The organism is Pseudocitrobacter vendiensis, assembly GCF_943590815.1.
GTDB classification, from domain to species: Bacteria; Pseudomonadota; Gammaproteobacteria; order Enterobacterales; family Enterobacteriaceae; genus Pseudocitrobacter; species Pseudocitrobacter vendiensis.
This window is the reverse complement of the sequence record NZ_CALSBS010000034.1, coordinates 1-42,218: the sequence shown is the minus strand read 5'-3', so window position 1 is coordinate 42,218 and position 42,218 is coordinate 1. Positions and strand designations below refer to the sequence as shown.

38 protein-coding genes and 1 pseudogene are annotated in these 42,218 nt (G+C 50.1%); 25 read left to right on the top strand and 14 right to left on the bottom strand.

What is annotated here, in order from left to right:
* Both NMC31_RS22960 and NMC31_RS22955 read right to left on the bottom strand, forming a co-directional pair.
* Positions 1-371, bottom strand: a pseudogene (locus NMC31_RS22960) (nitrate/nitrite transporter); the annotation flags it as partial.
* A gap of 307 nt (positions 372-678) precedes the next feature.
* Positions 679-1,491 (bottom strand): IclR family transcriptional regulator domain-containing protein, encoded by an 813-nt coding sequence (locus NMC31_RS22955; RefSeq protein ID WP_436651057.1) that lies wholly within the window; start codon positions 1,489-1,491, stop codon positions 679-681.
* A gap of 240 nt (positions 1,492-1,731) precedes the next feature.
* On the opposite strand from NMC31_RS22955, the gene NMC31_RS22950 reads away from it, so the two are divergent.
* The 7 genes from NMC31_RS22950 to benD all read left to right on the top strand — a co-directional run bounded on the left by NMC31_RS22950 (position 1,732) and on the right by benD (position 7,888).
* Entirely contained in the window at positions 1,732-2,850 is a 1,119-nt protein-coding gene (locus NMC31_RS22950; RefSeq protein WP_253899200.1) for a muconate cycloisomerase family protein, read from the top strand.
* Between the two features lie 8 nt (positions 2,851-2,858).
* Positions 2,859-3,149, top strand: coding sequence for a muconolactone Delta-isomerase (catC, locus tag NMC31_RS22945; RefSeq protein ID WP_015964357.1), 291 nt, complete (start codon positions 2,859-2,861; stop codon positions 3,147-3,149).
* Between the two features lie 72 nt (positions 3,150-3,221).
* Complete coding sequence (gene catA / locus NMC31_RS22940; protein ID WP_253899199.1) at positions 3,222-4,151, top strand: catechol 1,2-dioxygenase; 930 nt, start codon at positions 3,222-3,224, stop codon at positions 4,149-4,151.
* A 61-nt stretch (positions 4,152-4,212) separates the two neighbouring features.
* Positions 4,213-5,607 carry a Rieske 2Fe-2S domain-containing protein gene (locus NMC31_RS22935; RefSeq protein ID WP_253899198.1) on the top strand — a complete coding sequence of 465 codons (1,395 nt, stop codon included), beginning with the start codon at positions 4,213-4,215 and terminating at the stop codon, positions 5,605-5,607.
* On the top strand, positions 5,594-6,079 hold the full coding sequence (gene benB / locus NMC31_RS22930) for a benzoate 1,2-dioxygenase small subunit (RefSeq protein ID WP_149462541.1): 486 nt from the start codon (positions 5,594-5,596) through the stop codon (positions 6,077-6,079). The genes NMC31_RS22935 and benB overlap by 14 nt, the downstream gene beginning before the upstream one ends.
* Before the next feature lie 9 nt (positions 6,080-6,088).
* The gene (benC, locus tag NMC31_RS22925) at positions 6,089-7,105 is read left to right on the top strand and encodes a benzoate 1,2-dioxygenase electron transfer component BenC (protein WP_253899197.1); all 1,017 of its coding nucleotides are present in this window, start codon (positions 6,089-6,091) and stop codon (positions 7,103-7,105) included.
* A gap of 9 nt (positions 7,106-7,114) precedes the next feature.
* Positions 7,115-7,888 carry a benzoate diol dehydrogenase BenD gene (benD, locus tag NMC31_RS22920; RefSeq protein WP_253899196.1) on the top strand — a complete coding sequence of 258 codons (774 nt, stop codon included), beginning with the start codon at positions 7,115-7,117 and terminating at the stop codon, positions 7,886-7,888.
* Here the strand turns inward: benD and yddG are convergent.
* Positions 7,885-8,763: an aromatic amino acid DMT transporter YddG gene (gene yddG / locus NMC31_RS22915; protein ID WP_253899195.1), complete on the bottom strand. Its 879-nt coding sequence runs from the start codon at positions 8,761-8,763 to the stop codon at positions 7,885-7,887. The two genes, benD and yddG, sit on opposite strands and share 4 nt — an antisense overlap.
* A gap of 220 nt (positions 8,764-8,983) precedes the next feature.
* Here yddG and fdnG point away from each other — a divergent pair, with 220 nt between their 5' ends.
* The 3 genes from fdnG to fdnI are packed head-to-tail and all read left to right on the top strand — an operon-like array spanning position 8,984 to position 13,575.
* Positions 8,984-12,031, top strand: a complete 3,048-nt coding sequence (gene fdnG, locus NMC31_RS22910) for a formate dehydrogenase-N subunit alpha (protein WP_253899194.1) — start codon at positions 8,984-8,986, stop codon at positions 12,029-12,031.
* Positions 12,032-12,041: 10 nt separating this feature from the next.
* Entirely contained in the window at positions 12,042-12,929 is an 888-nt protein-coding gene (fdxH, locus tag NMC31_RS22905) for a formate dehydrogenase subunit beta (RefSeq protein ID WP_108474287.1), read from the top strand.
* Positions 12,922-13,575, top strand: a complete 654-nt coding sequence (gene fdnI / locus NMC31_RS22900; protein ID WP_253899193.1) for a formate dehydrogenase-N subunit gamma — start codon at positions 12,922-12,924, stop codon at positions 13,573-13,575. Before fdxH ends, fdnI begins: the two co-directional genes overlap by 8 nt.
* A gap of 54 nt (positions 13,576-13,629) precedes the next feature.
* Here the strand turns inward: fdnI and NMC31_RS22895 are convergent, their stop codons facing one another.
* On the bottom strand, positions 13,630-13,953 hold the full coding sequence (locus NMC31_RS22895) for a CcdB family protein (RefSeq protein WP_253899192.1): 324 nt from the start codon (positions 13,951-13,953) through the stop codon (positions 13,630-13,632).
* Positions 13,953-14,246: a hypothetical protein gene (locus tag NMC31_RS22890; protein WP_253899191.1), complete on the bottom strand. Its 294-nt coding sequence runs from the start codon at positions 14,244-14,246 to the stop codon at positions 13,953-13,955. Before NMC31_RS22890 ends, NMC31_RS22895 begins: the two co-directional genes overlap by 1 nt.
* A gap of 131 nt (positions 14,247-14,377) precedes the next feature.
* Between NMC31_RS22890 and araJ the strand changes: the two genes are divergently transcribed.
* Positions 14,378-15,553: an MFS transporter AraJ gene (gene araJ / locus NMC31_RS22885; RefSeq protein WP_253899190.1), complete on the top strand. Its 1,176-nt coding sequence runs from the start codon at positions 14,378-14,380 to the stop codon at positions 15,551-15,553.
* 14 nt (positions 15,554-15,567) lie between these two features.
* Here the strand turns inward: araJ and adhP are convergent, their stop codons facing one another.
* From adhP to NMC31_RS22870, 3 genes are all read right to left on the bottom strand, one after another.
* Entirely contained in the window at positions 15,568-16,578 is a 1,011-nt protein-coding gene (adhP, locus tag NMC31_RS22880; protein ID WP_149462532.1) for an alcohol dehydrogenase AdhP, read from the bottom strand.
* 213 nt (positions 16,579-16,791) lie between these two features.
* Positions 16,792-18,504: an ABC-F family ATP-binding cassette domain-containing protein gene (locus NMC31_RS22875; protein WP_253899189.1), complete on the bottom strand. Its 1,713-nt coding sequence runs from the start codon at positions 18,502-18,504 to the stop codon at positions 16,792-16,794.
* Positions 18,505-18,892: 388 nt separating this feature from the next.
* On the bottom strand, positions 18,893-20,587 hold the full coding sequence (locus NMC31_RS22870) for an NAD-dependent malic enzyme (protein WP_253899188.1): 1,695 nt from the start codon (positions 20,585-20,587) through the stop codon (positions 18,893-18,895).
* Between the two features lie 213 nt (positions 20,588-20,800).
* Here NMC31_RS22870 and NMC31_RS22865 point away from each other — a divergent pair, with 213 nt between their 5' ends.
* Positions 20,801-21,847, top strand: coding sequence for an NAD(P)-dependent alcohol dehydrogenase (locus NMC31_RS22865; RefSeq protein ID WP_253899187.1), 1,047 nt, complete (start codon positions 20,801-20,803; stop codon positions 21,845-21,847).
* A gap of 47 nt (positions 21,848-21,894) precedes the next feature.
* Positions 21,895-22,326: an OsmC family protein gene (locus NMC31_RS22860; protein WP_149462528.1), complete on the top strand. Its 432-nt coding sequence runs from the start codon at positions 21,895-21,897 to the stop codon at positions 22,324-22,326.
* A 111-nt stretch (positions 22,327-22,437) separates the two neighbouring features.
* Here the strand turns inward: NMC31_RS22860 and NMC31_RS22855 are convergent, their stop codons facing one another.
* Positions 22,438-23,571 (bottom strand): alpha/beta hydrolase, encoded by a 1,134-nt coding sequence (locus NMC31_RS22855; protein WP_253899186.1) that lies wholly within the window; start codon positions 23,569-23,571, stop codon positions 22,438-22,440.
* Between the two features lie 285 nt (positions 23,572-23,856).
* On the opposite strand from NMC31_RS22855, the gene NMC31_RS22850 reads away from it, so the two are divergent.
* A complete protein-coding gene (locus tag NMC31_RS22850; protein ID WP_253899185.1) occupies positions 23,857-24,102 on the top strand; it encodes a DUF2545 family protein in 246 nt (81 codons plus the stop codon).
* 243 nt (positions 24,103-24,345) lie between these two features.
* Entirely contained in the window at positions 24,346-25,725 is a 1,380-nt protein-coding gene (locus tag NMC31_RS22845) for a diguanylate cyclase (RefSeq protein ID WP_253899184.1), read from the top strand.
* Here NMC31_RS22845 and cho read toward each other — a convergent pair whose 3' ends face one another.
* The 5 genes from cho to ycgZ form a co-directional block, all read right to left on the bottom strand.
* Positions 25,726-26,589 carry an excinuclease Cho gene (gene cho, locus NMC31_RS22840; protein WP_253899183.1) on the bottom strand — a complete coding sequence of 288 codons (864 nt, stop codon included), beginning with the start codon at positions 26,587-26,589 and terminating at the stop codon, positions 25,726-25,728. It lies immediately after the preceding gene.
* 94 nt (positions 26,590-26,683) lie between these two features.
* Positions 26,684-27,241, bottom strand: a complete 558-nt coding sequence (locus NMC31_RS22835; protein WP_149462522.1) for a helix-turn-helix domain-containing protein — start codon at positions 27,239-27,241, stop codon at positions 26,684-26,686.
* 53 nt (positions 27,242-27,294) lie between these two features.
* Entirely contained in the window at positions 27,295-27,561 is a 267-nt protein-coding gene (locus NMC31_RS22830) for a biofilm development regulator YmgB/AriR family protein (RefSeq protein WP_253899182.1), read from the bottom strand.
* Positions 27,562-27,609: 48 nt separating this feature from the next.
* Positions 27,610-27,900 (bottom strand): hypothetical protein, encoded by a 291-nt coding sequence (locus NMC31_RS22825; RefSeq protein ID WP_253899181.1) that lies wholly within the window; start codon positions 27,898-27,900, stop codon positions 27,610-27,612.
* Positions 27,901-28,004: 104 nt separating this feature from the next.
* Positions 28,005-28,256 carry a regulatory protein YcgZ gene (gene ycgZ, locus NMC31_RS22820; protein ID WP_149462519.1) on the bottom strand — a complete coding sequence of 84 codons (252 nt, stop codon included), beginning with the start codon at positions 28,254-28,256 and terminating at the stop codon, positions 28,005-28,007.
* A gap of 316 nt (positions 28,257-28,572) precedes the next feature.
* Between ycgZ and NMC31_RS22815 the strand changes: the two genes are divergently transcribed.
* From NMC31_RS22815 to NMC31_RS22770, 10 genes are all read left to right on the top strand, one after another.
* Positions 28,573-29,793 (top strand): diguanylate phosphodiesterase, encoded by a 1,221-nt coding sequence (locus NMC31_RS22815; protein ID WP_253899180.1) that lies wholly within the window; start codon positions 28,573-28,575, stop codon positions 29,791-29,793.
* A gap of 236 nt (positions 29,794-30,029) precedes the next feature.
* Positions 30,030-30,761, top strand: coding sequence for a MerR family transcriptional regulator (locus tag NMC31_RS22810; protein ID WP_108474408.1), 732 nt, complete (start codon positions 30,030-30,032; stop codon positions 30,759-30,761).
* Positions 30,762-31,068: 307 nt separating this feature from the next.
* Positions 31,069-36,489: an ECSE_1600 family autotransporter gene (locus tag NMC31_RS22805; RefSeq protein ID WP_253899179.1), complete on the top strand. Its 5,421-nt coding sequence runs from the start codon at positions 31,069-31,071 to the stop codon at positions 36,487-36,489.
* Positions 36,490-36,690: 201 nt separating this feature from the next.
* Positions 36,691-36,849, top strand: a complete 159-nt coding sequence (locus NMC31_RS22800) for a YqaE/Pmp3 family membrane protein (protein ID WP_149462516.1) — start codon at positions 36,691-36,693, stop codon at positions 36,847-36,849.
* Positions 36,850-37,026: 177 nt separating this feature from the next.
* The gene (gene hipB, locus NMC31_RS22795) at positions 37,027-37,293 is read left to right on the top strand and encodes a type II toxin-antitoxin system antitoxin HipB (protein ID WP_253899178.1); all 267 of its coding nucleotides are present in this window, start codon (positions 37,027-37,029) and stop codon (positions 37,291-37,293) included.
* On the top strand, positions 37,293-38,609 hold the full coding sequence (locus tag NMC31_RS22790) for a type II toxin-antitoxin system HipA family toxin (protein WP_253899177.1): 1,317 nt from the start codon (positions 37,293-37,295) through the stop codon (positions 38,607-38,609). The genes hipB and NMC31_RS22790 overlap by 1 nt, the downstream gene beginning before the upstream one ends.
* Before the next feature lie 452 nt (positions 38,610-39,061).
* The gene (locus NMC31_RS22785) at positions 39,062-39,496 is read left to right on the top strand and encodes a hypothetical protein (RefSeq protein WP_253899176.1); all 435 of its coding nucleotides are present in this window, start codon (positions 39,062-39,064) and stop codon (positions 39,494-39,496) included.
* Between the two features lie 390 nt (positions 39,497-39,886).
* Entirely contained in the window at positions 39,887-40,429 is a 543-nt protein-coding gene (locus NMC31_RS22780; protein WP_253899175.1) for a fimbrial protein, read from the top strand.
* A gap of 63 nt (positions 40,430-40,492) precedes the next feature.
* Positions 40,493-41,194: a fimbrial biogenesis chaperone gene (locus NMC31_RS22775; RefSeq protein ID WP_253899174.1), complete on the top strand. Its 702-nt coding sequence runs from the start codon at positions 40,493-40,495 to the stop codon at positions 41,192-41,194.
* A 9-nt stretch (positions 41,195-41,203) separates the two neighbouring features.
* Positions 41,204-42,218, top strand: a 1,015-nt coding sequence (locus tag NMC31_RS22770; RefSeq protein WP_253899173.1) for a fimbria/pilus outer membrane usher protein, incomplete at its 3' end; no start/stop codon positions are given.

Below are 42,218 nucleotides of genomic sequence, written 5' to 3'. Positions count from 1 at the left end.
GTGTTCTGAATGGCAATACCCAGCCAAACGCAGGGAATAATGAGAATTACCGTGCTTAATACCGTCCAGTAACGCCCACCCAATATAGGCACCATAAAGGAGTAGGGGACGCGTAAAATAGCCCCGGAGAGAGAAGGTAACGCAGTTAATAAAAAGAGCTGATCGGTGGTGAAACTAAAGCCGACTTTATTGAGATTGACCGCAACGGCACTGAAGAGCATCCAGACACAGAAGGCGAGTAATAAACAACTTACTGAAATGACGAGGTTTTTTCGTGCTATTTTATGCCCTTTATTCTCCCAAAACGCCGCATTTTCCGGTTTCCACGTAGTTAAAAGATAATGATTATTTTTCTCATTTTGTTGTGACATATTACCCTCGACGCGCCAGTAATTAATGAAAAACAAGCAATAACGGCGGCTGATTTTCACAAATCAGGGCGCCGTCAAATAATCGGTATTATTGGAGTCTCGAATGAAGGATAGATAAGAAAAGCTCGCCACGAGAAGGACATGGGTATTATCAGGGATAACAATTGTTACTAAATGTAACGATTAAGTTAATGTTTGGTTGTTCATGCGCGGTTTTTTCGGGGGATTCTGGAAACGTCAGGGAAACTAAAGTATTGGGTGGATGCCCTCACTCCGGCCCTCTCCCACAGGGAGAGGGGCGCTCTTCTCACAACTGCAACGACAGCTCCATCGCCGCCCGCCTTAACGGAGCCAGTGCTTTCTCCTTCAACGCCTGGGCACTCATCGTGGACGCGGGCACGCCGACGTTCATCGCCGCGACAATTTGCCCGCTGCGTGAAAGCAGCGGCACAGCCAGCGAGCAAAGCCCCATTTCTATCTGCCGGTCAGCAAGGGCGTAACCCTGAATACGCACTTTGGCAATCTCCGTACGCAGGGACTCTTTATCGCACAGCGTATGCGGCGTGTAGCGAATTAATGTAGCGCGTGACAATGTCACTTCAAGTTGTTCTTCTGGCAGCGCACTCAGCAGCACGCGGCCCATGGAAGTGGCCCAGGCGGGTAAACGACTGCCGCGTCCCAAATCAATGCTTAGCAGGTTATTTACAGCGGTTCGCGCAATGTACAGCACATTATCACCATCAAGCGTCGCGGCTGAGCAGGATTCATTGAGTTGCTGACCGAGCGTGTCGAGAGATTGCTGAGCCGCTTTCGCCAGCGGTGTTCCGGCGAGGTATGCATGACCGACCGCCAGCACGCGGGGTAAAAGCTCGTAGCTGCGGCCATCTGGCGTATGCACCATGCCAAGCGCCGCAAGGGTATACAAACAGCGGCGAACGGCTGCGCGGGAGATCTGGGTTTTCTGACTCAGTTGTGAGATTGTTAATCGCTGACGTTGTGGGGTGAAGGCGCTCAGCACCTCCAGGCCACGGGCCAGAGACAACATAAAGTTGGGGTCCCGCTCAGCCTGCCTGGCCGTAAGGGAGTCATTGATTTCATTGCTCATTTTGACCCGCTCCATTCAGGGGTAACGATGCTCACTGCGTCACTATACCTTGTGGGTGCAACGGCAGGCAGGAATCTCCCTAATATCCCACGAAGATCACATTATTAACTGTCTTATAACAAACGTGTCGATAATCGCACAACATTTCGATTATCGTCGTTGACCACCCCTGTTGTGAAAATCTATTGTCAAAAGCAAGGTTATCGCCACCCTGTGGGGATTAGACCAAAACAATAAGAAGTAAAAGGAAGAGAGATGAGCGCCACAATTGAACATATTGAAAGCTGGCTGGTGGATGTTCCGACTATTCGCCCGCACAAATTATCGATGACCACCATGGGCTGCCAGACGCTGGTGATCATTCGCATTACCCGATCAGACGGCATTACCGGGATAGGTGAAGCGACCACCATTGGTGGGCTGAGCTATGGGGTAGAAAGCCCGGAGGCGATCAAACTCACTATTGATGGCTACCTTGCCCCCTTATTACAGGGGCAGCCAGCGGACAATTTGCAGGCGCTGCTCTATCTCATTGAAAAGAGCGTCAAGGGCAATACCTTTGCCAAATCAGCGATAGAAACCGCGCTGCTGGATGCGCAGGGTAAATCACTGGGCGTGCCGGTGTCGGCGCTGCTGGGCGGCGCATTGCAAACGTCTATTCCGGTGCTGTGGACGCTGGCGAGCGGTGATACGGCAAAAGACATTGCTGAAGGGGAAAACCTGCTGGCTTCACGTCGTCATCAGGCGTTTAAGCTGAAAATCGGGGCGCGTGAGCTGGCGACCGATCTTAAACATACTGCGGCGATTGTTGATGCGCTGGGCGATCGCGCCAGTATTCGCGTTGATGTAAACCAGGCCTGGGATGCAACAACCGGGGCGAAAGGCTGCCGCGAACTGGCGGCGATGGGCGTTGACCTGATTGAGCAGCCGGTTTCGGCGCGCGATAACGCCGCGCTGGTGCGTTTAAGCCAGACCATCGAGACGGCGATTCTGGCCGACGAAGCGGTGTCCACGCATTTCGACGGCTATCAGCTGGCGCAGCAGGGTTTTACCGGGGCTTATGCGCTGAAAATTGCCAAAGCGGGCGGACCGCAAAGCGTCCTTAAGCTGGCGCACGTGGCCCAGGCGGCGGGCATTGGTTTGTATGGCGGAACGATGCTGGAAGGCAGCGTCGGGACGGTGGCCTCGCTGCATGCCTGGTCAACGCTTCCGCTGGCCTGGGGTAGCGAAATGTTTGGCCCACTGCTGCTAAAAGACGACGTCATCAGCGTACCGCTGACCTTTGCCGATGGGCACGTTACGCTGCCGCAGACGCCTGGGTTGGGCATTGAACTGGATGAAGATAAATTGCGTTTTTATACGCGTAAAGGATGAGGTAGAGCATGTTATTTAAAGTTGAAATGACCGTTAATATTCCGCTGGACTTTCCGGTAGAGCAGGCGGATGAAATTAAGAAAAAAGAAAAAGCCTACTCGCAGCAATTACAGCGTGATGGCAAATGGCGACACATCTGGCGCGTAGCCGGTTTATATTCCAACGTCAGTATTTTCGATGTACAGGATGCTGATGAATTGCATCAAATTTTAATGGGTTTACCGCTATATCCATTTATGGATATTCAGGTTGATGCACTGTGTCGTCATCCTTCATCCATTCGCGACGACGATAAATAAAATAATAACCTCATGTCGGGGTAATTCCCCGGCATTCTCTGTACCCTGCAAGCAAAAAAGTGAGATAACAATATGACTAACTCATTCGTACAACCAGACGAAGTACAGGCTTTATTGCGCGAAAGCGCTGGTTTAAATTCCCCTGATGGCGACGAACGTTTTAAAGCGATTACTCATCGATTGCTGGAAAATATTTGCAGTTTAATTGATGACTATAATGTCACCCAGGAAGAGTTCTGGCATGCCATTAATTATCTGCATGAACTGGGCGGTCGTCAGGAAGCGGCATTATTAGCAGCGGGCCTGGGTCTGGAGCATTTCCTCGATTTACGTCAGGATGCCATTGATGCCGCACAGCAACGTGAAACCGGCGGCACGCCACGCACCATTGAAGGCCCGTTGTATGTGGCTAACGCACCGCTGGCGCAGGGGCACGCCCGAATGGACGACGGTAAAGATCCGGGGGAAACTTTGTGGCTGCACGGCGTGGTTACCGACACCAAAGGTCAGCCGGTTGCGAATGCCATTGTTGATATCTGGCACGCCAATACGCTGGGCAACTATTCCTTCTTCGATCAGAGTCAGAGCGAATACAACCTGCGCCGTCGTATTCAAACCGGCGCGGACGGGCGCTACAGCGTGCGTACCATCATGCCTTCAGGCTATGGCTGCCCGCCAGATGGCCCAACCCAAAAATTGCTGGATCTGTTAGGTCGCCACGGCAACCGCCCTGCGCATATTCATTTCTTTGTTTCCGCACCGGGTCATAAACATTTAACCAGCCAGATTAACTTTAACGGTGATGAATATTTGTGGGATGACTTTGCTTTCGCCACGCGCGATGGCTTAATTGCTGACCCGGTTAAAGTTAATGATGAACAGAAAATTCGCGAGCGTGACCTCGAAGGCCCACATACGGAAATTCGCTTTGATTTTACAATCTGCAAAGCGTTATCTGCCGATGAAGAAAGTCGAATTACTCGCTCGCGTGCAAAAGAATAATATTTAACGCTCGCTGTGCACCTGCACTATTTTTATCCTTGCAATTACGGGAGAAACCGTTATGCAAAAAACACTGACATCGCTAAAAAATAAAATCAGCAATGCACTGATTGTCGATCGTGAAAATCATATTTATCGCTGCCATCGGTCTATATTTACCGACCAGGTTTTGTTCGATTTTGAAATGAAACATATTTTTGAAGGTAACTGGGTATTTCTGGCACATGAAAGCCAGATCCCGGAGCCGGGTGATTATTACACTTTAACGCTGGGCCGCCAGCCGGTGATTATTACCCGCGACAAGAAAAATGAGCTGCATGCGATGATCAACAGCTGCGCTCACCGTGGCGCGATGCTGTGCCGCCGTAAAACAGGTAACAAGAGCTCCTTCACCTGTCCGTTCCACGGCTGGACTTTCAGCAATAACGGCAAGCTGCTGAAAGCGAAAGATGAAAGTACCGGTGGTTATCCCGAGACGTTCAAGCACGAAGGCTCGCACGATCTGAAAAAACTGCCGCGTTTTGAGTCGTATCGCGGGTTCCTGTTTGGCAGCCTGAGTGACGATGTACAACCGCTGGCCGATTACCTGGGCGAAACGCTGAAAATAATCGATCTGATTGTTGATCAGGCGCCGGAAGGTCTGGAAGTGCTGAAAGGCTCTTCCAGCTACGTGTACGAAGGTAACTGGAAACTGGGTGCGGAAAACGGTGCCGACGGTTATCACGTGAGCGTCGTGCACTGGAACTATGCCTCTACCATGTCACGCCGAAACTATGAAGCGGAAGGTACGCACGCGGTGGATGCGAACGGCTGGTCGAAAAGCGTGGGCGGCGGTTACGGCTTTGAAAATGGCCATATGCTGCTATGGACGCGGGCGCTTAATCCTGAAGTGCGTCCGGTCTTTGCTCATTACGACCGTTTAAAAGCAGAATTTGGCGATAACCGCGCCGGGCAGATGGTCAACGAAACGCGCAATCTCTGTATTTACCCGAATGTTTATCTGATGGATCAGTTCTCCACGCAGATCCGCGTGATTCGGCCCATTTCTGTTGATAAAACAGAAGTCACTATCTGGTGTTTTGGCCCGAAAGGGGAACCGGATACCGCACGCGCGTTACGCATTCGTCAGTACGAAGATTTCTTTAATGTCAGTGGCATGGGCACGCCGGACGATCTCGAAGAGTTCAGCGCCTGCCAGCGCGGGTATCTGGGGGAAAATCTGGCCTGGAGCGACCTCAGTCGCGGTGCGCTGCACTGGGTTGATGGTCCCGATGAGCATGCCAGCGAGTCCGGTTTTAAACCCATTTTAAGCGGCGTGAAATCGGAAGATGAAGCGCTGTACATCGCCCATCACCATCACTGGCAAACGGTGATGCTGGCCGCGCTGGAGAAAGAACAGCAGCGCTACGATGCGTCTATTACCCAGCGTGTGGAGGTGGCCGATGCTGACGTGTGATCAGGTAAAACAATTTTTGTATCACGAGGCCAGGCTGCTGGACGACCGTCAATGGGATGAGTGGATCGCCTGCTACAGCCCTAAAGTAGTCTACTGGATGCCCGCCTGGGGTGATGATGACAAGCTGACCACCGACCCGCAGCGTGAAATTTCACTGATTTACTATCCAAATCGTGAAGGGCTGGAAGACAGGGTTTACCGCATCAAAACTGAGCGTTCTGGCGCCAGTACGCCGGAGCCGCGCACCACCCATATGATCAGCAATATTGAGATCCTCGGCCAGAGCGATCAGGGCGTAGATGTGCGCTACAACTGGGTAACTTACAGCCACCGCTATCAGCAAACGGATTGTTATTTTGGCACCACTTTCTGCACGCTGGTGGCGGGCGACGGTCAACCACAAATTGTGCGCAAAACCGTACAACTTAATAACGATTACATCCGTCAGGTTATCGATGTTTACCATATTTAAGAGGTGCTTATGAGCTATACCATAGCGCTCAATTTTGAAGACGGCGTCACCCGATTTATTCAATGTAACGCCGGGGAGAAGGTGCTCGACGCCGCGTATCGCCAGAAAGTTAATCTGCCGATGGATTGTTCCGACGGTGTGTGCGGCACCTGTAAGTGTCATTGTCCAAGCGGCAACTACTCACTGGGCGAGGATTATCTGGAAGAGGCGCTGGATGAAGACGAAGCGCAGGCGCGTCAGGTGCTGACCTGTCAGATGATCCCGGACAGCGATTGCGTGCTCGATGTGCCCGTCGCGGCGGCAGCGTGCAAAACAGGGATCTCCTCGTTTAATGCCACGGTGAAACGCGTCACGGCGCTGTCGGATAGCGCCATTGAGCTGGTGGTGGAAACCGACGGAAGCCTCAATTTCCTGCCTGGCCAGTACATCAATATTCAGGTGCCGGGTACACCGCAGGTACGCGCTTATTCCTTTAGCTCATTACCGGGCTGTAACGAAGGCCGTTTTCTGATTCGTAACGTGCCAGGCGGCCTGATGAGCCAGTGGTTAAGCCATAAAGCGGTGGCGGGTGCGCCACTGAGCCTGACCGGGCCGATGGGCAGTTTTTATCTGCGTGACGGCGAACGCCCGCTGCTGATGCTGGCGGGCGGCACCGGGCTGGCGCCGATGCTGGCGATGCTGCATACCCTGGCGCAGCAGCAAAGTGCGCGCGACATTACCTTGCTTTACGGCGTGAATGGCGATGACGACCTGGTGCTGGGCGACTTGCTCGACAGTTTCGCCGCGCAACTGCCGGGCTTTAGCTGGCTGCCGGTGGTGGCTGCCAGCGAAAGTGCCTGCCCGCAAAAAGGCTATGTGACGGAACACTTTACCAGCCAGATGCTCAACGAGGGTGATGTTGATATTTACCTCTGCGGGCCGCCGCCGATGGTGAACGCCGTCACCTCTGCGTTGCAGGCGCTGGGCGTTAACCCGGCTGGATTCTGGTATGAGAAATTTATCGCCAGCCAGAGCGCGGCGGCATAAGGAGCAATCATGCGATTTAGCAATAAAGTGATGGCGATTACCGGTGCGGCGCAGGGTATTGGCCGCCGTACGGCGGAGCTGGCGGCAGAACAGGGCGCGGCGCTGCTGCTTATCGACCGCTCGCAATATGTTCATGAACTGGCGGCGGAATTGTCTGCTGCCGGGCACCACGTGCTGGCGCTGGAAGCGGATCTTGAACAGTGGGAAAGCACGGAACAGGTATTTGCCGCAGGTGTCGCGCACTTTGGCCGGATTGATGCGCTGGTGAACAATGTCGGCGGCACCATCTGGGCACGACCCTTCGCCGAGTATCAACCCGCGCAAATTGAAGCGGAAGTGCGACGCTCGCTTTTCCCGACGCTGTGGGGCTGCCGTGCGGTGCTACCGTATATGCTGGCGCAGGGCAAAGGCAGTATCGTCAATATCTCTTCAGTGGCGACAGGAGGGGTGAATCGCGTGCCGTATTCGGCTGCAAAAGGCGGCGTTAATGCCCTGACGCGCTCCATTGCGATGGAATATAGCGAGGCTGGCATTCGCATTAATGCCGTCGCGCCCGGTGGGACAGAAGCTCCGGCGCGTTTAACGCCGCGCAACACGGAGCAGCCGAGCGAGCAGGAAAAAGCGTGGTATCAACAGGTGGTGGATCAAACGGTGCAAAGTAGTTTACTGCACCGTTACGGCACGCTGGATGAACAATCGCATGCCATTCTGTTCCTCGCCAGTGATGAAGCCAGCTACATCACCGGCGTGGTATTGCCCGTCGCAGGTGGCGACCTCGGTTAACGCCGGGTCGCGTACCAGCAGAGCAGGGAGCCTGCACAAACCATGCAGGCCCCTTGCCAGAATGCCCAGGAAAGCGATTCGCTCAATAACAGTGCCGCCAGCGCAGCGGAAAGCACTGGCGTCAGATACGAAGCCGTCGCCAGCAGGCTGACGTTACCGTGCAGGATCCCGATGTTCCACGCCGCATAGCCAAAGCCCAGCGCGATCGCACACATCCCAAGCTTAATCACTACTGACAGGCTGAAGGCCATTTCTGGCTGGGTGCTGAACAGAAACTTAATCCACAGCGTAACGGCAGTCAGCAGAATAAACAGCGTGATGCCATTTTTGCCTTTAGCATATTTCGCTGTCACCGTGCAGTAAGCCGCCCAGATGAAAGCCCCGGTAAAGGCGAGAATATAGCTTAGCGGGCTGGAAATAATGTTGCTGATAATTTCATCAATATTTAACCCGCGATCGCCACCCAGTACCCAACTGACACCTAACAGTGATAATCCCAGACCGGGAATAATTAATAAGTTACTCTTCTGGCCGTTGAAAATAATGGCGAACAGAATCGTCAGGCTAGGCCATAAATAATTGACCATTCCCACTTCAATGGCCTGCTGGCGCGTACCGGCAAATCCGAGCGACAGCGCCAGACATATTTCATAGCTCACAAACAGCACACAGCCCGCCAGCAGATAACGGCGTGAAAACTGGCGAAGATCGGGGAAACCGACGGTAAACAACAGCAGCAAACCGCTCAGGGTGTAGATCATCGCTGCGCCGCCTACCGGGCCAAGACCTTCGCTGACGCCGCGAATCAGTCCCACCATGGTGCTCCATAACACAATGGCCACCAGGCCAATAAGCGTTGCTTTCATTTTATTCATCACAAATTGATGGCTTACGTTGAGCAAACCTCGTTTATAGCACTTTTTACCTGTCGGCGGAGAATAATTTCCATGGGATGTACTACTAAAGAGTTAACGAAAGTCAATGACCCTGACTATTAAGGGGGCAGATCTATTTGAGTTTGATTTGACGCAAAAAACGCAGGGGTATAGCTGTTAATTTGCCTGCCTACGTTACATTCCAATAACGAGGAAAGCAATGGACGTCAGCCGCAGGAAATTTTTTAAAATCTGCGCGGGCGGTATGGCGGGTACAACGGCAGCGGCGCTGGGCTTTATGCCTAAAATGGCGCTGGCTCAGGCACGTAATTTCAAACTGCTGAAAGCCAAAGAAGTCCGTAATACCTGTACTTACTGCTCTGTGGGTTGTGGGCTATTAATGTATAGCCTGGGCGATGGGGCGAAAAATACCCGCGAAGCGATTTATCATATTGAAGGTGACCCGGATCATCCGGTCAGCCGCGGGGCATTATGCCCGAAAGGGGCGGGCCTGCTGGATTATATCCACAGTGAAAACCGTCTGCGTTACCCGGAATACCGTGCGCCAGGCTCCAACAAATGGCAGCGCATCAGCTGGAACGAAGCGTTTGAACGTATCGCGAAGCTGATGAAAGCGGACCGCGACGCCAACTTTATCGAAAAAAACGATCAAGGCGTCGCCGTAAACCGTTGGCTGTCGACCGGGATGCTCTGCGCATCGGCGGCAAGTAATGAGACCGGTATGCTGACGCAAAAATTTGTGCGTTCTCTTGGCATGCTGGCGGTAGACAACCAGGCGCGCGTCTGACACGGACCAACGGTAGCAAGTCTTGCTCCAACATTTGGTCGCGGTGCGATGACCAATCACTGGGTTGATATCAAAAACGCCAACGTTGTGATGGTGATGGGCGGCAACGCCGCTGAAGCGCATCCGGTGGGTTTCCGCTGGGCGATGGAAGCCAAAAACAATAACGATGCGACGCTTATCGTCGTCGATCCACGCTTTACGCGTACCGCCTCGGTGGCGGATATCTACGCGCCAATTCGTTCCGGTACGGACATTACGTTCCTGTCTGGCGTCCTGCTGTACCTGATCGAAAACAACAAAATTAACGCTGAATACGTTAAAAGCTACACCAACGCCAGCCTGCTGGTGCGTGATGATTTTGGCTTCGAAGACGGCCTGTTCAGCGGCTATGACGAAACGAAGCGCCAGTACGATAAAACGTCCTGGAACTATCAGTTCGATGAAAACGGCTATGCCAAACGCGACGAGACGCTGACGCATCCTCGCTGTGTGTGGAATCTGCTGAAGCATCACGTTTCTCGCTATACCCCGGACGTGGTGGAAAACATCTGCGGTACCCCAAAAGCGGACTTCCTGAAGGTTTGTGAAGTGCTGGCTTCTACCAGTGCGGCTGACCGGACGACCACGTTCCTGTACGCGCTCGGCTGGACGCAGCACACCGTGGGTGCGCAGAACATTCGCACCATGGCGATGATTCAGTTGCTGCTCGGTAATATGGGGATGGCAGGTGGCGGCGTGAACGCCCTGCGCGGTCACTCCAACATTCAGGGCCTGACCGACCTGGGGCTGCTTTCAACCAGCCTGCCGGGGTATCTGACGCTGCCGTCGGACAAACAGACTGACCTGCAAACGTACCTGACGGCCAACACACCGAAAGCCACGCGCGCAGACCAGGTGAACTACTGGGGCAACTATCCGAAGTTCTACGTCAGCCTGATGAAAGCGTTCTACGGTGATGCGGCGCAGAAAGAGAACGGCTGGGGCTTCGACTGGTTGCCGAAATGGGATCAGGCCTATGACGTGATTAAGTATTTCAACATGATGGACCACGGCAAAGTGAATGGCTATATCTGCCAGGGCTTTAACCCGGTCGCCAGCTTCCCGGACAAAAACAAAACCGTCCGCGCACTGAGTAAGTTGAAATACATGGTGGTTATCGATCCGTTAGTCACCGAAACCTCGACGTTCTGGCAAAACCACGGCGAATCGAACGACGTTGATCCGTCAACGATTCAGACTGAAGTCTTCCGTCTGCCATCAACCTGCTTTGCGGAAGAAGATGGTTCGATTGCCAACTCTGGCCGCTGGCTGCAATGGCACTGGAAAGGTGCAGAGCCGCCGGGAGAAGCGCTGAACGACGGCGAGATTCTGGCTGGTATCTACCATCGTCTGCGCGAGATGTATCGCACTGAAGGGGGTAAAGGTACTGAACCGCTGCTGAAAATGAGCTGGAACTATAAGCAGCCGGACCGCCCGGAATCAGAAGAAGTGGCGAAAGAGAACAACGGCTACGCGCTGGAAGATCTCTATGATGCTAACGGTCAACTGGTGGCGAAAAAAGGTCAGTTGCTCAACAGCTTCGCGCTGCTGCGTGACGATGGTACTACGGCGTCGTCCTGCTGGATTTACACCGGTAGCTGGACAGAGCAGGGCAACCAGATGGCGAATCGCGATAACGCCGATCCATCGGGTCTGGGGAATACCCTCGGCTGGGCATGGGCGTGGCCGCTGAACCGCCGTGTGCTGTACAACCGCGCATCTGCCGATCCTCAGGGTAAACCGTGGGATCCAAAACGGATGCTGATTAAATGGAATGGCGCGAAATGGGTCGGGAACGATATTCCGGACTTTAACACCGCCGCACCAGGTAGCGATACCGGGCCATTTATCATGCAGCCGGAAGGGATGGGCCGTCTGTTTGCTATCGATAAGCTGGCGGAAGGTCCGTTCCCGGAACACTACGAGCCGATGGAAACGCCCCTGGGCACCAACCCGCTGCACCCGAACGTGATTTCGAGCCCGGTGGTTCGACTGTACGAAGACGATGCACTGCGGATGGGTAAAAAGGATAAGTTCCCGTATGTGGGGACAACCTATCGCCTGACCGAGCATTTCCATACCTGGACCAAGCATGCGCGCCTGAACGCCATTGCGCAGCCGGAACAGTTTGTTGAAATCAGCGAAAACCTGGCGAAAGCCAAAGGTATCGCCAATGGTGATCGCGTGACCGTCAGCAGTAAGCGCGGCTTTATCCGCGCCGTGGCGGTGGTAACGCGTCGTCTGCAAACCCTCAACGTTCATGGACAACAGGTGGAAACAATTGGGATCCCGCTGCACTGGGGTTATGAAGGCGTGGCCCGTAAAGGCTATATCGCTAACACCCTGACGCCTAATGTCGGCGATTCGAACTCGCAAACGCCGGAATATAAGGCGTTTCTGGTGAACATCGAGAAGGCTTAAGGAGCGAACGATGGATATGCAATCTCAGGATATTATCAAACGCTCTGCGACGAACCCGATAACCCCTGCGCCGCGTGCGCGGGATTATAAAGAGGAAGTGGCAAAGCTGATTGATGTTTCCTCCTGCGTGGGCTGTAAAGCCTGCCAGGTGGCGTGCTCAGAATGGAATGATATTCGCGATGACGTAGGCCACTGCGTGGGTGTGTACGATAACCCGGCAGATTTAAGCGCCAAATCCTGGACGGTGATGCGTTTTAGCGAGACCGAACAGAACGGCAAACTGGAGTGGCTGATTCGTAAAGATGGCTGCATGCACTGTGAAGATCCGGGCTGCCTGAAGGCATGCCCGTCTGCCGGCGCAATCATCCAGTACGCGAACGGGATCGTCGACTTCCAGCAGGATAACTGCATTGGCTGCGGCTACTGCATCGCCGGGTGTCCGTTTAATATTCCGCGCCTCAATAAAGAGGATAACCGGGTATACAAATGCACCCTGTGCGTGGACCGCGTCAGCGTGGGCCAGGAGCCGGCTTGTGTGAAAACCTGTCCGACCGGGGCGATTCACTTCGGCACCAAGAAAGAGATGCTGGATGTGGCTCAGGAACGTGTCGATAAGCTAAAAGCGCGCGGCTACGCTAATGCAGGCATCTATAACCCGCAGGGCGTAGGCGGTACGCACGTGATGTATGTTCTGCATCATGCGGATCAGCCGGAGCTGTATCATAAGCTGCCGAAAGATCCGAGCATCGACACCAGCATCAACCTGTGGAAAGGGGCGCTGAAACCGCTCTCTGCCGCCGGGTTCATCGCTACCTTCGCCGGGCTGATTTATCACTACATCGGTATTGGCCCGAATAAAGAAGTGGATGACGACGAAGAGGATGACAGCCATGAGTAAGTCGAAAATGATTGTGCGCACCAAATTTATTGACCGCGCCTGTCACTGGACAGTGGTGATTGCCTTTTTCCTGGTGTCGCTGTCGGGGATCTCATTCTTCTTCCCGACGCTGCAATGGCTTACTGAAACGTTCGGTACACCACAAATGGGGCGTATTCTGCACCCGTTCTTCGGCGTACTGATCTTCGTGCTGCTGATGCTGATGTTCTTCCGTTTTGTGCATCACAACATTCCGGACAAACAAGACATCCCCTGGATTAAAGGGATTGTTGAAGTTCTGAAGGGTAACGAGCACAAAGTAGCGCGCGTCGGCAAATATAACGCCGGGCAGAAAATGATGTTCTGGACCATCATGAGCATGATTTTTGTGCTTTTGGTGACCGGGATTATTATCTGGCGTCCGTACTTTGCGCACTATTTCCCTATTCAGGTCGTGCGTTACAGTCTGCTGTTGCACGCCACATCAGCCATTATTTTGATTCACGCCATCCTTATCCATATGTATATGGCTTTCTGGGTGAAAGGATCGATTAAGGGCATGATTGAAGGCAAGGTGAGCCGCCGCTGGGCGAAGAAACATCACCCGCGCTGGTATCGTGATGTCGAGCGTATGGAAGCAAAAAAAGAGACTAACGAAGGGCTGTAAGGGCCTGACGTGAATACGCTCCCCCGTGCTGCAAGGTGCGGGGGATTTTTGCATTCAGGTGTTGGTGATGAGCGAGTCGATGGCGTGGATAACGTCGTTCCGGGCGGTGCGCAGGTTGCAGATGTAGTCTGCAGGGGCCATCGATTTTGTTTTGATACTGGTCAGCATCGGTGCGCACAGCACCAGAGTTTCAAATTCAAGATTTACTTTCGGAACGACGGAACGTTGCCATTTCGGCAATAAATAATTTTTAGCCAGTGGCATAATGACTCGTGTCGCTAAGTCTTCGTAATAATCATTTTGCACAACCCTATAATAGGACCATAACTTATTGGTTAATGGTGATGGGTTTCTGTATACGTCAAATTGTTCAGCCATTAGATAACCTTAAAAAAATCATCGTCAGTTAACGTGCCATACTTTTCTATAAGATCATTCATAGCTTTCATGAATTCCTTACCCTGCTGTCGTTGGCGTGCAGTAATGCTACGAACGGGGCGGTTACCAGGGGGCGTAAGGTAAGAGCGTTCATTTTTTTTCGTCGCTGAAATTTTCATTTCTGTCTCCTTATCGTTAATGCGCTGATTATCGTTTCCCCCATTTAAAAGGCAAGTGCCTTTCACCGTGAGTTTATTAATTTGCGTAGCGGCTTCCACAATATAGCAACGCATTACATTTGCACCGGTATATTAATTCAAAAACTGAATATATGGACAATCGCGTCAGCGGGGATTTTGCGCTGGTTTGCGCCGGATGAATGTTCAATAATGTCTGCCGCAAATAATTAACAAGTGGTTGTGGTATGAAAAAGACGGTTTTTTCGTTAGCGCTTGGCACTTTTGGCCTGGGAATGGCGGAGTTCGGCATTATGGGCGTGCTGACGGATCTGGCGCGGGATACACAGATCTCGATTCCTTCCGCCGGGCACATGATCTCGTTCTATGCCTTTGGCGTGGTGATTGGCGCGCCGATTATTGCACTGTTCTCCAGTCGCTTTTCTCTCAAGCATATTCTGCTATTCCTGGCCGCACTGTGCGTGGTGGGCAACGCGATTTTCACCTTATCGTCTTCTTACACCATGCTGGCCCTCGGCAGGCTGGTCTCCGGTTTTCCACATGGCGCCTTTTTCGGCGTTGGGGCGATCATTTTGTCGAAAATCGCGCCGCCGGGTAAGGTCACCATGGCGGTAGCCGGAATGGTCTCTGGTATGACGGTCGCGAATTTATTGGGCATTCCGATTGGTACCTGGCTCGGTCATGCCTTTAGCTGGCGCTATACGTTTCTGCTGATTTCTGCGTTTGATGTCATCGTTATTGTATCGATTATCTTTTGGGTGCCCGATCTGTTTGATAAATCCAACGCGCGCCTCAGCGAGCAGTTCCGTTTCCTCAAAGCGCCAGAGCCATGGTTAATCTTCCTTGCCACCCTGTTTGGCAACGCGGGCGTCTTTGCCTGGTTTAGCTATATCAAACCCTACATGCTGTATGTCACCGGCTTCACAGAAACCTTTATGACCTTCATCATGATGTTTGTGGGGCTTGGGATGGTATTGGGAAATATCATCAGCGGGAAATTATCCGCACGCTTTAGCCCGCTACGCATCGCCGCCACCACCGATGGCATTATTGTGCTTTCGTTAGTGATGTTGTTTCTGTTTGCCGATGTTAAAGGTGCGGCGCTGGGGCTGGCGTTCATTTGCTGTGCAGGGTTATTCGCACTTTCTGCACCGTTGCAGATCCTGCTGCTGCAAAATGCGAAGGGCGGGGAGATGCTTGGCGCCGCAGGTGGTCAAATGGCCTTTAACCTCGGTAGCGCTGTGGGGGCGTATTGCGGTGGCATGATGCTGACGCTGGGTTTTGCCTACAACTATGTGGCTTTACCGGCGGCGTTGCTTTCGTTCTCGGCGATGTCGGCGCTGCTGGCGTATGGCTATGTGAAGAATCGTCGTCACGCGCGCGTTATTGCTCCCTCTGCATAGAGGGAGCATCCCGCTTACTTACGGAAATCAATCACCATACGGCCACGGATTTGGCCTTGTTCCATCTCTTTGAAGATAGCGTTGATATCTTCCAGCGGGCGAGAGGCGACTTTAGGTACCACTTTCCCTTCAGCCGCAAACTGGAAGGCCTCGGTCAGATCCTGACGCGTCCCGACCAGCGACCCTACAACCTGAATACCGTCCAACACCAGGCGCGGGATATCCAGGCTCATCGCTTCCGGCGGCAGACCAACAGCTACCACGCGGCCACCGGCACGAACGGCGTCAACCGCGGAGTTGAACGCCGCTTTGGCGACAGCGGTAACCACTGCTGCATGCGCGCCGCCGGTTTTTTCCTGCACCAGCTTTGCAGCATCCGGGCTACGGGAGTTGATGACTAAGTCTGCGCCCATGCTTTCAGCCAGTTTCAGCTGTTCATCATTGACGTCAAGCGCGATAACTTTGGCGTTAAAGACGTTTTTCGCATATTGCAGCGCCAGGTTGCCCAGACCGCCCAGACCGTAGATAGCGATCCACTGGCCCGGTTTAATGCCGGAAATTTTTACGGCTTTATAGGTCGTTACGCCCGCACAGGTAATGCTGCTGGCCGCGGCGGATTCCAGACCGTCAGGCACTTTGACGGAGTAGTCGGCGGTGACGATGCACTCTTCCGCCATACCACCGTCAGCGGTGTAACCGGCGTTAATTACCTCACGACACAGAGTTTCATTACCGCTGTTACAGTATTCACAGTGTCCACATCCCTGGAAGAACCACGCGACGCTTGCGCGATCGCCGGGTTTCAGCGAGGTCACCCCCGGGCCAACTTCTTTCACAATCCCGATACCTTCATGGCCCAGAATCACGCCGGTTTTGTCACCAAAATCGCCATTTTTAACGTGGAGATCGGTGTGGCAAACGCCGCAGCATTCCATCTTCAGAAGCGCTTCACCATGTTTTAGCGGGCGCAGTGTACGTTCGGTGACATCAACCTGATGATCTTTTGTGACGACAGCAGCCTTCATGTATTTCTCCTTTTATGATGAATTTCTGCAGAGCAATCATGTGATTACTCCATAAGGATTAATGTTTTTCTGCTTCAGTTGCAATAGCTCAGACACCTAATGTAATAATTCTTATTAAGAATTATCTATTCAGAACAAAATGTTCCTTCAATACGCCTAATGTGTATTTGACCTGGGGAGATGAGCCTGGCAGGGGGCCTGCCAGGCGTGTGCTTACAGTTTAGATTGAATTACCGCAATTTCCTGGCGCCAGGCCTGTTGCAGTTGTGGTTTCTGATGTTTGGCTTTGCGGGCAAGATCGGCGGCTAACCACGATTCCAGCGCGATGAGCCGTTCCAGCAGCGCGTCAGCATCGTCTGGCTGAGGTTGCGGTGTGTCAGCCGGAGGGCTTAGGGCACTCACTGAATCGTGCTTTTCCCTGATTCGTGTAAACATCTCATCAGCATCATGCCATTCGCTGAGGTAGCCGTTTTCAACCAGCCAGAAACGATTGCAGCAGGCGGTAATCAGTTGTCTGTCATGACTGACCAATAATACTCCGCCCTGAAATTGCTGTAGCGTTTCTGCCAGCGCGATTTTCCCTTCGATATCCAGATGGTTCGTGGGCTCATCGAGCATTAACAGGTGGTAGCGGGCAAGGGTGAGTCCGACAAATAGTAGCCTTGCACGCTCGCCGCCGCTGAGCGTGTGCACCCGTTGCCCATGACGCAGCCACGGAAAACCCGCCCGTAATAGCGCTTTTTTGCGTGTTTCCGGATCCGGCGCAAAGGCATCAAGTGCGTCAAACAACGTGGCATTATCGGGCAACTGATGCAGAGTCTGGTCGTAATAGCCGACGGTCACGCGCGGATGCAGTTTTAGCGCATCGTTGCTGCGGCCAGATAATACGTGTTGCCAGAGGGTCCGTAACAGAGAGGATTTCCCACAACCGTTATGGCCGACGAGAGCAACTCTGTCGCCACTTTTCAGTCTCGCGGCCTGAATGTGGAACAGCGGCGGCAATCCGACGTTGGGAGAAATTGACAGATTCTCAACGTCCAGCAGTCGATTTGCCGCAAGCGCATCGCCCCGCAGCGTTAACGTCCAGGGATTGCCGTCTGTCACTGCCGTCTGGCTCTCCTTAAGCCGGGCAACCTGTTTTTCCATCTGTTTCGCTTTTTGCGCCAGCCCCTCGTTATCGTAGACCCGGCCCCATGTCGCCAGCCGTTTAGCGCTTGTTGTTACCCGTTCTATCTCTTTTTGTTCCGCTTTACGCCGCAGCATATCGCTTTCATCTTTAGCCGCCAGGGCAAGCCGGGCCTGACTACAGGGAAGGGCAAAGCAGTGCAGCGTTTTATCGCGCAAAATCCAGCTGCCATTAGTGACAGTATCGAGCAACTGTCGGTCATGCGAGACAAGGATAAAACTCCCGGCCCAGCGCAACAGAAATTGTTCCAGCCACAGCAGCGTGGGCAGATCAAGATGGTTACTGGGTTCATCCAGCAGCAGTAAATCGGGTTGATGGATTAACGCGCGCGCCAGCATCAAACGTGTGTGTTGTCCGCCGCTCAGCGTAGCGCTGGTGAGTGTTGTTTCCTGCGCACTAAAGCCCATATCTGCCAGCAAGCTTTCGCCGCGCCAGCGTTCAGCATCACGGGCGTGGGCGGGGAGCCCTGCAAGTACGGCTTCCAGCAGTGATAGGGTATAAACCGCTTCGGGAAGATGTTGCTCAACGCGAGCCATCAGGCAGCGATTTGCGATGGCCACATTGCCGGCGGAGGGTTGTAATGAGCCATCCAGAACTTTCAGTAGCGTACTTTTGCCACTGCCGTTATCGCCAAGCAGGCCAATACGGTCACCCTGTTTTAGGGTAAAGGAGAGGCCGTCGAAAAGCGTAGCAAAAGCCGTATCAACACGTAATGATTGTGCAGTGAATAATGTACTCATAGTTGCTTACCCAAGAATTACAGGCGTAATAACGCCTCGTCAAACATCGCTGACGATAACCTGGTAAGCCCGAGGGAAGGGATTGGGGTGAGAGTCTTCGCTCAAGCCTCCGTTATCGCAGCACGATATCGGTAATGCTTGAGCTGGTGCGATCACCAAGGGTATGTGAAACATTAAAAATTTCACAGTACAGCATAATTAGCCTCCTTTTATTGTCAGTATGAATAGGTGAAGGCAGTGTAGCGGGGATTATAGCGATCTGCCAACTAGCTGGTGGAGAAATAACCATTAGTGACAACATGCATGTTATTCCTTTTAATAACCGTACATGAAGTTCAGTGCCTATTCAGGGTCTGGCAGAAAAGGTGGGCCGAAGCCCACCTGAGGATTAGATTGATGTCCGGCGGTAGCTGCGGTATTCCGGCAGCCAGAAGTTTTCGTTGATGGCTTGCTGTAGTGCGTCGGCAGAAGTTTTCACCGCAACTCCCTGTTGCTGAGCCATTTTCCCGACCGCAAAAGCGATATCTCGTGATACCTGATGAATGTCTTTCAATTCTGGTAGCACCAGACCTTCGCCGGTATTGGCCAGCGGCGAGTGTTTAGCCAGCGTTTCACTGGCGGACATCAACATTTCATCGGTAATACGCGTTGCGCCGGACGCGATTACGCCAAGCCCAATGCCAGGGAAGATATAGGAGTTATTGCACTGGGCAATCGGGTAAACCTTATCTTTCCATACTACCGGGCTGAACGGGCTGCCGGTGGCAACCAGCGCATTACCTTCAGTCCAGGCGATAATATCCTGCGGCGTCGCCTCCACGCGTGAGGTCGGGTTGGAGAGCGGCATGACAATCGGGCGCGGGCAGTGTTTATGCATTTCACGGATAATTTCCTCCGTAAACAGCCCCGTTTGCCCGGAAACACCAATCAGAATGTCCGGTTTTACGTTACGTACAACGTCGAGCAATGACAGCACTTCGTTATTCGTATCCCAGGCTTGCAGGCTGCTGCGCTTTTGCACCAGTTTGGTCTGGAAGGAGAGCAGGTTTGGCATCTGATCGGTCAGTAAGCCAAAACGGTCCACCATGAACACACGCGCTCGCGCCTGTTCTTCGCTGAGGCCTTCACGCTGAAGTTGAGCAATAATTTGTTCGGCAATACCACAACCGGCGGAACCGGCGCCCAGGAAGACGATTTTCTGATCGCTAAGCTGGCTTCCCGCCGCGCGGCTGGCGGCAATTAGCGTACCGACGGTAACGGCGGCGGTGCCCTGAATATCGTCGTTAAAGGAACAAATCTCATCGCGATAGCGATTGAGCAGTGGCATTGCGTTTTTCTGCGCAAAATCTTCGAATTGCAGCAACACGTTTGGCCAACGCTGTTTTACCGCCTGAATGAAATCATCGACAAACTGATAATAGTCATCATCGGTAATACGCGGATTACGCCACCCCATGTACAGCGGATCGTTCAGCAATTGTTGGTTGTTGGTACCGACATCCAGCACCACCGGCAGGGTATATGCCGGACTAATACCGCCACAGGCGGTGTAGAGCGACAACTTACCAATTGGAATGCCCATGCCGCCAATACCCTGGTCACCAAGGCCAAGAATTCGCTCGCCGTCGGTGACAACAATCACTTTGATATTGTGGTTTGGGACGTTTTGTAGAATGTCATCCATGTTGTGACGGTTCTGATAGGAGATAAATACCCCGCGTGAGCGACGATAGATCTCTGAGAAACGCTCACAGGCCGCGCCGACAGTCGGGGTATAGATGACCGGCATCATTTCATCAAGATGGTTTTCCACCAAACGGTAGAAGAGCGTTTCATTGGTGTCCTGAATGTTGCGCAGGTAGATGTGCTTATCGATCTCCGTTTTGAACCCCTGATACTGGATCCAGGCGCGCTCTGCCTGCTCTTCAATCGTTTCGACCACTTCAGGCAGCAGGCCGAGCAGGTTGAAATTGCTGCGTTCTTCCTTGCTGAAGGCACTCCCTTTATTCAGCAACGGAAACTCCAACAGCACCGGGCCGGCGTAGGGGATATACAGAGAACGGTTCGTTTTACCTTGTGACATCGTATTACTCCATCGTCATCACGCCAGGCCATGGGAAGTCTGGCAGAAACTGCAGTGCCGGGGATTATAAAGCAACTGTTAACTATCGTGGGGCAAAATTGCCGGGAAGTTGAGGGCAGGTTGACGCTTCGTGCGGTGAGTGTCGCGTTCTGCTGAGAATCAACTAAGCTGAAACGTGTCTGTGACGTTGATCACTCTCTGTGAGGTAAGACGATGAAAGTACTAGGTTATGCTGCTCAGAATCCCGCCGCGCCGCTCGCCCCCTTTACCTTTGAGCGCCGCGTACCCCGGCCCGACGATGTGGTGATCGACATACTTTACTGTGGCGTGTGTCACTCTGATCTCCATCAGGCGCGGGATGACTGGGGGTTTAGCCGTTATCCAATTGTGCCCGGCCACGAAATTGTTGGCCGGGTCGTGGCGATAGGTGACAACGTCACAAAATTTAAACCGGGTGAGTTGGCGGCAATTGGCTGTATGGTCGATTCCTGTCGCGTTTGCCACCCTTGCCAGCAGGGGCTGGAGCAGTATTGCGAAGAAGGCAATATTCAGACTTACAATGGCATCGACCGCCACGATGGTTCGCTAACCCTGGGCGGCTACTCACAAACGATTGTTGCCAGTGAAGATTTTGTTCTGCACCTGCCGGAAAATATTGACCTGAAGGGCGCAGCACCGCTGTTGTGCGCCGGGATCACCACCTGGTCGCCGCTACGTCGCTGGAATATCAATGAAAACAGCAAGGTTGCAGTCATTGGTCTGGGCGGCCTGGGACATATGGCGCTGAAGCTTGCCAATGCGCTGGGGGCAGAAGTTACGCTCTTTACCCGTTCCTCTGGAAAAGAGTCGGATGCGCGGCGACTGGGAGCACATCATGTGGTGCTCTCCACGGATGACGCACAAATGAAAGAGGTCCAAAACCAGTTCGATCTGATCATCGATACGGTTCCCTATGCCCACGATATTAACGCCTACGTTCCTACATTAACGCTGGATGGCACCCTGGTCTTCGTCGGCTTATTGGGCAATATCGCTGATTTCTATACGGTTCCGCTGATTCTGGGACGCCGCTCAGTTGCTGGTTCCTGTATTGGTGGTATCGCAGAAACGCAGGAGATGCTCGATTTTTGTGCTCAGCATGGTATTACCGCCGATGTTGAAGTGATCACCATCGATACTATCAATGAAGCGTTCGAGCGCATGCTCAAAAGCGATGTGAAATACCGCTTTGTTATCGATATGGCGTCGTTAACACACTGAAAAGATGTACTACACTTATTAGTTCCGTAAGCAAAAAGGAGTGATAAATGACAATCCATAAGAAAGGTCAGGCACACTGGGAAGGCGATCTTAAACGTGGGAAAGGCACCGTCTCGACAGAGAGCGGCGCACTCGAACAGCAACCCTACGGTTTCAATACGCGTTTTGAGGGTGCGAAGGGGACTAACCCGGAAGAACTGATTGCCGCTGCGCATTCGGCCTGCTTCTCTATGGCGCTTTCCTTGATGCTGACTGAGGCCGGTCATGCCCCGACCTCAATTGATACCGTTGCCGATGTGTCGCTGGATAAAGTCGATGGTGGTTTCGCAATCACCAAAGTGGCGCTACAAAGTAAGATTGTTTTGCCAGGCATCGATAGCGCGAAATTCGATGAAATCATTCAGAAAGCAAAAGCAGGCTGTCCGGTTTCCCAGGTGCTAAAAGCAGAAATCACGCTCGATTATCAATTGGATAACTGATACTCCGGGCAGTATTCAGACTGCCCACATTTGCATTTGTGACGGTGTCACATATTTATTTGCTTAACTTATAAGGCATGCAGGTAGGGAACCCTCCCTGCCTGCCTGCATTTATTTCGCGGTGGTCTGCAGAACAAAAGGTATAGAATTACGCAGGGACGGGTTCACCGTACCGCTGTGGTCAAGCCCGTCATAAAGATGAACTTCTGTTTGCGTTCCTGCACGTTTCACTGCATCGGCAAAACGTAACTGCATGGCGGTAGGCACGTTGATATCTTTGCTGCCAATGCCGATAAAGATCGGATGGGAAATTTTAAGCGTAGGGTAAAGCATACTATCGATACTGCTGCTTAACAGCGATTCTACTGCAGGTTTGAGGGTAGTGGCGGCGTTCAGATTCGCTTCCATCGTCTGCTGTGTGAGCGGGTTAATGCAAAGCGTTTGGGCTTTTTCAAGATACGGCAGAGCGGTATCCTGGAAATAGTCGGTCGCATTGAGGCTACCGTCACTGTCGGCAGCAGAAAGGTAGATATAGAAAATATACGGTATTTTAGGATCACCCTTAGCCTGCGTCGCGTCGTTAACCGGTGGCAAAATATCGGCAGCCGTGGTGTTCTTATCAAAATAAGGAGTGCCCGTCAGAACCGTCGCACGGATATTCAGTTCCGGGGCATACTGCGGCTGATAACCTGCCGTCGCAAACGCAGCGTGCGCGCCCTGAGATTGACCTACCAGAATTAACTCATTACGTAGCGGGTATGTTTTCATCGCCGCCCGCACGCCATCCAGAATACTCCAGGCTTCTCCACGCGCATTAAGATAATGATGCAAGCCAGCAGAGCCTAAGCCTGCATAGTCTGGCGCAACTATGGCGTAACCGAGCGAAAGCCAGGTATTCAGATACTGTTTATCCCGATCGGTACGGACGTTGAGTGAAGGCGCACAGTCATTTGCCACACCCACGGTACCGTGCGCCCAAACGACAACAGGCCAACCGCCTTCCGGGGTTTTGCCATAGGGGAGAAAGACAGCGGCGGTATCTTGCCGCGAGGTTTTGCCGTCAACGCCGCTGACTGAAGCGTAGTGAATCAAATATTGTTGTGCGGCTTCATTAAGGCCATTTTCTTTCGCCAGCACACGCGTTGTTTCAAGGTTATCAGCGGCCAACGCCGTGACTGGTGACAGCGCCAGTAAAAATAACGCGGACGTCGTTGTCAGGATGCGTTTTGATTTCAGGTAGTGCATGGTTTTTCATTCCTTATATACGATGCCCCCAGTGTAGTGGAACTGGCCTGAACGGGAACCTAACTGGTAACGTTAATCAGAAAAGCCTGATTTCTTTAATAATAAAAATAAAATTGGCAAGGTTATTAAAAATGTCACTGGAGTGACTATTCTCATTGTAAGCATTGATTAATTGTGTGGTGTCTTTTTGATAACGGATTAAAAATTGATTGTTGTCAATGTGATAATGAGACCAGGCAGGCAACCTCAAGTAACAAGTATCGGTAAAAACGGGCAGGAGGCTATATGCAATATTTATTGTTGTTTATCCTGGTGAGTATCGGTTCTGTTTCTTATTACAACGGCTCAGTCCTGGGCGTGAAATCAGGCGTACTCTCTCTCGTCTGTATGATACTAATGGCTTATGGAATATACGTTTTTACAGACTGGCTGACGCAAGGGCATGATCTGGTCACGGGCATCTATATGATGTTGTCACCGGCTGCGGGCCTGATAATGACGATAATGATGAAATCGGTAAAAGCCGCATAGCCACGACACATCCCGCAGTAATGTGGGGTGTGTCTCTTTTCAGTTTTGTCACCTCTCCAGCGCTTTATCCCCCATTCGATACGGGTTATCACCTTATCCTTCTTTATGGCTTGAACATCTTCATTTAATACGCGGCTATCAAGATAAAAAGAACACATGTCATAAATTGAGCTTAACTTAAGATTATTCAATAAGGGCTGACAGTCGGGTTTCCGCTCCGTTTTACTAAAAGGTCGATAAATCATGGAAACATATCTGCAAAAAATGAAGGATGAGTGGTCACAACTCATCGGTGATACCGACCCGCAGGTGCGTCTCCTCGCCGCCGAGATTGCCGTAGAGCATGCGAAAGTACTGAGTCAGGAATTCTATAGCGTTGTCCTTTCTGACCCTCAGGCAGCGGACTTTCTGACGAATGATCAAGTTGAAAAGCAGCTAAAAAGCGCGTTGCAGCAATGGATTATCGATGTGCTTTCCTGCCCGGTAGACGGGGTCGAGCAGCAGATTCAGGTCCAGCAGCGCGTAGCGGATGTGCATGCCCGCATTGGTATTCCTGTCGATTTGGTCGAGATGGGTTTTAGAGTCCTGAAGAAATTATTGTTTCCGGTTATCAGTGCCAGTCAACAGTCTTCGGACATAAAACTGAATGTCTTTCACTTCGCAATTAACAGCATCGATCTTGCGATGGAAGTGATGTCCCGGGCATTTATCTTCAGCGAGAACAGTGCGGCAAAAGAGGATGAAAACTACCGTATTTTTTCACTGATGGAGAATGCTGAAGAAGAGAAAGAGCGACAAATTGCATCACTGCTTTCCTGGGAAATGGACCTGATTTACAAGATTATGCTGGATACCGATCCCGGTAATAATGTGCCGTTGGGACAGTCTGATTTCGGGCTCTGGTTTAACCATAAAGGACGGCATTATTTTAGCGGTATCGCAGAAGCAGGACATATCTCTCGCCTGATCCTTGAGTTCGATGATACATTCCGGGCGGTGCGCGGATCTGCTCAGGCAATGAATAACCGGACACGACGCGTCAACTTTATACTGCAAACCCGTAATACGCTTTCGCAAATCGTCACGCTGTTACGCGAACTCTTTGACGAGGTGTCACGTCACGAAGTAGGAATGGATGTGTTGACGCGTCTGCTGAATCGGCGCTTCTTGCCTACTATTTTTAAACGTGAAATTGCCCATGCGGGACGCGCTGGAACGCCGATGTCGGTTCTGTTGATCGATGTCGATAAGTTCAAACAAATTAACGATACCTGGGGGCATAACACCGGCGATGAGATTTTACGTAAAGTTGCTGGCGCGTTTTATGAACATGTTCGAACCAGCGATTTTGTGTTCCGCTATGGTGGAGATGAATTTCTGATTATTCTTACCGAAGCCAACGAGGCAGACACGCTGCGGATTGCCGAGCGAGTACGCTCGCGCGTTGAAAAAATTAACGTCACTGCACCCAATGGTGAAAGCATCTCACTTTCGCTGTCCATTGGCGCGGCGATGTTTAACGGGCATCCTGATTATGAACGTTTAATTCAACTGGCTGATGAGGCGTTGTACGGCGCAAAACGACGGGGGCGTAACTGCGTAGAGCTCTGGAAAGCATCATGATTATTCGAGCGTATGAATAACGTATTCGCCGCTCAGCATTGGGCGACAGAGTATTTTATAGCCATCCTGATCAAACCCTGTTGCGATGCGTGTTAGTTTTTCCGCATCCGCGAGGGATTCTACCGCGCCGAGCCATAGCCAGTTATTCACAATATGGTAGTGGGTGAGGGTATCGCTTTTCTCTTCCAGCGCCACGGCGCCTTTCCATGGCCAACATATCAGTTGCAAATGCGCTAACGCATTTCGTAGCCTGTCATTGTGAGCATCGACGCTTTCGCGGCCACAGCAGGCCCCGGCGCAACGCCCCAACATCGAACGAAAACAGGCACGCCCACGACTTAACGGCTCCAGCCCCATAACGCCGTAGCACAGACGCTCCGTATCGGCGACAGACTTCAATGCCTCAAGGGCGGCGCGACGATTGGCAAAAAGGCCGAAAAGGCCCGGCGTGTGGGAAAAATCGACTTCGCGGGCATAAACAACCTGAGGTGTGTTTGCCTGCAGGCGCAAGGAACATAGTTGCTTGTTGCGACGCAATCGTTTATTGAACAGCGGTTGTTGTTCTTTAATCAGACGTGCTTCGAGCAATAGCGCGCCAAGTTCACCCGCCGTGGGCTGCCAGCTAATGCGCCGGGTCTGCTGAAGCAGGGCGGCTTCCTGCTGGGTGCGGAAGTGTGACATAACCCGGCTACGAATATTGACACTTTTACCGATGTAAAGTGGAAGCGTTTCGCTGTCGCCGTGAAAGATGTAAACACCTGGCAATTTTGGCAATGTTTCCAGGCAAAAGCGTAGATGCTCGGGGTAGGTGTAGAGGGGGCCCTGGGGGAGCTCGGGCCGAATTGGAACCCTGCGGTTGACCATAATGACTCCAGATACTGTTTATGCATACAGCTTACCGGGCGGGACGATAATGTCAATCCTCTACCCGGTGCTGAAAAGGTGCATAGCAGTATCCTTACACGCGCTGATCCGTCAGCCAGCTTTTGAACACATCTGTGCGCAAGGTTTGCATAAAATCGATGTTTCCAGAACACCCTAATTTTTTAATCAGATTGGTGCGCATCTGATAAACCGTTTTAATATGGACGTTTAGATTTTCTGCCATTTCGATAATCTTCTTACCGTCAGACATCTGATCGAGCAAGGTGGTTTCTCGTGCAGAGAGCTTAACTTTTTGCTCAATCTGGCAATGGTCTTCATTATTTTTACGCAAGCTCGTCAGGAATTTTACAATCTCTTCAACCGATGCCTTTGATGAAATATGGTTCACAGTAAAGGAATCGAGGAAATTATATCGCTGTCCATCGCTGAGTAAAATAAAACGATGGTTGCGCAGATCGTAATTATGCTTTTTAACGTTTGCATATTGACTTGCAGAGAAGATCACATAGCGAATGTTTTGGCGATCTAATCTGACATCTTTAAGTACTTCACACAAACCATATTCGAGGAAATTGTCATCCAGCCAGAGATCGACCAATTCCAGTTTAACAGGACACGCTTCTCCGTTCATAATGACTCCACATTCTAAAATTGTTTAAATAAAGCACATCATCAGCTAATGATTCAGATATCATCGAGCGTATGATCCACCACAATTTCCAGTGCCTTACGGATGACGTCGGCTGAAACTACGCTGTCAGTGCATTCGAGAGACTCAATCAGCGCAGTGATAATGTTTTTGTTGTTGATGGTTTCCCCAGCAGCCATCAGATGGCGAACCGCGCCCCCGAGGATTTCTGCTTCATCAGCTAACATATCACCGGCCTTGAGAAAGTGTTCGGATAATGCTTTATTCTGAATTGACTGGTAGAAATCATATTGCTGTAACATAACGGTTCTCATCTGTTGATTGTGTGAGTATCTTTCATTGAAAATGTATCAATGAATATTTTTGTTCGTTTCATTTATCGAAAGATCCTTTCTACCGTCTTTGCGGTGTTTAACGCCTTTTTGGCCAGCGCGGTGCGCTTCTTTCGATGCTGTAAATTGGTGTATTTCTTTTATTACCACATGCAATGCCGAGAGACGCTCTGAATCAATTTCCTGGTTTTGCATATCATTCAGTTCATTTAACAAAGTCTGGGAATTAACCGGTTTTTTGTTTTTAATGAGCTGTAGAGTCGCCTCACCAATTAAGGTGTCTTTCAGCTTCTTATTACTACTATTCATAACTGCTATCTCTTATGCTGTTAAACCACAGGGCTTACAGCAGTAAGTTTTCTCAGGTGGTGGAGCATCTTTATCGCCATCGCCACGCTGAGTAAAATTCTCCCTTATGAATTTCGGTTTTCAAAAAGTAAACCAATCAGCGCGTTGTAGTGCTTCTCTTCTTCCGTGCCTGAGGCTTGCTCAAGGCGGCCCAATAATTTTGTACACAGCGACTTGCGGTTAAGGTTTTTGCCAGCGCTGAGAATCTCGACCACAATTTGCCCAAGTGTTTCCTGTTGAGTAGGCAGGGCCGCCTTGTTGAAGTAGCTGGAAATGGCACTGGCTGAATCCATTGTGTACTGGCGGTTCTGCTGCATGTGTCTCTCCTGTTAAAGACGTTATCGTGTATCGCTTTGTGTTAACAAACTCATAAAAATTGTACATAAATACTGTACAAGTGATTGTTTATTTTTTAGCAATTTGTGCTAATTATTATAGATCAATAAGTTACAAGTTATACAGCTGTATCAATGTGGCAGTTAGTTGTACAAAAACGGAGGGGTGTCGGTGGCGTGTCAAGAGGGAGAAAATGTGTTGGATTTTATTGGTAGCAATGTTAAATCAATGTATTAATTGAAAGCTATTTGACCATTTATCTGCTAATGTTGAGAAAATTTTGTAGTCGGAACCGCTATGCTTACCACGATCATTTATCGCAGCCATTTATGTCACGACGTTCCCGTCAAGGCCCTTGAGGGAATGGTAGCGGCCGCTAACCTTAGGAATGCTGAGGCAAACGTCACCGGAATACTGCTTTTTAACGGGACCCATTTTTTTCAATTGCTTGAAGGCCCTGAGGAGCAGGTTAAAGCTATCTATCACCAAATTTTACAAGATCAGCGCCACTACAATCTTGTAGAACTTTTATGTGATCACGGCCCAACTCGCCGATTTGGCAAGGTTGGTATGGAGCTTTTCGATCTACGTGAATATGCCAGGGAGGAGGTGCTGCAAACCGTGCTGGATAAAGGTACGTCTCCCTATCAGCTCACCTATAACGATCGTGCCTTGCAGTTTTTTCGCACCTTTGTCGAGTCGACAGAGAAGGGTAACTATTATGAGATTCCGCCAGCCGAGAGCTGGGAATTTCTGCCTACCAAAATCAGCGACGAACTCGGCCCTTTCATAGCCTCTTCTGCTACTGAATATACCTTAGCCCTGCAACCTATCATTGACCCACTGGCGCAAGAGATTATCGCTCTTGAGGCGCTCATTTACACCCAAGAGGGTGAGATTTCGAATGCCTATTTTGATAGTTTAACCGGCGATGAAATTTATGAAGTGGATCTTAACAGTAAGAAAGTGGCGTTTGAGATGGTAAAGGCGCGCGATCTGCGTGGTCAAATCCTCTGCGTTAACCTGTTGCCAATGACGTTGGTAAAAATCCCTAACGCGGTGGATTTTTTACTTCATGAGATAAAAATTAACGGTCTGGTACCCGAGCAAATTGTCGTTGAATTTACTGAGCACCAGGTTGTTTCAAGCATTGAGGAGTTCACCGCAGCAGTACGCGCACTGAAGTCTGCAGGAATTAGCGTGGCCATTGACAACTTTGGAGCCGGATTTGCAGGGCTGCAACTGCTGGCACAGTTTCAGCCCGACCGAATCAAGATTAATGCAGAACTGATTCGCGACGTGCACAAAAGTGGTCCACGTCAGGCGATTGTACAGGCCATTATTCGCTGTTGCCGCTCGCTGGAAATTGTCGTGTCTGCTTTGGGAATTGAAAAAGCGGAGGAGTGGATGTGGCTTGAATCTGCAGGCATTTCCCATTTTCAGGGCGATTTATTCGCCCAGCCTTATCTTGAAGGCGCGCCATCCATTGCGTGGCCGGAAAAGAAAGGGTTATTGTAAAGTTGTACAACTCTTCCGCTTGTACCTATTCCTCTTGCGACAGCATGTCGTAAGAGGATGATTTATCCTAAATCCCCATCCACGTTCTTTGATATTCCTCATCTTTTACAGCTTGTTTAATAAAAGTTAACGACTTTAATACTCATTGTGCCCCAAAAGGCTGTACAATAAACACTAAGTTATACAGACAGTGCAGAACATTACCCAGGGATGTAATGGTTGAGTTGCGAGGCATTATGGCTTTTTACAGTATCGGCGACGTGGCCGAAAGATGCGGAATAAACCCGGTAACGCTGCGTGCGTGGCAGCGGCGCTATGGATTACTTAAACCACAGCGCAGTGAAGGGGGGCATCGCCAGTTCGACGAAGAAGATATTCAGCGAGTTGAGGAAATCAAGCGCTGGATTAAAAGCGGCGTTCCGGTTGGGAAGGTGAAAGCACTTCTCGAAGAGAGCCGGACCATGACGCATGACGACTGGACCTATCTGCAAGAAGAGATGATGTCCGTATTGCGCTATGCCAGCCCATCGAAACTTCGCGCAAAAATTGTCGCTGCGGGACGCGAGCATCCGGTTGATGCATTAATTGATCATGTTTACGGACCCGTACGTCAGCGGCTCAGCCTCGATCATAATACAGCGCGTATTATGTGCAGTATGTTTGACGGGGTTCTCATCGAATATGTTGCGGCAACCTTGACTGAACGCCGACGTAAGTCCGGAAAAGAAGCGTTGCTTATTGGATGGGAGATTGACGATCGCGTTCGGCTTTGGCTTGAGGCCTGGCGTCTGTCTCAGTCTGGGTGGCATGTTTCTGTACTGGCAGAACCGCTCGAATCTCCGCGTCCCGAACTCTTTCCTGGCCAAACGTTATTTGTCTGGACGGGCCTTACCCCCACCAGACGTCAGCAAGAACTGTTACAACACTGGAATGAGCAAGGTTACGCCATAACATTCCACCAGCCTTGATGGACCGCACCGCGGTCTTTTTTTTTAGCTTTTTGTGCTGTCTTCATGTATTTTTTTATCTGCATTAATCTAACCTCTTATTGTAATATTCTTATCTCACCGTTGATTTAATTGTCACGCTCTAAATGCTTATATAAGATTTACGCCATTTCAAATTCTTGTCCTTTTATAATACTTTTTTTGGGTGAGTTGACAGTTTTTTGCTCCCAGATGACACTCAAAACAGACAATGTATAAGCCTAAAAGCTCTTTACTTTTTACTATTCATCTCTTTCGTGGCAGTGTTGTTTATATATGGAGCGTTTATATGAACAGAGTTTATCGCGTGATATGGAATAGTACTCTGCGTGTATTTCAGGTCTGCTCGGAATTAACCCGCCGGGTAGGGAAAACATCGACGGTTAATTTGCGTCACTCCCCAGGTCTGGCAACAAAGTTCAACACGCTGGCGCTGAGCGTATTGCTGGCGCTAGCCGGTACAGCGTCAGCTGCGCCGCTGATGGTTGATAATGGCCAGAGTGTGACTGTCGATACTGCTGGTGCTTATGATTACTACGAGATCGGGTGGAATGGCGCTGGGGATCTTAATATTTTGACTGGTGGTGATCTTTCCTTAACCACTATTACAACCAGCGTCGTTGGCGGTAATGTGGGGTCTGAAGGTACCGTAAATGTTTTGGGTGGCACCTGGCGACTGTATGATGCTGGAAATAAAGCCTGGCCCTTAAATATCGGTCAATCAGGAAAAGGTACGCTTAATATCAGCAAGGCGGGTCACGTTGATGGGGGTTATTTAACGATAGGCTCTCAGGCAACAGGTGTAGGGACGGTTAATGTTGAGGGAGAAAGCTCGGAATTGACGACCGAAATGTTCCAAATCGGGGGGTATGGAACGGGGTCATTAAATATTACCGATAAAGGTTACGTCAATAGTTTGCAAGTTGCCATTGTCGGTTATCAGGCGGGCAGTCATGGTCAGGTTGTTGTCGAAAAAGGGGGCGAGTGGGAGATACAAAAAAATAATATATCAGTTGACTTCCAGATTGGCAATCAAGGGACGGGTGAAACCACTATTCGCGAAGGTGGCATAGTTACGGCAGGAGATACTTATATCGGTGGTAATCCTACCGGTATCGGAACCCTGAATGTGCAGGATCCCGACTCTGTAATCACGTTCGCCAGACTATATAACGGTGTTCGTGGTAAAGGTACGATCAATATTTCCAATAGCGGACTGATAAATAACGGATATTTTGCGCTACTGGGCGTTGAGAACGCTTCCAGCGGTGTCGTCAATGTGACAAATAAGGGACATTGGAATTTCCTCGGAACGGGGGAATCTTTCCGCTATATCTATGTGGGTGACGCTGGTGAAGGTGAACTTAATGTCTCGAGTGAAGGTAAAGTCGATTCAGGCATTATCACTGCCGGGATGCAACAGACAGGGAGAGGCAGTATTACCGTCAAGGATAAAAACTCGGTTATTACTAACCTCGGCACCAATCTCGGTTATGACGGCTACGGCGAAATGGATATCAGTAATGATGGGCTTGTGGTCAGCAATGGCGGAAGCTCACTCGGTTATGGTGAGACCGGCGTCGGGAATGTCAGCATCACAACGGGAGGGATGTGGGAGGTCAACAAGAATGTCTACACCACCATTGGCGTTGCGGGCGTCGGAAACTTCAACATTAGCGATGGCGGTAAGTTCGTATCGCAAAATATTACTTTTTTGGGCGATAAGGCAAGCGGTATCGGCACACTGAACCTGATGGATGCAACGTCATCGTTCGATACTATGGGTATCAATGTCGGTAATTTTGGTAGCGGCATCGTAAATGTCAGTAATGGTGCCACGCTTAATTCAATGGGCTATGGATTTATCGGAGGAAATACCTCTGGTAAGGGTGTAGTCAATATTTCAACGGATAGTCTCTGGAACTTGCAGACGTCGTCAAATAATGCCCAATTGCTGCATGTCGGTTTATTTGGCTCGGGTGAGCTGAATATTAACACCGGCGGTATCGTTAAGGCGCGTGATACACAAATAGCCGTCAATGAGGGAAGTAAGGGAAACGTGCGGGTGGATGGGCAGGGATCTCTTCTTGAAACACTCAATATGAATGTAGGGACGACTGGCACGGGGACGTTAACCCTGACGAATAACGGCACGTTAAATGTCGAGGGTGGTGAAGTTTATTTAGGTGTTTTTGAACCTGCCGTTGGAACGCTAAACATTGGTGCTGCCCGCGGTGAGGCTGCGGCAGATGCCGGGTTTATCACCAATGCGACGAAGGTGGAGTTCGGTCTTGGCGAAGGCGTTTTTGTCTTTAATCACACCAATAACAGCGATGCCGGTTACCAGGTCGACATGCTGATTACAGGTGACGATAAAGACGGAAAAGTGATGCATGATGCAGGCCATACTGTGTTCAATGCAGGGAATACGTATAGCGGTAAAACGCTGGTCAATGGCGGTCTCCTGACCATTGCGTCTCATACGACGGATGGGGTAACGGGTATGGGGTCGAGTGAAGTCACCATTGCAAGCGCCGGCACACTCGACATTCTAGCATCGACGAACACTTCCGGAGATTACACGCTGACCAACGCGCTCAAAGGCGATGGCTTGATGCGAGTACAACTGTCGTCTTCCGACAAAATGTTTGGTTTTACCCATGCGACGGGGACTGAATTCGCCGGAGTTGCACAACTGAAAGACAGTAATTTCACTCTGGAAGGTGACAACACGGCGGCGCTTACCCACGCGATGTTACAGTCTGACAGTGAAAATACCACATCGGTAAAAGCGGGAGAGCAATCTGTTGGTGGGCTGGCAATGAACGGCGGTACGCTCATTTTCGATACGGATATTCCTGCTGCGACGCTTGCGGAGGGCTATATCAGTGTCGATACGCTGGTTGTCGGCGCGGGTGACTATACCTGGAAGGCCCGTAACTATCAGGTAAACGGGACGGGCGACGTGCTTATCGACGTGCCTGAACCATGGAATGATCCAATGGCGAATAACCCGCTGACTACGCTCAATTTACTGGAACAGGATGATAGCCATGTCGGCGTTCAACTGGTCAGGGCGCAAGCGGTAATTGGATCAGGTGGCTCATTAACGTTACGTGATTTGCAGGGCGATGAGGTGGCGGCGGACAAAACGTTACACATTGCGCAAAACGGTACGGTGGTTGCCGATGGCGAATATGGTTTCCGCCTCACAACCGCACCTGGTGATGGTTTGTACGTGAACTATGGCCTGAAAGCGCTGAATATCTATGGTGGGCAGACGCTAACGTTAGCCGAACACGGCGGCGCCTATGGTTCGACGGCTGATATGTCGGCAAAAATCGGTGGTGAAGGGGATTTGGCGATCAATACGGTTCGACAAGTTTCGCTTTCCAACGGTCAGAACGACTATCAGGGTGCCACATTCGTTCAGATGGGGACACTACGTACCGATGCAGATGGTGCGCTGGGCAAAACCCGGGAACTGAACATCAGTAATGCGGCCATCGTTGATCTTAACGGATCGTCGCAGACAGTGGGAACATTCACCGGGCAGATGGGCTCAACCGTGTTGTTCAAAGACGGGTCACTGACGGTGAATAACGGCGGGATGAGTCAGGGTGAACTGACAGGTGGCGGAAACCTGAATGTTACTGGAGGAACGTTGGCTATCGAGGGGCTAAACGCACGCTACAATGCGTTAACCAGCATTAGCCCAAATGCGGAAGTCAGCCTCGATAATGCGCAGGGTTTAGGCAGTGGAAATATTGCCAATGACGGGCTGTTGACGCTGAAAAGTGTCATTGGCGAACTGCGTAACAGCTTTAGCGGCAAGGGCGTCGTGAGCGCGACCGCCGGAACGGATGTTGAACTGGATGGCGATAATAGCCGCTTTACGGGGCAATTCAACATCGATGCTGACAGCGCGCTCAGCGTCAACGAACAGAAGAACCTGGGCGATGCTTCTGTTATCAATAATGGGCTGCTCACTATCGCCACCGAACGTGGCTGGGCAATGACGCACAGCATCACCGGCAGCGGTGATGTGACAAAACTGGGCACCGGGATTTTAACCCTCAACAACGATTCTGCAGCGTATCAGGGGACGACGGATATCGTGGGCGGTGAAATTGCTTTCGGTTCTGGCTCTATCATTGATATGGCAAGTCAGCACATTAATATCCATAACAGCGGTGTTATGTCGGGAAATGTCAGCACCGCAAGGGATGTAAACGTGATGCCTGGAGGGACACTGCGTGTCGCCAAAACCACTATCGGCGGCAACCTGGAGAATGGCGGCACGGTTCAAATGAACAGTGAAGGAGGAAAACCGGGCAATGTACTGACCGTTAACGGCAACTATACCGGCAACAATGGCCTGATGACGTTCAACACGACGCTGGGCGGCGATAATTCGCCCACGGACAAAATGAGTGTGAAAGGTGATACTCAGGGCAATACTCGCGTTAGAGTTGATAACATTGGCGGCGTTGGTGCACAAACGGTTAATGGTATTGAGCTCGTTGAAGTAGGCGGCAATTCCGCGGGTAACTTCGCGCTGACCACCGGAACTGTCGAAGCTGGAGCTTATGTTTATACGCTGGCTAAAGGGAAGGGTAATGACGCGAAAAACTGGTATCTCACCAGTAAATGGGACGGCGTAACGCCGCCGGATACTCCTGACCCCATTGATAATCCACCTGTTGTGGATCCGGAAGGCCCATCAGTGGTTCGTCCGGAAGCCGGGAGCTATATCAGCAACATAGCCGCAGCCAATACGCTGTTTAGCCATCGATTACACGATCGCCTTGGGGAGCCGCAATACACAGAGTCCCTGCGAGTTCAGGATTCGGCAACCAGTATGTGGATGCGACATGTCGGGGGGCATGAACGTTCCAGTGCCGGAGACGGTCAGTTAAAAACGCAGGCCAACCGCTATGTATTGCAGTTAGGCGGCGATTTGGCGCAGTGGAGTAGCAACGCGCAGGATCGCTGGCATCTCGGGATCATGGCAGGCTATGCCAATCAGCACAGTAATACGCAGAGTAACCGTGTGGGTTATAAATCAGATGGGCGCATCAGCGGTTACAGCGCAGGACTGTACGCGACCTGGTATCAGAACGCTGCGGATAAGACCGGGGCTTATGTCGACAGTTGGGCACTGTATAACTGGTTTGATAACAGCGTCAGTTCCGATAACCGTTCAGATGATGACTATCACTCTCGCGGCGTGACTGCGTCTATTGAGGGCGGATATACCTTTGAAGCGGGAACATTTAGCGGCAGCGAAGGGACGCTTAACACCTGGTACATTCAACCTCAGGCACAAATCACCTGGATGGGTGTGAAAGATTCTGACCATACCCGGAAAGACGGAACGCGCATTGAAACGGAAGGCGACGGAAACGTGCAAACGCGGCTTGGGGTGAAAACCTACCTGAACAGCCATCACCAGCGTGATAATGGGAAACAGCGCGAGTTCCAGCCTTACATCGAAGCGAACTGGATCTATAACAGCAAAGTCTACGCCGTGAAGATGGATGGCCAGACGGTAAGCCGCGATGGTGCGCGTAATCTGGGGGAAGTGCGTACCGGGGTCGAAGCGAAGATGAATAATAACCTCAGTCTGTGGGGGAATGTCGGTGTGCAATTAAGTGATAAAGGCTATAGCGATACTCAGGGAATGTTGGGTGTGAAATATAGCTGGTAAAATGTATCAAGCCGCATGCCGTTATTGGCATGCGGCTTTAATATATTGTTAAGCATTTCCTTGTATTGTGTTTTATACGCCGAATATAGAAAACTCTGAATTGCTTCCTCATCGCAGCGTAACTGGATGATTTAGAGTGCATTCCCGGCAGAATTAGCTATGCTTGTTCTTGTGCTATGAAGATGATAATAGGGAGTTAATATGGGATTCTGGAGAGTCGTTATTACGATCATTTTGCCGCCGTTGGGTGTATTAATTGGTAAAGGCTTCGGTTGGGCATTTATATTAAATATTATCCTCACACTTCTTGGGTATATTCCGGGGTTAATTCACGCATTTTGGGTTCAAACTAAAGATTAACCTCAAACGGCGCATCAGCGCCGTTTTTCAATTCATCCCTTCTATCCGCGATAGCGGATATCACTGCAATTATCCCGTATAGCGGATAAAACGAGTTTACAGATTGACTTTATCCTCGCAAAGGGATAAAAGAGCAGATATCCCTTTGCGAGGATAAATTTTCTGTGGACGAATGACATGATGAGCTTCCCGATGATCTATAGCCCAACGCAATTAGCGAATGCGATGAAACTGGTTCGTCAGCAAAATGGCTGGACGCAGAGTGAACTGGCGAAAAAAATCGGCATAAAACAGGCAACCATTTCCAATTTCGAAAACAACCCTGACAACACGACGCTCACAACCTTTTTTAAGATCTTACAGTCACTTGAGCTCTCGATGACGCTATGCGAAACAAAAGACGCTGCGCCTGAATATACTGACCAACACGATCTGGAGTGGTAATGCCTAAACTCGTAACGTGGATGAACAATCAGCGGGTCGGTGAATTGACGAAATTGGCCAACGGTGCGCATACGTTTAAGTATGCACCGGAATGGTTAGCCAATCGTTATGCCAGACCATTGTCACTTTCGTTGCCGTTGCAGGTGGGGAATATCACTTCGGATGCGGTATTCAATTTTTTCGATAACTTGCTACCTGATAGTCCGATCGTGCGCGACAGGATTGTTAAACGTTATCGCGCAAAATCAAAGCAACCCTTTGATTTATTGTCAGAAGTCGGTCGAGATAGCGTAGGCGCAGTGACGTTATTACCGGAAGATGAAGCGGTGACAAATCCGGTGATGACATGGGAGAAATTAAGCGAGGCAAAGCTTGAAGAGGTATTGTCGGCTTATAAAGCAGATATTCCGTTAGGCATGATTAACGAAGAAAATGATTTTCGCATCTCCGTTGCCGGCGCGCAGGAAAAAACCGCGCTGCTGCGAATGGACGCTGACTGGTGCATTCCGAAGGGAGTAACGCCGACGACGCACATTATTAAATTGCCGATTGGCGAAATAAGACAGCCTAATGCGACGCTCGATCTTAGCCAAAGTGTTGATAATGAATATTTTTGTTTACTCCTGGCGAAACAAGTCGGGTTGAATATTCCCCGCGCAGAAATCATCAAAGCGGGAAGGGTGCGCGCGTTGGCAGTCGAGCGCTTTGACAGACGCTGGAATGCTGCACGTTCAGTTTTACTCCGTTTGCCGCAGGAGGATATGTGCCAGACATTCGGTTTACCGTCATCAGTCAAGTATGAATCTGATGGAGGCCCAGGTATCGCAGAAATTATGGCTTTTTTGATGGGGTCCAGCGAGGCGCTAAAAGATCGCTATGATTTTATGAAGTTTCAGGTGTTCCAGTGGTTGATTGGCGCAACGGACGGACATGCAAAAAACTTCTCCATTTTTATTCAGGCTGGCGGCAGTTATCGGCTAACGCCATTTTACGACATCATGTCGGCATTTCCGGTTCTTGGCGGTACAGGAATACATATCAGCGATTTGAAACTGGCAATGGGGCTTAACGCATCCAAAGGCAGAAAAACGGCAATCGATAAAATTCATCCGCGACATTTTTTGGCGACAGCAAAAGCGCTGAAATTCCCGGAAGTACAGATGCGTGAAATCCTGAGTGAGTTTGCAGAGCAGATACCCGCAGCACTGGATAGCGTAACGGCTGCATTACCGACTGATTTTCCGGAGAACGTCGCAATGGCAATCAGGATGAATGTTCTCAGGCTGCATGGTCGGTTAAACCGAGTAACAGAGTAATAAATGGAATATGGGGGTTTGGTGGGGAATCAACGACCAGACCAATCATGACCGGGATACAGCGGGATCTGACTATCATAATTAAAAACAGTGTTAGTAATGGCGTAAATACACAATACACTTTCTGACAAAAAATTAGAAAACTTTAATCTCCGATAAGTATTGTTTTATGGTTAACCCCCCTGGCTGACATGACTGATTTAACAGTTAAATTGGTTGAAAATATCGATTATTCAAAATAATCTAGATTTTTGCTCTAATTTAACAGTAAGTTGCCCGAGGTATCTTACTAGGTTTCTTAAATGTTTGATACTAGCCTCCATAAGATTGTAACATGATGCTATCAGAACAATCTTGGTTTCTTCATTCTCTATCCAGGGATAATGAAGAGTGTTAACTATTCATAATGAATATTATGGAGTGCAGGAATTACACGAGAACAGGAACCAGAGATGAAGGAGAATTTATTAGGTTATATGCTTGGCTCTGAGTTTTTAATCTTGATAGATAGATCTATTTTGATTCCACTTGAAGCGAATAAATCAAGCCCTGTGCAATTCAGACCAACAATGTTTCGGTTGCTTATATATTTAATTGAAAATGCATCAATTGAGCCCGTCCATGATGACGATATTATGCGTAATGTTTGGGAAATACACGGCCTTAGAGCGTCCAAACCTCGCTTGTGGCAAGTTATGAACAATATGGGAAAGAAAATGGGCCTGAAAGAGGGTATTTCAGAGTTATTTCTCCGTATTGAAAATACAGGATACTTAGTTAATAAGGACAATATTAAATATATCTATGTAAGAGAATTTCCGAATGAACTAATGGGAGACTATATACCGAAAGGGACATTAATTGAACGCTCTAACTATAGCCAGTGATTATTACTTGATTATTGGTCTGTAAATTGCTTTTTCTTTGATGTTGCAACCTGAGCTATAAGCGCCTTTCACTCGGTGCAATGGTGCTTTGCCATATTTTCTGTAGTCTGAGGTATCTTTATTTGCTTATATAGTGGCGTGAGTGAACAGGATGCATACCAAAAATGAAGAATAGTGACTAAGATTTATTTATTCACAAAAAACGCAATCACGATCATTGAAGATTAGGGATGATAGGTGCGTTATCTTTCGAAGAAAATATTTATTTCTTTTTACATCGGGCTAAACACAAGTTGTTAATGCATTTTAATCAAAAAAATGTATTAACAGGTGGTGTTTACGCACGCACCTGATTAAACAAGGTATTTAACAAACGGAAGAGTATATTCGATGAAAATTAAATCTTTAGCATTTGCTGTTGTAGCGACTATTGGTCTTGTAAACGCTGCATCAGCTTCCAATGGTATTATCAACTTTACCGCTACCATTTCCACAGCTGCATGTTCGGTGAATAACGTGGCTGGTAATGCATCAACTTCCGGCACCGTTGACTTTGGTATGGTCAGTGCCAACACACTGGCCAGCACGGGTGATTCAACTGTCAGTATCCCTTTCAGTATTGAACTTACTGACTGCGCAGTTTCAACGGCACCGCAGATCACTTTCAACGGAACGCCGGTGACAACCAGTGGATTCACTGAGTTATTCACCACTGATGTGTCGGGTGTAGGAATTCGTATTGAAGATGCTGGCAGCACCGGTACCTATTATAGCAATGGTGTCTCTGTGAGTAATGCTGGATTTGAAACTCTGGTTTCTGAAACGATCCCATCCGCCACTGGTAATTTCAACGCTTACCTCGTGAGTTATGACTCAACCACAAAAGAAGGTGCGGTTGATACCAGTGTGACCTTTATTATCGATTACAGCTAAATAGCACGTCATGGGCGGCAAAGAGCTGCCCTTGTTATCCCTAACAACGAAAAGCACGCGCAAATGATGAGCAAACTTAGTTCTTTTTCATTCGGCATTTTGTCGTTATTTTTTTCAACTTTTTTTTCAACTTTGGCCTTTGCTGACGGATTAACGCTTGGTGGTACAAGGCTAATTTATGATGCCAATAAAAGGGAAGCTAGTATCTCCCTTGACAACAGAGGGAAAAGCGCTCCGCAGTTGGTCCAATCATGGGTGTCAGACAAACATCATAACAGAAATAACATTCCTTTTGTGGTGACACCGCCAGTGTCAAAATTGGCAAAGAACAGCACGACCTTAATACGCGTGGTGTATATCGAACAAAGTCTACCTGTCGACAGAGAAACTCAGTTTCTGCTGAATGTTCGAGCCGTTCCTGCCACAGAAAAACAGGATAACCCCCAGCGGATGACAATTGCCACCCAAAATATCATCAAGCTGATTTATCGCCCGGTCGGACTGAATTCGTCTGGTGCTTCCCGGGCCGGAGAGAACCTGAAAGTAACCCGGGTCGGGAGCGGTGTGCGTTTCGATAATCCAACGCCTTATGTTGTTTCTCTGACTAACGTGGTTATTAACGGTAAAAAAATAGAGCGTCCTGGCACTATTCAGCCTCTGGATAATCTGACAATTCCCTTTCAGGACGGTCCCCCATCATCGGTGTCCTGGCGTACCATCAATGATTTTGGTGGTATGACTAAAGAAATCCAGGTCCGCTTGTAGGAGAAAATTATGAAATTTTGGGCTGTACTTCCTGTATTGAGATTACTACCAGTATCTATTTCCAGCGCACTTTTTTATGCGACTGGGGCAGGGGCCGAACTGTATTTTAATGTTAATGCCCTGGACCTGAGTGAAGAACAGAAAAGTCAGATAGATTTAAATATTCTCTCACGCACCGATATTCAAATGCCTGGTCAGTATGACGTCACTGTGCGAGTGAACCGGCAGGATGCCGGAAAACACAGCTTAAATTTTGTGGAGCGTGATAATACTCTCTGCCCAGAATTAACCTTAACGTTCCTTCGTGAACAGGGCGTTAAAGTGGCAGCCATTACGGGGCTTAAAACTCTGGAAGACAGTGACGTCATTAAACAGATTAGTGATGTACTGCCAGGCGCGGAAGCACAGTTTGATTTTGATAAGGCAGTGCTGAATCTCAGTATTCCGCAGGCCGCGATAGACAACGAGGTACGAGGCTATATTCCACCTGAGCAGTGGGATGATGGCCTGCCGATGTTGTTTGCCTCCTACAGTGCGTCTGGTGCTGAAACCCGGAACCGCCGTACAGGCAGAGAGGAAAGTACTCAGTACGTTAACCTGCGCAGCGGGGCCAATTATGGTCCCTGGCGCCTGCGTAACAACAGTTATTATCAGCGTAATGGCAACATAAATCAGTGGAAGTCACTGCAGAGTTGGCTTGAAAGAGATATTCGTTCGCTTCGCTCTCGACTGGTAATGGGTGAAACCAGCAGTCCGGGACTTATCTATGACTCCTTCAGCTTTCGTGGTGTGAGTCTGGCTTCCCAGGACAGCATGCTGCCGAATAGCATGCAAGGTTATGCACCTCAGATTACCGGCGTGGCGATAACCAATGCTACCGTGGAAGTTAGGCAAAACGGCAACCTGCTGTATCAGACCTATGTCTCTCCGGGCGAGTTTGTCATAAATGATCTGTATGCGACGTCCACATCAGGGGATTTTGAAATTACTATTCGTGAAGAGGACGGGACGGTAAGAACATACA

Excerpts from the sequence above, each read along its gene's own strand:
- NMC31_RS22860 (WP_149462528.1), top strand. The coding sequence starts at position 21,895 with ATGACAATCCATAAGAAAGGTCAGGCACACTGGGAAGGCGATCTTAAA.
- cho (WP_253899183.1), bottom strand. The coding sequence starts at position 26,589 with ATGGTCAACCGCAGGGTTCCAATTCGGCCCGAGCTCCCCCAGGGCCCC.
- benC (WP_253899197.1), top strand. The coding sequence starts at position 6,089 with ATGAGCTATACCATAGCGCTCAATTTTGAAGACGGCGTCACCCGATTT.
- araJ (WP_253899190.1), top strand. The coding sequence starts at position 14,378 with ATGAAAAAGACGGTTTTTTCGTTAGCGCTTGGCACTTTTGGCCTGGGA.
- benD (WP_253899196.1), top strand. The coding sequence starts at position 7,115 with ATGCGATTTAGCAATAAAGTGATGGCGATTACCGGTGCGGCGCAGGGT.
- adhP (WP_149462532.1), bottom strand. The coding sequence starts at position 16,578 with ATGAAGGCTGCTGTCGTCACAAAAGATCATCAGGTTGATGTCACCGAA.
- NMC31_RS22950 (WP_253899200.1), top strand. The coding sequence starts at position 1,732 with ATGAGCGCCACAATTGAACATATTGAAAGCTGGCTGGTGGATGTTCCG.
- catC (WP_015964357.1), top strand. The coding sequence starts at position 2,859 with ATGTTATTTAAAGTTGAAATGACCGTTAATATTCCGCTGGACTTTCCG.
- NMC31_RS22835 (WP_149462522.1), bottom strand. The coding sequence starts at position 27,241 with ATGAACGGAGAAGCGTGTCCTGTTAAACTGGAATTGGTCGATCTCTGG.
- NMC31_RS22890 (WP_253899191.1), bottom strand. The coding sequence starts at position 14,246 with ATGCGTTGCTATATTGTGGAAGCCGCTACGCAAATTAATAAACTCACG.
- NMC31_RS22855 (WP_253899186.1), bottom strand. The coding sequence starts at position 23,571 with ATGCACTACCTGAAATCAAAACGCATCCTGACAACGACGTCCGCGTTA.
- NMC31_RS22825 (WP_253899181.1), bottom strand. The coding sequence starts at position 27,900 with ATGAATAGTAGTAATAAGAAGCTGAAAGACACCTTAATTGGTGAGGCG.
- NMC31_RS22850 (WP_253899185.1), top strand. The coding sequence starts at position 23,857 with ATGCAATATTTATTGTTGTTTATCCTGGTGAGTATCGGTTCTGTTTCT.
- hipB (WP_253899178.1), top strand. The coding sequence starts at position 37,027 with ATGATGAGCTTCCCGATGATCTATAGCCCAACGCAATTAGCGAATGCG.
- NMC31_RS22955 (WP_436651057.1), bottom strand. The coding sequence starts at position 1,491 with ATGGAGCGGGTCAAAATGAGCAATGAAATCAATGACTCCCTTACGGCC.
- NMC31_RS22935 (WP_253899198.1), top strand. The coding sequence starts at position 4,213 with ATGCAAAAAACACTGACATCGCTAAAAAATAAAATCAGCAATGCACTG.
- NMC31_RS22805 (WP_253899179.1), top strand. The coding sequence starts at position 31,069 with ATGAACAGAGTTTATCGCGTGATATGGAATAGTACTCTGCGTGTATTT.
- benB (WP_149462541.1), top strand. The coding sequence starts at position 5,594 with ATGCTGACGTGTGATCAGGTAAAACAATTTTTGTATCACGAGGCCAGG.
- NMC31_RS22785 (WP_253899176.1), top strand. The coding sequence starts at position 39,062 with ATGAAGGAGAATTTATTAGGTTATATGCTTGGCTCTGAGTTTTTAATC.
- NMC31_RS22775 (WP_253899174.1), top strand. The coding sequence starts at position 40,493 with ATGATGAGCAAACTTAGTTCTTTTTCATTCGGCATTTTGTCGTTATTT.
- fdxH (WP_108474287.1), top strand. The coding sequence starts at position 12,042 with ATGGATATGCAATCTCAGGATATTATCAAACGCTCTGCGACGAACCCG.
- ycgZ (WP_149462519.1), bottom strand. The coding sequence starts at position 28,256 with ATGCAGCAGAACCGCCAGTACACAATGGATTCAGCCAGTGCCATTTCC.
- NMC31_RS22790 (WP_253899177.1), top strand. The coding sequence starts at position 37,293 with ATGCCTAAACTCGTAACGTGGATGAACAATCAGCGGGTCGGTGAATTG.
- NMC31_RS22780 (WP_253899175.1), top strand. The coding sequence starts at position 39,887 with ATGAAAATTAAATCTTTAGCATTTGCTGTTGTAGCGACTATTGGTCTT.
- NMC31_RS22810 (WP_108474408.1), top strand. The coding sequence starts at position 30,030 with ATGGCTTTTTACAGTATCGGCGACGTGGCCGAAAGATGCGGAATAAAC.
- fdnI (WP_253899193.1), top strand. The coding sequence starts at position 12,922 with ATGAGTAAGTCGAAAATGATTGTGCGCACCAAATTTATTGACCGCGCC.
- NMC31_RS22845 (WP_253899184.1), top strand. The coding sequence starts at position 24,346 with ATGGAAACATATCTGCAAAAAATGAAGGATGAGTGGTCACAACTCATC.
- NMC31_RS22800 (WP_149462516.1), top strand. The coding sequence starts at position 36,691 with ATGGGATTCTGGAGAGTCGTTATTACGATCATTTTGCCGCCGTTGGGT.
- yddG (WP_253899195.1), bottom strand. The coding sequence starts at position 8,763 with ATGAATAAAATGAAAGCAACGCTTATTGGCCTGGTGGCCATTGTGTTA.
- catA (WP_253899199.1), top strand. The coding sequence starts at position 3,222 with ATGACTAACTCATTCGTACAACCAGACGAAGTACAGGCTTTATTGCGC.
- NMC31_RS22815 (WP_253899180.1), top strand. The coding sequence starts at position 28,573 with ATGCTTACCACGATCATTTATCGCAGCCATTTATGTCACGACGTTCCC.
- NMC31_RS22865 (WP_253899187.1), top strand. The coding sequence starts at position 20,801 with ATGAAAGTACTAGGTTATGCTGCTCAGAATCCCGCCGCGCCGCTCGCC.
- NMC31_RS22870 (WP_253899188.1), bottom strand. The coding sequence starts at position 20,587 with ATGTCACAAGGTAAAACGAACCGTTCTCTGTATATCCCCTACGCCGGC.
- NMC31_RS22895 (WP_253899192.1), bottom strand. The coding sequence starts at position 13,953 with ATGGCTGAACAATTTGACGTATACAGAAACCCATCACCATTAACCAAT.
- NMC31_RS22875 (WP_253899189.1), bottom strand. The coding sequence starts at position 18,504 with ATGAGTACATTATTCACTGCACAATCATTACGTGTTGATACGGCTTTT.
- NMC31_RS22830 (WP_253899182.1), bottom strand. The coding sequence starts at position 27,561 with ATGTTACAGCAATATGATTTCTACCAGTCAATTCAGAATAAAGCATTA.